Source organism: Acinetobacter pecorum, assembly GCF_014837015.1.
Classification (GTDB): domain Bacteria; phylum Pseudomonadota; class Gammaproteobacteria; order Pseudomonadales; family Moraxellaceae; genus Acinetobacter; species Acinetobacter pecorum.
The window spans coordinates 152,292-209,962 of sequence record NZ_JACSPT010000001.1 but is presented as its reverse complement, the minus strand read 5'-3'; the positions used below and the strand labels follow the sequence as shown (position 1 = coordinate 209,962).

Here is a 57,671-nt window from a genome sequence, read left to right as displayed (position 1 = left end):
GAAGGCGGTCGTGTCCAACGTCTAAGACAGGGCTTTACCCTACTGCCTGCCATGGGAAAATTTGGCGAACTTTATACAAGCGATCCACAGCGCGCTCTGGAACTGGCTGAAAAATGCGGCTGGCTAATGGCGACTGAAGTACTAGCTGTCGGGATTGATTTCAGCTTTGCTCCTGTGCTGGATTTAAATGATATCAGCGATGTGATCGGTGATCGTAGCTTTGCCCAAAATATCCAGGACATTATTCCACTCGCCAGCGCATTTCTAAAAGGTATGAAACGTGCCGGCATGGCTTCAACCGGTAAACATTTCCCGGGTCATGGCTCGGTCAAAGCAGATTCGCATGTTGCTGCAGCAATTGATACGCGTTCCTACGCAGAGATCCAGCAAAAAGACATGCAAACCTTTATCCAGTTACAACCACAGCTGGATGCTTTAATGCCGGCTCATGTTATCTATAGCCAAGTGGATCCCAATCCGGCAGGTTTCTCGGAATTCTGGATTCAGAAAGTTTTGCGTCAGGAGCTCGGCTTTGACGGCGTCCTGTTCTCGGATGATTTAAGCATGCAGGCTGCCTGTGTTGCAGGCGATGCCGATGCCCGAATTCAGGCCGCCCTTAAAGCCGGTTGTGACATGGGTCTAGTCTGCAATGACCGTGCAGCACAATGCATTGCACTGGAAGGGATTGTTGATCTGCCCCTCCCGAACCAGCAACGTCTGGAACGCATGCGCGGCAACATCCCAAACATCCAGATTGGTGCAGAGCTTGATCTGGGAGAAGCATGGCGCAATATCCGTGACGAAATACTGGCATTCAAACAGCAGATGAGCTAAAGCTTTTTTAATCCAGTCAACACAAAAAAAGGAACACGACAAAGTGTTCCTTTTTAATTATAGTAATGAAAAGGTTACACTATTATGTAATTAACTTAAAAATAAAAATAAGGTAAGAACGATATGACAGAAACACTTTCACAACATCGCCATATTTCATTTACTGCGCACTATACCGGCTATATCTGGTATCAAATGGGGATCTCGCATCCAGCCTTTGCGACCACTAAAGGTAAAATTCTGGCCAAACTGCTTCACCCACTTGAGTCCTGGGCAGAGCGTTATGTCGGCGGTAGTATGCGTACGACACTGAAGCAGCGCCATCAGATGATTGATGAGCATTTGTGTCAACTGCTTGAGCAATATCCCCAGCTTCAGGTTCTTGAAATTGCCTGTGGACTATCTCCACGTAGCTGGAATTTCAGACAGAAATTTCCAGAAATTAATTATCGTGAACTGGATCTTCCCGATATGGCCAAGATCAAGACTCAGGCTTTACAGCAAATCGATCAGTATGCTCCTGAAGTCCTGACTGCCGATATTTTTAGTGAAGAGTTGGACTGTATTTTTCAGATGTTTGACCGCAACCAGCCCTTAGTGGTCATTAGCGAAGGACTGATTAATTATTTTGATCAGCAGATGTTACGCATTCTGATGCAGGGTATTACAGAAAATGCGCAGTATTTCCCGGCAGTTCACTATTTCAGCGATATTTATCCTGAGCCGGTGAAAAATAAACTGGCGAACTTTATCTGGAGCAGTAGCCGTCTGCTTAAATTCATGTCTCGAAGTGCGTTTACCTTTCATTTTAAATCCCCCCAAGAACTGCAGCACTTTTTTCAAGATGCAGGATTTGACCAGGTTGAGGTACAACAACCTCAACGTTATTTTGCCGAGCCAGGCCAGCAAAATCCACGACCAGAACAGGATGAACATTTAGGTGATCTGGTCTGGATGATTCATGCAGTGAAAAAAAACAGCGTTTAAGTACGCTGTTTTTTTAAAGATGATGTTTTTAAATTACTGCATCCAATACTTCTGCCTGTAACAGCATTTTTTGTACTTGTATAAATTGCAATAAACGTTCTGCAACCTCAAAGCTGCCATGTTTGAATAAGGCACGCAGCTGTGTGTCAGCCTGCTCAAAGAGCAGGCATTCTATACGAAATTCCCCTTGTTCATCTTCAAGATGCAAAGCCAGATCACGTGGATGAGTTGCTGCACGCGCAACCTGTCCTGCATCTAACTCCAGCAATACTCCAAAGAAATTCATGTTCACTATCTCTGCTTTTAAAATGAGATCAGAATGACGATGACTTAAATAGCGCTGTGGATCTTGTACCTGAATCCGTTCTTCACCGCGACGTTCAATTTGCTGTATCTGTTCGCGAGTGAACGGAATAATGCCGTCTAGTTGATCAACCGCTTCATCACGTAAAAAGGTTGCAAATAAATGCATGGTTTCTTTACGACGTTGCAGCTGAGGTACATGGTCAGCACCTGCAATTTGCACATACTGCATATCCGGGCATTGCAGGGCAAAATCGGCATTCTCATGTGGCAAAGTAAAACTGTCATATTGGCCACATGCTACCAGTACTTTGCACTGTGGAATTGGTACATTGGTCAGACGCAATAAACGGTTGCAATTGATCTCATAGCGGTCCTGTTCGGTTGCCGTAAATTCCGCCATCTGTTTAAAGAACAGGCGCTTTGCAGTGGGTGACATCCGGGTTTCGGCCAAACGTGCATGATTGACCAGATATAAAATGACAGCCTGACCAAATTCATCCATACGCTGTTCTTTCATCAGATGTAAGGATTCTTCCAGCAGCATGCGCCAGCTTTTACGGGTTTTCTGCATGACACCCATCAGGATCATCCGGTCTACGAGTTCAGGACGTTGATCTGCCAGACAGGAGGCCACCACTGACCCCAAGGACATGCCTAGAATTGCCACTTGCGGCAGCTGCATCTGCTCCAGCCATCGTCCCAGCATCGCAGCAAGATCTTCGAGCTCCAGTGTTCCTGCAGACAGGCCTGTGTCGACATTATTAATCTGCTGGTTCGCTCCCATTGAGGGCAGGTCAATCAAAATGATGGGGCCTGCATCAAAAAGCTGTTCTACACAATATTTGTAGGAATTAAAATTCTGAAAAGCTCCACCAATAATCACCATAGGTCTTAAATGCAGGGTATCTGGACGGGCAATCGCCATATATTCAATTTTCCAGCCATTCATCCAGGTGGTACGTGGCGGCTGCTTAAAACTGTGCTTATCATAAAGATCAAAAAAGCCCTTATGGCTAGGTTGTTCCAATACATGGGCATCCATGTAGATAATGGAATTCATATTCCTTTTCCTCCGTCCTTGCCTTATTTTTATTGTGCAAGTCATGATGAACAGTCTTATATTTCAGGCGCATTCCGGTGTGCCTGAACAAGCATCCTGCTCTTTAATAGTTATAAATGACTTCAATGTCACGTGTTTCATTCTATACAGAGCTGCTTTTCACAAGCAACCGCTTGATTGACCACTTATCTGCTTTTAAACAGAAAAAATTTTCAAAATGTTTAGAAGTCTGCGAAAACAGATGATTTTTAACAGATGGGCTTCATTGTGCAGCAGCAGACTGTTAATATCGAAATGAAATTTCTAAGTGATCAAACCGCTATGCAAGAGTCTATTGAACAATATATGCAAACGGTAGGACAGCAGGCACGCCAAGCGTCTCGCATTTTGGCTCGTGCGTCTACCCAAACCAAAAACGATGCATTATCTGCTATTTATACAGCTTTAGAAAATAGCCAAGCTGCTATTTTGGCTGCTAACCAGAAAGATATGACCAAGGCGCATAACAACAATCTGGATACAGCCCTGCTTGATCGCTTAGAACTGAACCCCGCACGCTTCGAAGGTATGTTACAAGGCCTCGAAGATGTTATTGGCCTGAAAGATCCGATTGGTGAAATTACGGATATGGCCTATCGCCCCTCTGGGATTCAGCTGGGCAAGATGCGTGTACCTTTGGGTGTGGTGGGCATGATCTATGAATCACGTCCTAACGTCACGCTGGAAGCCGCATCACTTGCACTGAAATCAGGAAATGCCATTATTCTACGTGGTGGCTCGGAAGCACTGGAATCGAATCAGGCAATTGCAGCCGCAATTCAACACGGGCTGAAAGTGGCAGGCTTGCCCGAAGCTGCCGTACAGGTCGTGAATACAACTGACCGTGCTGCCGTAGGCCAGTTGATTAGCATGACTGAATATGTAGATGTGATCGTGCCCCGTGGCGGCAAGAGCCTGATCGAGCGCATTACTGAAGAAGCACGTGTACCGGTCATTAAACATCTGGATGGCAACTGTCATGTCTATGTGGAAGCACAAGCGGACTTGTTAAAAGCATTGCCGATTGCTTTCAATGCCAAAACCCATCGCTATGGCGTATGTAATGCCATGGAAACCCTGCTGGTCGATGAAAAAGTTGCTGAAGAGTTCTTGCCGCGTATTGCAGAACTGTATCAAGAGAAAAAAGTAGAGCTACGTGGTTGTAAACAAACTCAGCGTATCCTCGGTGATGCAGTAATTGCTGCCACTGAAGAAGACTGGTATACCGAATATCTTGGACCGATTCTGGCCATCAAGATTGTATCGGGTGTCGAGGAAGCCATTGAACATATCAACACATATGGCTCGCACCATACTGACTCTATCATTACTGAGAACTACAGTATTGCCCGTGAATTTTTAGCAGCTGTAGATTCCAGCTCGGTCATGATCAATGCATCTACCCGTTTTGCTGATGGTTTTGAATATGGTCTTGGTGCAGAAATCGGCATTTCGACCGACAAGATCCATGCTCGCGGTCCAGTTGGTCTTGAAGGCCTGACTTCCCAGAAATGGATCGTCTTTGGTGATGGTCAGATTCGCCAGTAAGTCTTTAGATCGCTCATTTAAAACAGCCTCATGTGTGAGGCTGTTTTTTTATGCACAGAAAAATCGACACTGAAATAGAGGGATCAGAACCTCCGGGTCATTTTATTGATGAATCTCTTTATAAAATTGTATGCAAGAACAAAATTTGCAATTTCAGACGCTAAACTAGAAAATCAATCTGTCACAAAATAAACGTTAAGCAGGATTTAACATTTTTATTGATCGTATTTTCAGCATCATTTTATTTATAAATGAAAACTATGAACTGATAAATTTTAGTTATTATTATTAACTTGGTCGATAATGCTTAAGTCTAATCTGCTAAAGTCTATCTAGGACAGAAAAAAAACAAATGTTAAAAGATAGGTATTGATCAATATTGCAGCTTCATGGTTTGCAATTGGATCAAGCAAATGGACGAGAATTTTAATTAAAAATTGGGTAATCAATCGTGTCTAAATCAGTATTAGTTATTAATTGTGGCTCTTCTTCAATCAAGTTCGCATTACTTCTTGAGGAGCAGAATTTCCGTATTCATGGTTTAGCTGAAAACTTAGGCACAGAGAATGCTCGTATTAAAGGCGTGACTGTCGGCAATGAGCCGGTGGATATCCACATTCCATTTGCTGACCATAAAAAGGCACTTGAAGTGGGTCTGGAACGTCTGGCCAACTACCGTCCGGACGCGATCGGTCACCGTGTGGTACATGGCGGCAGCCTGACCAAGGCCGAACTGATCAATGACGAAATTATTGAAAAAATCCGTGAAGCAACGCCGCTTGCGCCGTTACACAATCCGGCACACCTGATTGGCATTGAAGCCACCAAACGCTTATTCCCGGAATTACCACAGGTTGCAGTATTTGATACTGCCTTCCACCAAACCATGCCAGCGCATGCTTATCGTTATGCCCTGCCGAAATTTTTATATACTGCTCATGGTGTACGTCGCTATGGTTTCCACGGAACCAGCCATGCCTATGTTTCAGACCGTGGTTCTGAACTGGCAGGCAGCTTCAAGCAAGGGGGCTGGTTAACCGCGCATCTTGGCAATGGTAGCTCGACCTGTGCCGTTTGGAATGGGCAAAGTGTAGATACCTCTATGGGTTTAACCCCACTTGAAGGCATTGTCATGGGCACACGCAGTGGCGATGTCGACCCAAGCCTGCATAGCTTCCTGGCGAAAAATCTGGGTTGGGACATTTATAAAATTGACAAGATGCTGAATAGCCAAAGTGGTCTTTTGGGTCTGTCTGATCTGTCCAATGACATGCGCACCCTGATTGAAGCATCAGAGCAAGGCAATGAAGATGCCAGCCTGGCGATTGAAGTATTCTGCTATCGCCTGGCTAAATCCCTGGCAGCATTGAGCTGTGGTCTGCCACGCATCGATGGTCTGTTCTTTACGGGTGGCATTGGCGAAAACTCGGCGTATATCCGTGAAAAGACCATGAATTACCTGCCTCATTTTGGTTTCAATCTGGATAAGAATGCCAATAATGAACTGAAACGCGGTACCGAAGGCCGGATCGACTCAGGTACAGGCCCACAAATCTGGGTGGTACCAACCGATGAAGAAGGCCGCATTGCCCAGGAAGTTCAGAGTGTTATAGAACTCGAAATCGAGCAACATACTGCAAAAAAGTCTAAAGTTGAGGCAACGCCTGCATAAGCAGGCCCGGCCACTTTTTAACTGATTTCTATTATTTTGCGACTGACATAACTTATGAAAACAATTTTATTGGTACCCACCGGGGAAGGCGTAGGCCTAACTTCTGCCTGTTTGGGCCTGATTTATGCGCTGGAATGCCAAGGGGTAAAAGCTGGCTTCCTCAAACCTTTTGCTCAGGAATTGAATGAAATCGAAGACCGCACCACGGCTTTGTATCGTCATATTTCTCAGAGTGAAACTGTTGAACCCATCCGTTATAGCAAAGTCTTGCAGCAGATCAATCTGGGGGAACAGGATGAACTGCTTGAGGAAGCGGTACGTCTGCATCGTCAAATTGCCAAACAGCATGACCTGATTATTGTCGAAGGTTTGCTGCCAAATACTCAAGACAGTTTTGCCGACGATCTGAATGCTGCATTGGCACAGGCCCTCGATGCCAAAGTTATTGTGGTCAGCAATGCCAATATTCTCAAGCCAAGCCAAACCGCGGATAAAATTGAACATCAGCTTCGTAACTTTGGTGGTGCCAGCTCTACCCGTCTGGCAGGTATCATGTTGATGCGTACCAAGGGCTTGCCTGAAGAATCTGCACAGATTCCTGTCACGCTGAATCCGGATTTACGCCTCAAGACTGAAACTGCAGAATTTATTAAAGCCATTCAGCAGACTCATCCGCATATTGGTTCTGAAAAATTACCAGTGATTGGCTTGGTACCTTTCAGTAAAACCTTAAGCGTACCGCGTATGTCTGATCTTGCTGCATATATTTCTGGTTACTGGATTAATGAAGGCGAAGCCAAGCAGCGCCGTGTACAAAATAGCAGCCTGATTTCAGCCAATATCGAGCATGAACTGCATAAGTTTGTAGCGGGTGAACTGATCATCAGTGCATCCGACCGAATTGATGTGTTACTGGCGAGCAGTCTGGCCAGCAGTAATGGGATTCCTTTGGCAGGTCTGGTGCTGACTGAGCATCATCAGCCAAATGATCATGTGCTGGAATTCTGCCAGACTGCCATCAAGCAAGGTTTACCGATTTTACATACACCACTCAACACATTTGAAACCGCACAAAAACTGGCAAATCTCAGCAATGAAATTCCGGTAGATGATACTGAACGTGCGGATCAGGTCACGCGTTTTGTTTCAAGCCATATCAATCCGGAATGGCTGAATCAAATGTTGAATGGTTCGTATAAGCCACGTCTGTCACCTTCTGCTTTCCGTCATGAACTGGTACAGAAGTCGATTGCCGCAAAAAAACGTATTGTACTGCCAGAAGGAGATGAACCGCGTACCGTACAGGCTGCCGCCATCTGTCAGGCGCGTGGTATTGCACAGTGTATTCTGCTGGCCAAGCCTGAAGCGGTGCTAGAAGTAGCCAAAGCGCGCGGCATTGAATTGCCTGAAGATCTGGAAATTCTTGATCCGGATCTGGTGCGTGAAAACTACATCGACAAGATGGTCGAGCTGCGTAAAGGCAGGCTCAACGAACTGCAAGCCCGTGAACAACTGCAAGATACGGTAGTACTTGGCACCATGATGCTGGCGCTGGATCAGGTTGACGGTTTGGTGTCGGGCGCAGTACATACCACCGCAAATACGGTGCGCCCTGCCTTCCAGCTGATCAAGACTGCTCCGGATTATTCACTGGTCTCTTCCGTATTCTTTATGCTATTGCCAGATGAAGTCTATGTGTATGGTGACTGTGCGATCAATCCGGATCCTGATGCAGAACAGCTCGCCGAAATTGCAATTCAGTCCGCCGATTCTGCCAAAGCCTTTGGTATTGACCCGCGTATAGCCATGATTTCCTATTCGACTGGAACTTCAGGTACCGGTGCAGATGTGGAAAAAGTCGCGGAAGCTACACGTATTGCCAAAGAGCGTCGTCCTGATCTGCTGATTGATGGGCCATTACAATATGATGCAGCATCGGTGGAAAGCGTGGGGCGCCAGAAAGCGCCTGATTCACAAGTGGCCGGACGTGCCAATGTGTTTATCTTCCCGGATCTGAACACCGGTAACACGACCTATAAAGCGGTACAACGTGCTGCCAATGTGGTCAGTGTTGGACCAATGCTGCAAGGTTTAAATAAACCTGTGAATGACTTGTCACGTGGTGCATTGGTCGATGACATCGTGTTTACCATTGCCTTAACTGCGATTCAGGCCGAGCAGCAAGAAGCTTAATACTTCTTGAATTTTCTTGAATTTAAGTTTTCCAAACCACCTGGTTGAAAAATCAGGTGGTTTTTTTATTAATCATTTTATTTTTTTCTTATGACTGAGCAGATTTTCTATAATCTACACACGGATTATCTCGAAAATAAAAAATGTCGCCAAATATCATTAAACCTATACTTCAGTTAAATGGCGCTCGTATCTACTTAAGGCCTCTAAAAGTTGAAGATGCACCCATTTTCCTGGAGGCTACGCAAGTCGATGAGATTCGTCATATGACAGGCTTAAAGCGAAATTTTAACCTAGCTGAAATTGAAGCCCATATTCGACGCTGCCTTGATCATCCGCTCCGTTATGATTTTGCCATTTGTCTGCAGGCTGATCACTGTATGATTGGGGAATTATCTGTCCTAGAGATTGATCCTGAAAACCTAACAGCAGAATTTCGCATCGCACTCTCTCAAATCAGGTTCACTAGCCAAGGCTATGGTGCTGAAGCGATTGAATTGGTGAAAATTTTTGTCTTCGATCAATTAAAGCTCGAAACCCTTGGACTCGAAGTGTTTGGGCATAATCCCCGTGCACAGCGTGCTTATGAAAAATGCGGCTTCCAAGTGATAGAAGTTAAAAAAGATGCTTTTGAATACGAAGGTAAATATTCAGATGAAATCATGATGCAGGCACGAAATCCCTTATATGAATAAAATAAACGCTGTAAAAAAGCTTTGTTGCACATAATAAATGCCAGTCTTTCGAACTGGCATTTTCAATGATTACCCATAAAGTCTGTGACATAAAAAATTGAGCTGAGGCAGCTCTGTTTTTCAGTCCACTGACTTTAGTTTTTTATAAGGTGGTCCACTGCTGGCGCACTTCTTCTGCTGTTTTATTTAAAACCACACTTCCATCTTTGATTTCACTTACCCAACTTAATGGAATTACATGATGTTCATTATTTTCATCATCACTTCTAGTCAATTTAATTGAATCCTGACCTTCCAGGTGATCCACCTTCCCGACTTGAGTACCACATGAAGCAATGACTGAAGCATGTTCTTTAATATCACTTACATTAAAATTGTTCATTCTACTTGCCTGTTTCTAGAAGTTGAGAAAAACAGTCTAAGCAATAAAAAACGCTGCATGTGTAAGGGTTTTCAGGCTTTGGGTTTTTCTGGGTTAATAATGTAATTCTATAAAATGCGTGAGTTACCTGAGTATTGTGACAAGGGGAAGATGTTTGAAATATTGTTTTTTATTAATATGCTTTGAAGATTTGAAGATTTGAAGATTTGAAGATTTGAAGATTTGAAGATTTGAAGATTTGAAGATTTGAAGATTTGAAGATAGCTTAATTCTTTGAGGTCTTAAAATAGGAGAAAGAAGATAAGCTTAGGCTTGCTCTTCTTTCTGACCGTACATCCAAGTTGCAGCGATATATACACAAAAACCAGCTGCCATTAAAATACCTGTAACCATTGTTAGGATCTCCTTTATTTGATAGCTGCATTATGTAAAAGTTTTATGACAGTTATATGACAAGCAGGATTTTTTATATTTTTAAATATTAAATAAAAATCAATAACTTAAATTTATACAAGCTTTATTGAGGTGAAATATAAGCTGAAATATGACAATAAATATGACACAAACTTGTCTTTTTTAACTAAGCCAGCGACCAGAATAAGACGATAAATTGCTTAAACTATAAACTTTTGGCCAATGTCCCTGTAAAACGCCCACAACTGGATTTATTTATCTTATAATTTAGCCCGCTAGCTAACAGCCCGCTCAAGAGATATTTGTATGACCACTATTATCAAGCAAGATGACTTGATCACATCGGTTAAAGATGCGCTTCAGTTCATTTCTTACTATCATCCACAAGACTTCATCCAAGCGATGAGCCGTGCGTACGACCGTGAAGAGAACAAAGCTGCGAAAGATGCAATCGCGCAAATCTTGATTAACTCACGCATGTGTGCAGAAGGCCACCGCCCTATCTGCCAGGATACTGGTATCGTCAACGTATTTGTTGAAGTGGGCATGGACGTTAAATTCGATTTAACCATGAGCCTGGATGATGCAATTAACGAAGGTGTACGTCAGGGTTATTTAGAAAACTCGAACGTACTTCGTGCATCTGTACTTGCTGACCCTGCTTTTGGCCGTAAAAACACCAAAGACAACACCCCTGCTGTAATCTATCACAAGCTTGTGCCTGGTAATAAAGTAGATATCACTGTTGCAGCCAAAGGTGGCGGTTCAGAAAATAAATCTAAACTGGCAATGTTGAACCCGTCTGATTCAATCGTAGATTGGGTACTGAAAACTGTTCCGACCATGGGTGCAGGCTGGTGTCCACCAGGTATGCTGGGGATCGGGATCGGTGGTACTGCCGAAAAAGCCATGATGCTTGCCAAAGAAGCATTGATGGAAGAGATCAACATGGACGAATTGCTTCGTCGTGGTCCACAAAGCAAAATGGAAGAGCTTCGTATCGAAATCTTCGAAAAAGTAAATGCTTTGGGTATTGGTGCACAAGGTCTTGGCGGTTTAACCACTGTACTTGATATTAAAATCAAAGATTATCCTTGTCATGCTGCAGGTAAACCAGTCGGTATGATCCCGAACTGTGCTGCGACTCGTCATGCACACTTCACACTTGATGGTTCAGGTGTTGCACATATTCAGGCACCAAAACTTGAAGACTACCCATCTGTGACTTGGGATTCTTCAACGTCTAAACGCGTTGATCTGGACAACATCACGCAAGAAGAAATGAACTCCTGGAAACCAGGCGATACGCTGCTTCTTAACGGTACAATTTACACTGGCCGTGACGCTGCGCACAAACGCATGGTGGACATGCTGAACAATGGTGAAGAACTTCCTGTTGATCTTAAAGGCAAGTTCATCTACTACGTAGGTCCAGTCGATCCAGTTGGTGATGAAGTCGTTGGTCCTGCAGGTCCTACCACTGCAACGCGTATGGACAAATTCACACGTCAAGTTCTTGAAGCGACCGGCATGTTTGGCATGATCGGTAAAGCGGATCGTGGTCCTGCTGCCGTTGAAGCAATCAAAGACAATAAAGCGACTTATTTAATGGCTGTAGGTGGCGCTGCGTACCTCGTGTCTAAAGCGATCCGTGAAGCTGAAGTGGTTGCCTTTGCTGACCTGGGTATGGAAGCGATCTACAAGTTTGTGGTGAAAGATATGCCGGTCTCTGTCGCGGTTGATGTGAATGGTACTTCTATTCATGCCACTGCACCGAAAATCTGGCAAGCTAAAATTGGCAAGATTCCAGTAGTTGATGCTGCTGCGGGCTAATTAAAGCTGTATAAAAAAGCACCCATTTAGGGTGCTTTTTTATTATCTTTCCTCAAAGAACTATCCAAATTACCAAGTCCGCGGATCCCAAAGTTTAAAAGGCGTGGTCAATTGTACGTCTAGGCTTGAATCATAAGCAGTCGGTTTAATCTTCTGGGCTTTTTTGCGGATTTTTCCTGTTTGCTGATCCTGTGCAAAAAAGTTAAAACTGTCTGACTTTAACTGGGTAAAAGCAATTTCATTTAAACCCACATTATTCGGCATTAGCATCAGCGGTCCCGGTACACTACGACGGGTGCTGAGATTTTCCTCATCATATTTAATAAAATAGGACTGTCCTGCTTCTACCGTAAAGTCCAGATATTTAGGTGTCTGAAAGTGCAGAGCACCCAAAGGACGGCTAGTACTTAAACGATAAGTGCCTGCAGGTAGCTCGATCCAGTAATGGTGATTATGCAGTAAACTTGGAATGCGATGCTGATTGATAAACAGACTCGCAGCTACAATTTCCTGACGGTTCCATTTTGAATCTGGACGATATAAATAAACAATAGCTGCTTCTTCATGCTGTGGCTTAACCGTTTGGAAATGATGACCCTGTTTCTGGTTCACCCAACCACCAATCGTGAACATGCCTACCTTGTGCTTCTCGACGAAGCCTGGTTTTTTTTCAAGATCAATATTTTTTAAAGTACTGAGCGGCTGTGTAGGTTCAACTACGGCTTTTTTACCGTGACAACCCATCAGCGCCAAACTGCCGATGAATACGATGGCGACTCCACGCATGCTTATCCCTCACTGCGTCTTTATTCTTGTATGCAAGTGCTTTGCGATATATTTTTTATAACTTTCGGCGTCCACGCCTAGATGTTGAGATTAGCATCTGCTTTTATTTTTGGAAATAAAAAACGTGTGAAAACACGGGGTTTTCACACGTTTCTGACGAATAGCAACTCTCAGGCAGATTTGCTATTCACCACTTTTAAATCAACTTTTGCTGCTGTTTCTGGTTCGTCATGTGGTTGACGCTCAGCACGAAACTCTGGTGCAGCTTTACCATTAATTACTGCTTCATTCACCACCACAGTACCTACATCGCTACGGCTCGGCAGGTCATACATGGTTTCAAGCAATGAATTTTCCAGGATCGAACGCAGACCACGCGCACCGGTATTACGTTCCAGGGCTTTTTTCGCCACAGCACGTAAAGCCGAGTCTTCAAAGACCAGGTCTACATTTTCCATTTTGAACAGATGCTTATACTGACGGGTCAAAGCATTTTTCGGCTCAGTCAGAATTTGCATTAGCGCTTCTTCATCCAGTTCATCCAGCGTCGCAATCACTGGTAGACGACCAATAAATTCTGGAATCAGACCGAATTTCACCAGATCAGTCGCTTCGACCTGACGGAACAGCTCAGACAGCTTTTTGCTTTCATCTTTGTTACGGACTTCCGCAGTAAAGCCAATACCACCTTTTTCCTGACGCTGCTGGACAATTTTCTCAAGACCTGAGAATGCACCACCACAAATGAACAGGATATTTGAGGTATCGATCTGAATAAATTCTTGCTGCGGATGCTTACGCCCACCTTGAGGAGGAATGGAAGCAACTGTACCTTCGATCATTTTCAGCAAGGCTTGCTGTACACCTTCACCCGATACGTCACGTGTGATTGATGGATTTTCCGACTTACGGGTAATCTTGTCGATCTCATCGATATAGATAATACCCTTCTGCGCTTTTTCGACATCATAATCAGCTTTTTGCAAAAGCTTTTGTACAATGTTTTCTACATCTTCACCCACATAACCCGCTTCGGTCAGTGTGGTTGCATCTGCCATGGCAAATGGAACATCGAGAAGGCGGGCAAGTGTTTGGGCCAGCAAGGTTTTACCCGAACCAGTCGGTCCGACCAGCAGGATATTACTTTTAGCAATTTCAACAGAGTCATCTGCTTTCTTACCATTGGTCTGCACTTTCAGACGTTTGTAATGGTTATATACTGCAACAGATAAAGTTTTCTTCGCTACGTCCTGACCAATCACATATTGATCCAGCGCCGCACGGATTTCATGCGGTTTCGGCAAAGGACGGTTCGCCCAGTCATTGGTTTCTACCTGCTGACTGGTTTGAACCAAATCTAAGCATACGTCCACACATTCATTACAAATGTATGCGTCCTCGCCTGCAATCAGCTTTCCGACTTCAGACTGCGTTTTACCGCAAAATGAACAATGCTTTTGTCCTTGAGGATGTTCGGACATATTTACTCCAATATCTCAATCTTTAAAACTTATGGACGTTTAGTAAGTACTTCATCCACAAGACCGTACTCTTTCGCTTGCTGAGCAGTCATAAAGTTGTCACGGTCTGTATCACGTGCCACTTTTTCATATTCCTGACCACTATGTTCAGCCATTAAACGGTTTAAACGTTCTTTAATGAACAGAATTTCACGTGCGTGAATTTCAATGTCTGATGCCTGGCCTTTAAAACCGCCTAAAGGCTGGTGAATCATGACACGGGCATTTTCCAGGCAATAACGCTTGCCTTTGGTCCCTGCATTCAGCAGGAATGCCCCCATTGAGGCTGCCTGACCCATACAATAGGTCACGACATCCGGTTTAATAAACTGCATGGTATCGTAGATTGCCATGCCAGCTGTCACCGAGCCACCCGGTGAATTGATATATAAATGAATATCTTTATCTGGGTTTTCAGCTTCCAAAAACAACATTTGCGCAACGATCAGGTTGGCCATATTGTCTTCAACTTCACCTGTTAAAAAAATTACCCGCTCACGTAAAAGGCGTGAATAAATATCAAAAGAACGCTCACCACGAGAGGATTGTTCTACCACCATTGGCACTAAAGCGTTTTCAATCGTTGGAACATACATAGGTTTATTTATTCCTAAATTTTTGTGACTTAATCCATAATTACAATATGAGGGATAATCAATGAAATTGCAAAATAATCGCCAATAAATCTCTCATATTTTTTGCATTAGTTTTGTGAAAAACAGATATATCAATAATATGAAAAAAGGCGCACGAAGCGCCTTTTTATGGAAAGCTAAAATTAGCCTTGTTGACGAGCCTGTTGCTCTTTCAATAAGTCTTCATAGCTTACAGTTACATCAGTCACTTTCGCAGAGTCCAGAATGTAGTCAACCACTTGATCTTCAAGCACTACAGCTTCGATTTGAGCACGTTGCTGCTTGTCGTTTTTGAAGTATTCGATCACTTCGTTTGGATCTTCATAAGAAGAAGCCATGTCTTCGATATAAGATTCAACACGGGCCTGGTCTACTTCGATTTTGGCATCCGCAAGTACTTTGCTTACTAGCACGCCAAGTTTCACAGATTTTTCAGCCTGTTCTTTGAACAGATCATCCGGAAGCATGCTTGAATCAAATGCTTTCGCGCCTTGAGCCCCAAACTGTTGAGTGAACTGCTGGATCATTTGTTGACGTTGACGGTCAATTTCCTGAGCAAGCATAGCAGCTGGAAGTTCAACTTCGTTTGCAGCAACCAGTGCATCAAAAGTTGCGCCTTTAACCTGGTTGCGCAGGCCGTTTTTCACTTCACGTTCCATGTTTTTACGAACGTCAGCTTTCAGCTTCTCAACGCCTTCTTCTTCAGATACACCGAAGATTTTCAGGAATTCAGCATCAATTTCTGGAAGTTTTTGTTTTTCAACAAGCTTCACAGTGATTTTGAATTGAGCCTGTTTACCAGCCAGGTTTTCAGCTTGATAGTCTTCAGGGAAAGTAACATCAATCACTTTCTCTTCGCCTTTCTTCATACCGATGATGCCATCTTCGAAGCCAGGAATCATGCGACCAGAACCTAGAACAAGTTTGAAGTCTTCTGCAGAACCGCCTTCAAATTTTTCGCCGTCGATTGAACCTTCGAAGTCAAAAGTCACTTGCATGTCTTTTTTCGCCATGCCTTTGGTTTCAGCCCAAGAAGCGCGTTGTTTTTGAAGATTTTCAATCATCTTCTCAACATCTTTGTCATTCACTTCTGAAGCTTTACGTTCAACTTCCAGGCCTTCAAATTTCACGTCAACTTCTGGATAAACTTCAACGGTCGCTTCATAAACTAAAGCGTCGTCTTTCATTTCAGTTTTTTCAATGTTCGGCATGCCTACAGCATTGATTTTTTCTTGCTGGATCGCTTCGAAAACTGTATCACGAATGATGTCGTTGACAACTTCTTGGTAGATACCAGCGCCGTATTCACGACGAACGACGTTTACAGGCACTTTACCTGGACGGAAGCCGTTGATCTTCGCAGTTTTAGCAGTGCGTTTTAAACGAGCTTCAAATTGCTCATTAATACGGCTCGTCGGTACAGAAACATTTAAACGACGGGCAACGCCCGAAACCGCTTCAGAAGTTACTTGCATGGCTTCCTCTATATATTTGGTAATAACAGGTTTATAAAAATGTGCCACATTATATGACAACATTTAAGGATATACAAAAAATACGCGCGAGTTCCAGTTTTTAAGTCTTTTTTATTCGAATTGCTACCCTTTCAGATATTCAGTCAACCCCACTTAAATGCAGAAAATGTATATTTTTATTGCAAATGATAAGTACTATCATTAATATCCAGTTTCTTATTTGAGCAACAATACTAATTTATTCTTCGGTTCGGGAATTTGGTCATGCATAGTTTTAGTCTTCGTCCGCTTACATTGGCAATTTTTGGGGTCACAGCAACATCTGCTTTTGCAGAGACACATAGCCTCTCAAACATCCCAACTACCACCTTGTCTACCATTGTAGTTTCTGCATCGGGTTTTGAACAACAATTAAAAGATGCACCCGCCTCAATTAGCGTGATCACTCAAGAAGATATTCAACGTAAGAATGCCACCAATATTGCTGACCTGTTGGTTGATGTCCCTGGAGTGGATGTGCGTAATGGCGTAGGCAAAACTGCAGGACTAAATGTTAGCATCCGTGGTATGAACGCTGATGACACCCTTATTTTGATTGATGGCCGTCGTCAAACCACCTCAACAGATGTTACCCCGAATGGTTTTGGTGAAGCAGCAACAGGCTTTATGCCGCCCCTTTCAGCCATTGAGCGTATCGAAGTGATTCGCGGACCTATGTCGACCCTATATGGTTCAGATGCGATGGGTGGTGTCATTAATATCATTACCAAAAAAGTTTCAGACGAGTGGAATGGGAACGTTACTGTCAGTGGCAACGTTATGGAGCATGGTGCTGAAGCAGACTCCTGGAAAACCAGCTTTTTAGTGAATGGTCCATTGGTCAATGATGTGCTTGGTCTGCAGCTTCGCGGCAGTTATTATGACCGGGGACAGTCTGACCGGGTCGAAGGTTCAACAGGTCGAGATCCACGCCCAACCACCGCACATAATTATGATGTAGGCGGTAAACTTACATACAAAGTAGATGATCAAAATGCCTTGTGGCTTGACTCATTCTACAGCCATCAAAACTATAAGAATGAAGATAGCCGTTTAGGTACTTTAGATACTGCAACAACAGCAAATGGTTATAAAGATAAATTGATTTTTGATCGTACCCAGTTTGCAATCGGGCATGATGGCGACTATAGCTTTGGTCAGTGGAATACTTATATCAGCCACTCAGAAACTGAAACCAAAGGTCGTACGATACCTTCGGCTGCATTACCCGTCGGAAATACACAAATTGGTGCAGATCGTGTGTTAAAAAATACCGATTTAATTGCAGACAGCCATATTATTTCAACTTTGGGTGCGCATAAGCTTACCGTTGGTACGGAATACAAAGAGCAAACCAATAAAGATAATATCGCTCTGTATTCGACTGGTGTGGACGAATTCGATAAAAAATCCTGGTCAGTTTATGCTGAAGATGAATGGCGTCTTTTGGATAGTTTAAGTTTAACCTATGGCGGTCGTTTTGAAGATCACTCCGGTTTTGGCGGTCATTTTAGTCCACGTGCATATCTTGTTTGGAATACCAATGACATGCTGACTGTGAAAGGTGGCGTAAGTACGGGTTATAAAGCACCTTCTGCGAAAGCCCTCTACGATGGCGTTGTTGGCCTCAGTGGACAGGGACAAAACCTGACATTTGGTAATCCTGACTTAAAGCCTGAAACTTCAACCAACTATGAATTAGGTTTTAATTTACAGCCGACAAATGATATCAATTTCACGGCAACCGGTTTTTACAACCAGATTAAAGATGCGATTGTTTCAGAGAATCTTCCTGTATCCGCTGAATGCTTGACTGCAAGCTCATGTTCAACCAGCGTGAATGCGAATAAGGCCAAAGTTTATGGTGCAGAAGCAACTTTGCAATACAGCATTTTGCCTGAATGGGATATGAAAGCTGCCTATACCTATACCAGAAGTGAAATTACGGATGGAGAAAACGAAGGCACTTATTACAATAACCAGCCACGTAATGCCTTTAACCTGACTTCAACATGGCATCTGGTGCCTGCGGTAGACCTATGGTTACAGTACGAATATAAATCTGATCGTCAACGCTTCCTGACTACGCCAACAGCACCTGCTTCAGGTTTAGGCTCAAGCGACTATGAAGAATATAAATTATTTGGTGACAAGTTAGCGGGCTATAGCGTATTCAACCTCGGTGCAAGTTATACCGTCAGTGATCAATTACGTCTGAATATGGCTGTGAACAACTTGCTGGACAAAGATTTTACCGAAGGTGCAAAATCATATGAATATTTAGACAACCGTGGTCGTCCACAAACTGCCACCGGTTATAAATATTTAGATATCGGTTCTAGTACAACAGGTACTTATATTCCAGGCCGTAACTACTGGTTATCTGTTTCATACGACTTCTAATATAAAAGTCATGATTCAAAACCCTGCTTCGGTAGGGTGTTTTATCGCTCAATGAATACTCCATGAAACCTCCCTAATTTGTGCCCTTTTATAAACATCATTATTCTCAATAAAAAGTTAATAATAAGTTTTCTTTATCAATACTTATTAAAATCAAAAACTTAAATATATATTGTTATGTTATTACATTTAAAATATCATTTAATATTTTCTTAAAGATCATGAATTCCTATGACAAAAGGATAAAAATAAAAACAAGAATCATTATTATTCTCATACTTTTTTAATATTCATTTTTTAGGTTTAACATGACCTTCATTAAAACACGTAAAAAAATCGTTTCCTCTGCAATTGTTTCATCTTTATCAATGGTGGCTGGATCTGCGATGGCAGAAGAACAGGTGATCCAGTTAGAGACGATTCATCAAGAAGTCAAAGCTGAACCGGCACCTAGCTTCAAAGTAAACCAATCTGCGAACAGCAAATTTGTAGCGCCTTTACTCGATACCCCTAAGTCAGTTTCGGTCATTTCAAAACAGTTAATTGAAGATACACAAGTCACTACCTTAAGTGATGCCTTACGTACAGTTCCGGGGATTACCTTGGGCGCAGGTGAAGGGGGCAATCCAAACGGTGATCGTCCCTTTATTCGGGGTTATAATTCTGAAAGTTCCATGTATGTAGACGGCGTACGCAACGCCACTTCACAGAACCGTGAAATGTTTGCTGTCGAACAGGTTGAAGTCACTAAAGGTTCTGCATCTGCCATGGGCGGTGCAGGAACGACTGGTGGTAGTATCAACATGATTTCTAAAGTTGCTAAAGCGGGTGACTTTCTAGAAGGTTCTGTCGCGGGTGGTACTGACAACTATCAACGTATAACCTTGGATGGCAATAAAGATTTTGGAAATGGTATAGCAGCACGTGTGGCCGTGATGGGTCACCATAATGAAAAAGCTGGCCAGAAAAATGGTGCCGAATATAAACGTGCCGGTATTGCACCGAGTATTGTATTTGGTCTGGACACCCCTACCCGCGCGACTTTAAGTTATTACTATTTAAAATCGGATGACACGCCGGATTCAGGTGTTCCTTATAAGTATGATGCGGCAAAAAAAGCCACCGTCGGTAAACCTGTCGATGTAAAACAGGGCATTTATTATGGTTTATTAAGTCGTGATTTCCAGAAACAGGAAAATCAGATCGGCACCATCAAACTGGAACACGATTTAACGGATAACCTGACCCTGAGTAATACAGCGGTATATAGCTCTGCCAAAAATGACTACTTATGGACCCAGCCAGATGACTCCAAAGGTAACGTGCTAAATGATAAAGTCTGGCGTCGTATAAACTCACGTATTACTGATACCAACATCTTTACCGATCAGCTTGCTTTGACAGGTAAGTTTAATACAGGTGCATTCAAGCATAGCTTTAATATAGGTGCAGAGTACTCAGATCAAAAATCTGACAAAGGTAACTACTTAACAAGTTATCCAGGCTATCCAGGTACCACCACAGGTGGTTTCAACAGCGACTGTGCTATCAGCGATGCATGGTGTACATCATTAACTAATCCAGACTCACGTGATCAATGGTTGGGCTCTTCCGCAGCCAACAAAAATCTCACGACAACCACGACCGAGACTACATCTGTCTATCTCTTAGATAATATCGAGTTTAGCCCGCAATGGTTATTAGATTTGGGTTTACGTTGGGATAAATTTGATACCAAGCAAACCACAAACGCAACTGGCGACTCTATTGAAAATAATACCGATTTCCTGACCTATCAGGCTGGATTAATCTTTAAACCTGTTGAAAGTGGTTCTATCTATGCAAGTTATGCGACTTCTGCCAATCCGGTCGGTGTAGATGGCGGGGATGGTTCAGAAGCAATTGGCCAAGCCTATATGGACTTAGATCCAGAAGAGAGCCGTACCTTTGAAATCGGTACAAAGTGGGATGTGTTAAATGAAAGACTGAGTTTAACCGCTGCCGTGTTCCGTACTGAAAAACAAAATACACGGATTCAACTGGATGCTGCTACATATACCAATGGCGGCGAAACCCAAGTAGACGGTCTTGAGCTGGGCGTAAATGGCCAAATTACGGATAAATGGGCTGTATCTGCTGGTTATACTTATCTCGACAGTGAAACTGTGAACCCAGGCCCATCCTGTAACCGTCAAGGGGTATGTACACCTGACAACCCTGCCAAAGGTAAGCAAATGCAGAATGTACCTAAAAATTCTGCAACCCTGTGGACTACCTATGCTGTAACACCTGCTTTAACTTTAGGTGCGGGTGCTGTTGCAATGGATAAAGTTTATGGTGATGCAGCCAATACCAAGTGGGTTCCAGGTTATGTCCGTTATGATGCCATGGCGCGTTATAACGTGAATGAAAATGTTGATTTGCAATTAAACGTCAACAACCTGTCTGATGAACGTTACTTCACTAAAGCTTATGCCTCTCACTATGCCACTGAAGCAGAAGGCCGCAGTGCAGTGCTGGCTGTCAACTTTAAATATTAATTCGATATAAGCGCATAGCCTCCTGAGGGGGAGGCTATGCTATTTTGAAAATGCAATTATTCGAGGGTTTCCAGTGCTGCATCATATTCCAAATGTACTGAGCAAAGAACAGGTGCAATATTTCCGTGAGGAGATGAAGAAGATTGAGTGGGTCAATGGAAAAGTCACCGCTGGTACACTCTCTGCCAGCGTGAAACAGAATCAGCAATTACCTGAAGATCATCCACTCACTCATCATCTCAGCAATATTATTCTGGAATCCCTGGGACAGCATGCTTTATTTTTATCAGCTGCAATTCCTCTGGATATTATTCCTCCCCTGTTTAACCGCTATGAAAATAATGAATCTTTCGGCTTTCATGTCGATAATTCGATTCGTCGTATTCGCGGGAGCAATGAACGCCTCAGAACGGATTTATCCTGTACGGTTTTCCTGAGTGAGCCGGAAGAATATGTCGGTGGTGAACTGGTGGTCGAAGACACTTACGGTTATCACGAAGTGAAACTGCCTGCCGGCGATATGATTCTGTATCCGTCGACCAGCCTGCATGAAGTCACTCCGATTACTTCTGGTTGCCGAATAGCCTCTTTTTTCTGGGTACAAAGTATGATTCGGGATGATGCAGAACGGCATATGCTGTTTAATCTGGATCAGAGTATTCAAAATCTGAGAATTGAGCTAGGTGATCAGCACGCCGAAGTCATGAAACTGACCAATCTGTATCATAATTTAATGCGTAAATGGGCCGAGCTTTGAAAGCCAGCATGAATTTAGTGATCTGTGAACATAAGCAGATTTATTTTTTTGTAAAAAAATACTGCATCATCGGGTATTTAAGTGTAAAAAATCATGCATTAAGTTTAAATTAAGAAAATATAAAATAAAATATTTAAAATTGGTGAAAATATTTTCCATGACTTAAACTTTATAAGAAAATCTTTATTGAGATACGACTAAAATCCATAAAAAAAGCAAAAACTTTTCGATTTAACTGGATTAAACTAAATTGTATAAGTGATACATGCAGGTTTTGTGGTTAAAACTAAATTTCACATATTTCGGAAGTTTTTTAGTTTTAATCCTGGTTCCAACCTGCATGAAAATGATTATAGACAAAATCTATTCCGCAACCTTTGCCAGTGCTTCAACCAAACACAGGCTGTATCAGGTTACACAAGGAGCTCTCTCATGATGTTGGCTGATCCAAGTAAAAAATACCGTCGCATGTATCAACGTGTGGACTTACCAGACCGTCAATGGCCGAACAACGAAATCAATAAAGCGCCAATCTGGATGAGTACCGACCTGCGTGACGGTAACCAAGCGATCTTTGAGCCAATGAACATGGAGCAGAAATTCAAGATGTTCCAGATGCTGGTAAAAATCGGTTTCAAGCACATTGAAATCGGCTTTCCATCAGCTTCGCAAATTGACTTCGATTTCACCCGTAAATTGATTGAAGAAGGTCATATTCCGGATGACGTTTATATCGAGGTATTGGTTCAGGCACGTGATCACTTGATTCAACGTACCTTTGAATCTTTACAAGGTGCGAAACGTGCCATTGTGCATATCTATAATTCCAACTCGCCGACATTCCGCAACAAAGTCTTGAATGTTGATGTAGAAGGTGCAAAACAGCTTGCCATTAATGCTGCACAAAAAGTGAAAGAATACGCTGCAAAACAGCCGGAAACTGAATTTATCTTCCAGTACAGCCCGGAATGTTTTACGGCAACCGAATTAGAAGTCGCGAAAGATGTCTGCGATGCAGTCACTGAAATCTGGGAAGCATCGCCAGAGAATAAAGTGATCTTAAACTTGCCTGCAACGGTAGAAGTTTCAGGTCCACACATCTATGCCGATCAAATCGAATGGATGCACCGTAACATTCAGCGTCGTGACGGCGTGATTATTTCAGTTCACTGTCACAATGACCGTGGTTGTGGCATTGCCGCTTCAGAATTGGCAATTATGGCCGGTGCTGACCGGGTTGAAGGCTGCGTATTTGGGAATGGTGAACGTACCGGTAACGTCGACGTGGCTGCGATTGCCTTGAACATGTACACCCAAGGTGTAGCACCGAATTTAGATTTCTCCAACATCAATGAAATCATTGCGACTGTGGAAGAATGTACCGGTTTACCTGTGCACCCGCGTCATCCATATGCCGGCGATTTGGTCTTTACTGCATTCTCGGGTTCGCATCAGGATGCGATCAAAAAAGGTTTTGAGTTCCAGAAAAACGAAGAAATCTGGGATATGCCGTACTTGCCAATCGACCCGAAAGATTTGGGCCGTGACTATGACGCCGTAATCCGTGTGAATTCACAATCAGGTAAAGGTGGTATTGCCTACTTGTTAGAATCGAACTACAACGTGATCTTGCCGCGTCGTTTACAGATTGAATTCTCTCAGATCGTACAAAAACGTACCGATGAACAAGGCACTGAAATCAGCGCGACCGAAATCTGGAAGTTGTTCAAGGAAACCTATGTGGATGCTAAGAACGTTCACTATTCTGCGAAAAACTACAAATTGTCAGATGATAACGGCAATCAGGTGATTGAGCTTGACCTTGAAATTGACGGTCAGTCCCGTCGTATCCGCGGTGAAGGCAATGGTCCAATTTCTGCAATTCTGGATGCACTTCAGTTGCCAATTGATGTCGTAAACTATGAAGAGCGCAGCATCAGTTCAGGTGCCCATGCCAAAGCATTGGCCTTGATCGAACTTCAAGTGAAAGGTACCGGTAAATCTGCCTTTGGTGCAGGGGTACATGACAACATTGTGACCTCTTCCATCGAAGCGATTATTGCATGTACCAACCGTCTGATTGATCAGGGTGTGTTAAGCACCGATCAGGTGATTGCTGCTGCCGTCTAAACACGGTATTAGAATTAGCAATAATCCATAGCATTAAAAAGACTTTAGAAGGATACCTGCAAATGGTATCCTTTTATTATTCATACTCAAGATTTTAAGGCGAATCCCTCCCGTGTCTTTTCCAGCTGACTCAGTGGGCCTTGTTGTCCCACAAAAGTTCCAATTTGAAGAGCCGTTAGAGCTTGAATGCGGTCGCATCCTTCCCCGTTTTGAACTGATGGTTGAAACTTACGGCGAACTCAATGCCGATAAGTCCAATGCTATTTTGATCTGCCATGCGCTTTCCGGGCATCACCATGCTGCAGGCTATCATCATGAAGATGATAAAAAACCCGGCTGGTGGGATTCATGTATTGGCCCCGGCAAAGCCATTGATACGTCAAAATTCTTTGTGGTTTCACTGAATAATATTGGTGGCTGTAATGGCTCTACCGGCCCGACCTCACCCAATCCTGAACATGACAACCGTCCTTATGGCCCTGATTTTCCATTAGTTACGGTCCGCGACTGGGTCAAAACCCAGGCCCTGCTCTCTGACCGTTTAGGGATTGATACCTGGGATGCCATCATTGGCGGTTCACTGGGTGGCATGCAGGCATTGCAATGGTCAGTGGATTATCCAAACCGTTTAAGAAAATGCGTGATCATTGCCAGCGCTCCAAAGCTTTCTGCACAGAATATTGCCTTTAACGAAGTGGCACGTCAGTCGATTTTGTCAGACCCGGATTTCCATAATGGTCGTTATCTGGAAAATGACAGCTATCCAAAACGTGGCCTGATTCTGGCGCGTATGGTCGGTCATATTACTTACCTGTCCGAAGAAGCCATGAAACAGAAGTTTGGCCGCGATTTGAAATCAGGCAAATTTATGTATGGCTTTGACGTTGAATTTCAGGTCGAAAGCTATTTGCGTTATCAGGGTGAACAGTTCAGCCGTAACTTCGATGCCAATACCTATCTGATCATGACCAAGGCACTGGATTATTTTGATCCGTCGCGTGAATATGAACAGTCGCTCAAAAAAGCCATGGCCAATACTCAGTGCAAATTCCTGGTGGTGTCATTCACCACTGACTGGCGTTTTACCCCTGCCCGCTCACAGGAAATCGTGGATGCCTTGATCAGCAATCACAAACCTGTCAGCTATCTGGATATTGATGCGGAACAAGGCCATGACTCCTTCCTGTTCCCTATTCCGCTCTATGTAAAATCTTTGCGTGCATTTCTCGGGGGTGAAGAACACCTGAAAGCAACACCGAAGGAGACCATATAATGCGTATCGATCAACAACTCGCTGAAAAGTGGATCAAGCCGGGTTCTAGCGTACTCGACCTTGGGTGTGGCGACGGTGAACTGCTGGCACAAATGAGCAAAAAGCACGATATTCGTGCATATGGATTAGAAATTGATCAGGAAAAGATTGCAATTGCAGTCAGTCGCGGGTTAAATATCATCCAGCAAGACTTAAACCTCGGCTTAAGCCGCTTTGCTGACCAGTCTTTTGACAATGTGGTCATGGCACAAGCTTTGCAAGCTGTAGATGCGCCTGACGTATTATTACGTGATATGGTGCGTGTGGGGAAACAGGCCATTATTACCTTCCCGAACTTTGCGCATTGGAAGACTCGTTCTTTCTTGGCAATCAAAGGGAGAATGCCGGTTTCTGAAGCCTTGCCGTATATGTGGTATAACACCCCGAATATCCACTTATGTACATTTCGTGATTTTGAAGCACTTTGTGCGGAAAATAATATCAAAATTATTAATCGACTCGCTGTGAATGGGAATCAAGAAGATAGTTTGCTGAGCAAGCATCTCCCTAATCTATTTGGTGAAGTCGCAATTTATCGAGTGAGCGCGCTATGAAAAAATTATTATTAAGTACGACGCTACTGGCGGGACTTTTTGGCATGCAAGCCCATGCAGATTATGTTGCACCTAGTCCATCTGTTGCCAGTCAAGCGGCTCAGTATTCCATCATGGATATCAACAGTCTGACCAAAGCAGCGAAAGCTGGTCAGGCCGGTGCACAGTTTTATCTGGCCACCAAATACCAGTATGGTAAAGACATTCAAAAAGATGAACGACAGGCCTTTGCCTGGTATAAAGCTGCTGCGGATCAAGGTCTGGCAGTTGCACAGCTGAATGTTGGCCGTATGCTGGCCGATGGTATTGGCACCAGAAAAGATGAAACGCTGGCACGTCAGTATTTTGAAAAAGCCGCTAGCCGTGGCGATAACCGTGCCAGCTTTAACCTGGCAATGATGGAAGAGAAAAAGAAAAACTATATGGGTGCTTACCAATGGTATGAACTGTCTACCCGTGATGGCATGCTCGACAATAAGGTGATTACGCTATCGGAAGGCAGAAAAACTGCCTTGGCGGCGAATTTAACCCAAGAGCAGATCCGTCAGGCGCGTGATCGTGCCGACAGATGGATTCAGGCACAATAAGCTGAATGGTATAAATAGCACCTTCGGGTGCTTTTTTATTGCCGCAAATTCTTCATCCATTGCTAAAATAGCACCCATTCTTTATCTAATAATGAGTTTTTGACATGGCTGCAACTGACTGGTTATCCCAAGGCACACTGGTATTGGCGAGTAATAACAAAGGTAAAATTGCCGAGTTTGAAAAACTGTTTGCCGAGTTAAAACTGCCGGTTGAAGTCGTAGCTCAGGGCAAGTTGAATATTGAAGATGCGATCGAAGATGGTCTAAGCTTTGTCGAAAATGCGATTATCAAGGCACGTCATGCTTCTAAAATTTCCGGAAAACCTGCTATTGCAGATGATTCAGGCATTTGTGTGCCGGTTCTCGGAGGCGCTCCCGGCATTTACTCGGCTCGTTATGCCGGTGAGCATGGCAACGATGCCGCCAATAATGAAAAACTGCTGGCCGATCTCAAACCCTTACGTCAAGAGGGTGAAGCGATTGAAGGCATGTTTGTTTGTGTACTGGCCCTGGTCCAACATGCCGAAGATCCATTACCGCAAGTCTTTCAGGGTGTCTGGCATGGAGAAATTCTGGAAGCTGCACGTGGTGAAAATGGTTTTGGCTATGACCCGTTGTTCTGGTTACCGGAACTGGGGATTTCCAGTGCAGAAATGAGCAAAGAAGAAAAGAATAAAATCAGTCATCGTGGTCAGGCGATGCAGTTGTTTAAAGCGAGTTTGGCGAAGTAAGTTTTCCATATTTTTTCCCTCTCCTTCTAGGAGATGAGCAGCACTGCTGCGCAAGGGAGAGGTAATTATAAAAATATCACTCACCCTTAGGAAAATAGAAAAAAACCACCTCTCTTTAAAAAGAGAGGTGGGGAGGGATTCTACCCTCACCCCGACCCTCTCCCATAAGGCAGAGGGAGATTTCTAAATCCCTTTTTGCAAAGGGTGAACTTTTATAGATGAGGCATCAATACATGCACCACTGCTCCATATAAGGCAATCAAGATCGCGCTGGCCAAAGTCCCCGAAGCAATATATTTGGCGGAATGGCCTGTTCCCTGATAATGGGTTTCCAGCGCCACAATATTGGCTGCAGGCGGCAATAAAAAGAACATCAGCATTACCGCATAAGTCAGCGTCTGCTGCGGAATAGGTAAATAATAATAAGCTGCGCCACACAGCAAAACTGCAAACAGCCCTCTATAAAAAATCATTTGCAGACTACGCATTAAATCGAAGCGGCTGATCCGCACATTGCTCAGCCACATTCCCAGCACACACATGCCGCTAAAAGTCACCAGCACTTTATTGGCCTGATACAGTATCTCTATCCAAGGCACTTGCTGCCAGTGACTCAAATCCCAAAATGACAATAAAGCTGCCACCGAAAGTGCTACCACAGGTGGTGAGAGCAGTACATTTTTTAAAATATAGCCACTATCTTGTCTGGCTTCACTGACTGCCATTACCGCACAGACATTGCCAAACAAGGAACCACCGATGTACAGGGCCACCACGGTACTGGTCGCTTGCGGGCCAAAAACTGCCAGTGCAAAAGGAATCCCCAGCCATGCCCCGTTTAAATAGCTCAAACATAAAGCACGCAGTTTATTTTTTAGGATGAAATAAAACAAGGCAAAGAATACGCAGGAACAGAAAAAGCTGAAGGCTATCAGCCACAAACTGCCCTCTTGGTAAAACACCATGTTATAGATAATCAGTACTGGAATCAGTACTCGGGCCAATAAAGCAGCTAAAAAAGGTCGAATCGGTTTTAAATATTGCACCCCCCAATAACCAGTCAGAAAAGACAGGAGGGGAAGAATCAAGGCCATGACAATGCTGCTGAGATTTCCAGATCAGGCTGTATGCTAGCACAGTATATTTTTCATTGAATTACGAAATTTTTTATATGAGTGATTCATTCTCCTGCTGCCGTGTCGGCAAACTGTCATCAAAGCGTCACTCCACTGTCATACAAGCCTGCTGAGATAGGTGCATGAAATATAGAGGATAAACTAATGGCAGGATTATCAATTTGGCATGTGCTGATTTTTGCAATTGTGGTGATTTTATTGTTTGGCACATCCAAACTTAAAAATCTGGGTAAAGACGTGGGCGGCGCGATTAAAGACTTTAAAAAATCAGTCAAGGATGAAGAGGCTGAACAGGCCAAGCTTGCAGAGCCACGTACCATTGATGCCCAGGTCAAAACCTCTGAACATTCGGCTAAAAGTTAAGAGTTCGCTATGCTCAATATTGGAATGACCGAGCTGCTGATTTTCGGAATTATTGCACTTTTGGTTCTTGGACCAGACAAACTTCCGGAAGCAGTACGTTTTGTCGGAACATGGTACGGCAAGATCAAGCGTATGGTGAGCAATGTTCAGAATGACCTTGATCGTGAATTACGCTTGTCCGAATTGCGTGAACAGATGCAGGCTGAAATGCAACGAATTCAGGAACTGGAAGCCAGGATGCAAGCACAAATGGCAGATTTACAGCAGCCGATTGCAGCTGATCAACTAAAAATAAAACCTCAGCCTGCTCAACCCTTGCTCAGCTATCAGCCGGTGCAACAGCCCGTATCCTCCGTGTATTTACCCCAGCCTCTAGCAACTCAAAACGTAATGTCTAAACCTTGCTATACAGATATAAAGGTGGCCGTATGACAACCTTGCCAACCACACCAGCCTCCAATGATGCTGCACCGCTGAACCTGGAACAGATGCCAATCACCCAGCATTTGGTGGTATTAAGAAAGCATCTTTTTAAAGTGGTTGTGATCCTGATTGGCCTGTTTTTCTGTCTACTGCCCTTTGCCAATCAGACTTATCAAAGGCTGTCTGAACCACTACGGGCACAATTGCCCGCCAGCTCGACCATGATTGCCACGGATGTCACCGCAACCTTCATGGCCCCGTTTAAGCTGAACTTCTTTGTCGCGCTGATGATCGCGATGCCGTTTATTTTGTATCAGCTCTGGAGCTTTATTAAGCCTGCACTGTATGTCAGGGAAAAGAGTCTGGCCTTGCCGCTTTTGGTCGGCAGTATCGTGCTTTTTTATACCGGCATCAGCTTCGCCTATTTTGTGGCATTACCTTCGATACTGCATTTTTTTATCAGTGTTTCGCCGGAAACTGTGGCCCCGATGACCGATATCAACAGTTATCTCAGCTTCTGTTTAAAGCTGTTTCTGGTGTTTGGTTTTACCTTTGAAATCCCCATTATTACCCTGGTTCTGATCCTGATTGGCGCAGTTTCAACACAGACGCTGATCGAGAAACGGCGCTTTATTATTGTGGGCTGCTTCTTTGTGGCAATGTTCGTCACACCTCCAGATGCCCTGTCGATGATTATGCTGGCTGTTCCCATGTGGCTACTGTTTGAACTGGGTTTACTGGCAGGAAAACTGATCGAAAAACGTCGTTTAAAGACCGAATAATAACAACCCGCCAAAACAAGAACTCATCTATCTGTTCAGGCAGCCTTGGCTGTCTTTTTATTTTATATAATTAATAAAACACTGATTTATTTAATTTTAATGTCATATTTTCTTAAGATTACTGTCACATCCCAAGCTTAAGGTATTGAAAACTTCTACACCACCAAGCACTTACTTTTTAATTGGGACTTTAAAATGAAAAACGAAGACATGATACCTTGCCAGGATCTGATTGAAGACAGTAATAATTCCAACAATACCCACTTCCAAACGATCCTGAATCAACACATGAACCGCCGTAGCTTTATTGCAAAAACAGGCAGTGGTGCCATGGCATTGGCATTTGCTGCGTCGGTCAGTGGCTGTTCAGATGACAATGACGATGATAATTCTGCACCAGAAACACCACCAGCCAATGAAAAACCAGTAGATCAGCACGCCTGGAGCGATCTGGCGCAACGTCCAAGCAAGTTGGCGTTTGAGGCGGTCAAGAAAAACACCCAGAACTTTTTTACGGTGCCAGAAGGCTATGAGTTAAATGTACTCTATGCCGTCGGCGATCCAATCAATAGCAGTGTGCCAGAAAAATTGGATACAGAGCTTCCATCAGGTGCTTCTTATCAGTTCCGTGCCGGGGACAACCATGACGGCATGTCCTTCTTCGGTATGGATCCACAGAAGAAAAATTATGCTGCAAAACAGTCACACCAAGGTTTGTTGGTGCTGAACCATGAGTATCTGCAACAATCGCAGTTACACACGCCAGGCGGTACGATTACGGTAGATGGTAAACGACCTGAAGACCAGATTTTACGTGAAGTAAATGCACACGGGGTATCAGTGGTCGAAATCCAGAAAGACCCAAACACTCAGGCCGTCAAAATCAACCTGAACTCGCCATTTAACCGCCGTATTACCGCTGCCACTGAAATGGAATTACGTGGTCCGGCACGCGGTTCAGACCTGATGAAAACCCGTTTTTCGCCTGCAGGCACCCTGACGCGCGGTACCTTTGCCAACTGTGGTAATGGTTATACCCCGTGGGGAACTTATCTGACTGCGGAAGAAAACTGGAGCGGCTATTTCTCCCGTGACGAAGGCGATGTACGTACAGATGCCGAGCAAGTTGCTTTGTCGCGTTATGGTCGTGGCGGTCCGGCAACCAGCCAGTATCGCTGGGATAAAACCGATGCTGAACTGACAGGTGAGCGCGATCTGTATGACCGCTGGAATATTACTGCACAGGCGGATGGCAGTGCCCTTACTGACTACCGTAATGCCATGAATACCTGTGGTTTTATTGTTGAAATTGATCCGTTCAGTGCCAGTGCCCGTCCGGTAAAGCGTACTGCACTGGGTCGTTTTGCCCATGAAGATTGCCGTTGCAGTAATCCTGTACCCGGTCAGCCGCTCGCATTCTATATGGGTGATGATGCAACCGGTGAATATATCTACAAATTTGTATCGGATGCAAAATGGGATCCTAAAGACGTCAACGGCGGTTATGCAGCCGGTGATAAATATATGGATCAAGGTACCTTATATGTCGCCCAGTTCAAGGAGGATGGTACCGGTCAATGGCTAGAACTCAGCCATGGTAAAAATGGCCTGGATGCATCAAATCCGGTGTATCCATTTAAAGACCAGGCGGATATTGTCGTGCATGCACGTCTGGCGGCCGACTATGTTCAAGCCACTAAAATGGATCGTCCGGAATGGGTAGCAGTAAACCCGGAAAATGGCGAAGTCTATGTAACGCTTACCAACAACGGTAATCGTGGGCGTGCTTACCCGACTGATGCAGCCAATCCGCGTAGCTATATTGACTTCAAGGGTTCAAGTGCCAGCAATTCAGGCAATATGAATGGTCATATCATCCGTTTTAGTGAAACTGAGAATACAGTCAATGCCACTGCATTTGCCTGGGATATCTTCCTGTTCGGTGCAGAAGCGCGTGCTGCATCCAACATCAACCTGTCAGGTCTTGATGATCTAAATGACTTCTCCAGCCCGGATGGCATGTGGTTCGATCCGCGCGGAATTCTTTGGATTCAGACCGATGATGGTCAGTATACCGATGAAACCAACTGTATGATGCTGGCAGCACTGCCAGGTAAAGTAGGTGATGGAACCAAAGCGCTTGCTGCCAGCACAAAGGCTGAAGGACAAGCAACCTTTGTCGGTGCCAAGCTGAAGAATGATCGGGTTCGCCGTTTCCTCACCGGCCCATCAGGCTGTGAAATTACCGGTGTGACCATTACCCCGGACTACAAGGCGATTTTCGTCAATGTCCAGCATCCCGGGGGTGCATGGCCAGCCAACCAAAGCGAGCGTTATAGCCGTTTAGGCAAAGTACCTCGCTCTGCCACTGTGGTGATTACCCGTAAAGATGGCGGCGCTATTGCGGGTGAAGCTTTGGAGCAAGCGACAGCATAAACAGCGGTTGTGAAAAAAATGCCGGCAGATGTCGGCATTTTTTATATCTGGCACTTATTTTAGTTTGATTATTTTTTCAATAATTTGGCCTGCGGTCGCACCTTGTTGTGACTTTTCGATCCAGTGCCATTGTCCCTGCTGCATTCTCAAAAAATTGGAGCAACGGGTACCATAGGCCGGACTCTGGATAAAAGTCGAAGATAGCAGTTGTTCCATTTCCACCGAGATACCGGTATCTGGCAGCAGCTCCGGAATCACCTTGCGTTCATCTTCCAGAATATCCCAGACTGCATGACACAGTTCCGCTTCTGCAATCTTTTGTTGTTGCAGCATCGGTAATAGTTCCTGGGTAAAGCGTTTCCGCAAATGCCGGGTCTTGTACCAGTCTTCACTCATCAATCCGTTTGAAACGACATAGACCCCATGGGCCAGTACGTGCGGTGCTTCACCGCGATTGCTCATATATACAGCCTGATCCCGATCGCCAATAAACAGGTTAAAACCGGCATAGTCACGCTGTCTCTGTTCCAGATCTTGCGCGAAACGAATCGGAGTTAAGTCAGAATTTAAAAAGTCCTGAATAATATGTCCACGTGAAGTTGGATAGTGTTTTTTGTCCTGTCCGTCGCGAAAATTGGTGATCACCGCCCATCTTCCTGAAGCCGTAATGCCCATCCAGGTACCACCAGACTGTAAATCTTGCCCAGCAATAATCGGACTATTTTCCCATTCATATAAGCCATGCGTGGGACGTTGATAAAACTCGTCACGATTTGAAATCAGACATACTGGGGTCTGATCCAGAACCTGCCAAGCCAATGCCACAATACACATAATTGATGCCCTCGATCTTTACACATTGAATGTACAACATTTTTCTTTGCTTTCAGCTAAAATCTGTGCAAAACAGAATCACAAGGAACAGGAATGCTCACCTATCCAAACATTGATCCCGTTGCGATTTCGCTCGGGCCTTTGCAAGTCCACTGGTATGGACTCATGTACCTCTTGGCTTTTCTATTTGCCTGGGGACTGGCAACTTATCGCGCTAAACAGCGTGGCTGGACGCCAGATATGGTCTCGGATCTGATTTTCTTTGGTGCTTTGGGTGTAATCATTGGTGGCCGTGTGGGCTATGTTTTATTCTACGGTTTTTCCCAGTTCCTGGCCGACCCTTTATGGCTCTTCCAGATCTGGACTGGCGGCATGAGTTTCCATGGTGGCTTCCTCGGTGTGATTCTGGCCATGTTGTGGTGGTGCAAGAAATATAAGATGACCTGGTTCCAGACCCTGGATTTTATCGCACCTTGCGTGCCGACAGGGTTGATGTTTGGCCGGATTGGCAACTTTATTGGCGGTGAACTGTATGGCCGTCAGGTGACCGATCCAAACTTTGCCTGGGGCATGATTTTTCCGACCGATCCGCTGCAACTGGTGCGTCATCCATCTCAACTCTATCAGGCATTGTGTGAAGGTCTGATCCTGTTTATTGTGCTGTGGTGGTTTAGTTCCAAGCCGCGTCCGCGTATGGCAGTTTCGGCATTGTTCCTGATCGGTTACGGTCTGGCACGTTTTGTGGTCGAGTTCTTCCGTGAGCCGGACAATGGCCAGCTGTTTATTGGCTGGATGAGCAAAGGACAATTCCTGAGTCTGCCAATGATCCTGATTGGCTTGTGGATGATGTGGTATGCCTACCAGAAGAAAATTTATGACTGGGGCCCACAAAAAAATAGCTAAGAAAAGAGCTGAATTTAGCGAGGCAAAGGCCTCGCTTTTTTATATCCAAAATATGCTAAAGTGCCGATTATCTCTTCTATTTTTTCATTATTATGCTTGAGTTCTGGTTTAATCCGCAGGTATCTGTTCTCAAAAAACTGTTGATTTTTATTGTGATTGCTATGGCAGCTGCAGGCTTGTACTGGATGGAGCCGCTGCCCTTAGATGCGATTCTGATGTTTGTCGGTACCGGCATTGTTTTTCTGATTTGCCGTTACTGTAAAATCCACTTTGCCAGTAAAAATCCGACTGGCTTGCTGTATAGACTCCTGACCTGGATTCCAATTGCCTTATTGCTTGCTTTAGTTTTTATGAACATGCAGCAGGGTGAAATCCTGATTCCAGGCGCGCAAGGTATTGCCTTTATGGCTCTGGCGATTTGCCTGTTTTCTCCCCTGTCCCTGCTCAATCAGAATAAATCAGATTCGGGTTCACCCCATGCTTGAGTTCTGGTATTCGGAACGCTGTACCCGTCAAATCAAGCTGATGGTCATTATTGCGACCTGTATCTTGATTTATGCAGCATCAACTGTGGCTCAGTTAGGTTCGGTATTTGTTGGCGTGAGTTTAGCGATTGGTATTGCTGTACATTTATTGCACCATTCCCGCCTAAAAATTTCGAAGTCCAATCCCTATGCAAATGGCTTTAATGCCTTGAGCCGGGTCATTCCCATCATTGCCTTAATTACCCTATTCGGCTATTTGCCCGAGCAACATGCGCAATGGACAAAATTTGCTTTGGGTCTGCAATGTTTTGGTTTTACCGCGATTGGACTATTTATAGTCTCAGTCTATGAAAACCGTGCGAAACGTTTCAAAGAGTGAACTTTGCACAGTTTTTAGAAGTATGTTTCCAGACGATAGTAACTATAGGTCAGGTTTTTGGTGCGATAGATTGCATGACTATTCTGCTTGAAGTCTGATACCCAGGCAGTTCCTGAATATGCTGCAATGTGTCCATATTTATGATTTGAGGTACGATCAATAATATAGATATCACCTTTTTTAGGGCGATCAAAAGAAGCATTAATTTTCTTATAACCCAATTGCATCAGGGTATTTCCCCAGTCTGCTGCGGCGACCGGATGATTCACGATTTTGGCACCCGAAGATTGCAGCCCGACACGAATACTGCGCGCGCATTTTTGGGTACTGGTTCGACGGGTAATACCCTGCAAATAGCTTGTGAATTTCTCGATATTGATACGATGACCGTTGCTTGAACTTACGGCTTTATGGATAGAACCTGTTGAAGGTTTTTTGGGATTTTGTTCAGCCTGAGAACGTAATATGATGTTCGCTTGAGCAGGTGCATGTATTGCACTCATGTCCATTGGTTGATCATAAACCATGCTTTACCTTTTACTCCACGCCGGAAATATCGGCTTTCATTTGTTAACGAACGGAGAATACTAGCCGGTTAAATGTTATTTTTCACATTCAATATGTAATAAAATTTTTCTATTGTTCGTTTAATGAAACTAAACTATTATTTTTTTTCGTATTATTTTTAGGAAATTTTTTATAAAAAATAAGATTCAATTTAGTTTTTTTTAATATTAATCCCGTCAAAGTAAATTATTACAATCTCAGATTTCCTTCTATATTTATTCTCTTAACTATTTATAGGCAGCATTATTGCCAATTTTACTTATCGAAAAAAAGGATAACAATTTTCTACAGGATTACATCGCTTTAAGCCTAAGCTGATGTATTAGACTGATTCAGTACAAATAATTGAAGTGAACGGAGAAGAAAAAAATGAATCAGGATTTAGCTACTGTTTCTAATTTTGATCTGGAACATTATTTAGGAACCTGGTATGAAATCGCGCGTTTGCCGATGAAGCACCAACCTGAAGACAGCACTGATATTTCTGCAGTTTATAGCCTGAATGAAGATGGTACTGTTCGGGTCAAGAACCGTTGTCTGGATGGCGGTGGAAAGCTGGATGAAGCAATTGGAGAGGCCAGCATTGTTGATGCAGAGCATGGCAAGCTGGAAGTCAGCTTCTTGCCTGAGGGTTTGCGCTGGGTGCCTTTTACCAAAGGAGATTACTGGGTGCTCAAACTGGATGAACAGTATGAAACTGCTCTGGTCGGGGAGCCGCATATGAAATATCTGTGGCTACTGCATCGTAAACCAACGCTGGATGAAGCCACCAAACAGCAATATCTGGCCTATGCAAAATCACTGGGTTATGACCTGTCTGATCTGATTCATACCGTTCATACGGGCCAACCCACCGCTTAAACAAAATAAATTGAACCATTCAAAGGCATCTCTCAAAGATGCCTTTTTTATTGCGATTGCTCTCTGGTTGAATCAGTTTTATCGCTATGCGGAAGTACTAAAAAAAATGTTATGATGAACGCAATTTTGAGTTGCTCAGTTCAAAGAAAAGCAATTTTCAACAAATTTTAAGAGAGACCTATGCGCCAATATCTTGACCTTCTACAACATATCCTCGACCACGGCGGCGATAAAGGCGACCGTACCGGAACAGGTACACGCTCGGTATTTGGTCATCAGATGCGCTTTGATCTTTCTAAGGGATTTCCCCTACTCACCACCAAAAAAGTTCATTTCCGTTCTATCGTGATTGAACTGTTGTGGTTCCTGAAAGGTGATACCAATGTAAAGTATCTTCAGGACAACAAAGTCACGATCTGGGATGAATGGGCAACTGCGGAACAGACAGCACGTTTTGGCCGTCCTGAAGGCGAACTTGGTCCGGTATATGGTCATCAGTGGCGTAACTTTGGCGCAACCAAAAATCCAGATGGCAGCTATAAACAGGACGGTTTTGACCAGATCCAATGGCTGATCAATGAAATCAAGACCAATCCAAATTCACGTCGTCTGATTGTCTCTGGCTGGAATCCGAATGAAGCGGGGCAAGTGGCATTACCACCCTGTCATACCCTGTTCCAGTTTTTTGTGCATAATGGCAAACTCTCTTGCCAGCTGTACCAGCGTAGTGCCGATGTGTTTTTGGGCGTCCCATTTAACATTGCCAGCTATGCCCTGCTGACACATATGATTGCGCAGGTCTGTGATCTGGACGTCGGTGATTTTGTCTGGACCGGTGGCGATACCCATTTATATGCCAACCACTTTGAACAAGCACAATTACAATTGAGTCGTGAGCCACTTGGCCTATGCCAGTTAAAATTGAACCCTGAAGTCAAAGACCTGTTCGATTTTAAATTTGAAGATATTGAAATTGTCGGTTATGAATCACATCCAGGTATAAAAGCACCTGTCGCTGTTTAATGTTCTTTATTATAAAGTTCCCTCTCCTCCTAGGAGAGGGCTAGGGAAAGGCCTTTTACCATGCGTGACGCCTCTCCCTTTCAAAATATATTCCCGAGCCTAAAGCATAAAGGCAGTCAATATAGATTTTTAACCTTTCCCTCGTACATTACACGAAGAACTTTGGGTTTGATGAGAAGGATTCAATACATGTCATTTCAAGATTTAGAAGTTGTACACGTCGTGGCAATGGATCAGCAGCGCTGTATTGGTAAGGACAATGACCTGCCTTGGCACATCTCAGCAGATCTTAAACATTTTAAGGAAATCACTCAGGGCGGCGTGATTGTGATGGGTCGCAAAACGCTTGAATCTATGGGCCGTGCCCTGCCCAAACGTGTGAACTGGGTGATTACCCGGGATGCCGACTGGTCTTTTGAAGGCACTAAAGTTGCGCATACGATTGAGGATGCCTTGAACCAGGCTGTAGCAGATGTAAAAGCCTCGGAAAATCCGAAGTCCATTTATATTATTGGCGGCGGCGAAATATTTAAACAGACCCTGGATATCGCTGATCGTCTGGAACTCACCCATGTCGAACTGGATGTAAAAGGTCATGCCTATTACCCGGAGATTCCGGCCGAGTTTGAAAAAGTTGCATCAGAACAACATATTGATGACAAATCCGGTATTGCATTTGAGTTCGCAACATACAGAAAATAAAGCCTATTTTCTATAAAAGATTGAGCATGCAAGGACGCAAAAAACCGGAAAAGCATTGGAGCCTGTGGTTACTCGGCAGTCTGTTTAGTTTATTTGTCCTGTGTTCAAGCTTGTGGTTAAGCCTGATGCTCTGGGTACAACAGCCTTTGGGTAAAATTGGCAGCATAATTCTGATAGGTCTTTGGCTCGCATTTGCACTGGTTGTTCTCGGAATTTATTTTACTCGGCATCTGATTTCCCGCCAGGTGGATACCGTACTCTATCTGCTGGCCTTTCTGTTCAGCTTGTTGGCTTACTTCAGCATGGAGCCACGTCAGGATCGTGACTGGAACCCTGAAGTTTCCAGGCTGCTCTCCTATGAACAGCGAAGCAATCTGGTCACCCTGCACAATATCCGTAATTTCGCTTGGCAACCGGATGGCCGCTATACTGCGCGCTGGGAAAGCCGCAGTTTTGATCTGAACCAGATTACCGGAGTGAATATCATCACGTCTTACTGGATGGGACCAAAAATTGCTCATACTCTGGTCAGCTTCGATTTTGCCAATCAAAAACCACTCACCTTTTCAATTGAAATCCGCAAGGAGAAGAATGAGAATTTTTCAGCGATAGGTGGCTTTTTCCGAAAATATGAACTGAGTCTGGTGGCATCGGACGAAAAGGATATTATATATACTCGCAGCAATGTCCGCGGCGAACAGGTCTATTTCTTTCCAGTAAAGATGCCACAAGCTCAAGCCAAAGCATTATTTGTGGAATATCTCCATCAGGTCGATGAACTGGCCAAACAGCCGAAATGGTACAACACCCTGACCAGTAACTGTACTACGCTGGTCTTTGATATGGTGCAGGCAGTTTCTCAACAACAATTGCCCTCAGATTATCGGTTACTTGCCTCCGGCTATTTACCGAACTATCTTTATGATCTGAAAGTACTGGATCAGTCCTGGGATATGCATACCTGGTATCAGCGGGCACACGTTAATCCACGGGTGAAACAGACCGCCGAGCTGTCCAGTCAGGACTATTCACATCTGATCCGGCAGGGCCTGCCAAAACCAGACATGCGATAACTCTATAGTAATACCCACTTCAATAAAGATACAAAATCAACTGGAACCTTGATCATTTTTTTGTTTAGATACAAATGGCTAATCTATGATCAGGGTATCTCTCATGCTAAAAAAATTAACTGCCATCGCCATTTTAGGTTCGGTTTTAACGGTCATGGGTTGTGAAACTGTCCCATCTACCGCCACCACACAAACCGCGAATCATTTACAACTTTTGCAAAATCGCACTTGGATCGCTACCCAGATTGGCAATACTGAAATCAAGACAGTACCAGCAGCAAGCAATATTCCAAGCCTGCAATTTGATGCCAGCACCCAGCGTGTTTCAGGTTCTGATGGCTGTAACCGGATCATGGGCAGCTATACAGCGGGTAAAGACACCTTGAATCTGAGTCAAATGGCCACTACACGCATGGCCTGTATGAATAATGGTCAGCTAGATCAAAAATTTAATGAAGCTTTAAGCAAAGTGACGCATTATCAAGTATATGGAAAAACATTGAAACTGTTGGATCGACATGGCAACTTGTTAATCCAGCTGGAAAGTGCGGTTCAGCCACGCTAATAAGCCTCCTACAAAAAGCCTGCATTTACAGGCTTTTTTATCTTTCATACTGGTGGGCTAGAATTAAACCATCAGCCTATTTCAATTGAATGAGGAATCAACCATGCAACAAGCACTTTTCGGTGGTGGATGCTTTTGGTGTACCGAGGCGGTATTTTTACAAATCCAGGGAGTTCAGCGGGTTCTAAGTGGCTATGCAGGTGGTCATACAACTAATCCCAATTATGATGACGTGTGCGAGGGTGAAACCGGACATGCTGAAGTGATTCTGATCGATTTCGATGAAAACCAGATCAGTTATACACAGTTACTTGATGTATTTTTTGCAACCCATGATCCAACAACCTTGAACCGTCAGGGCAATGACGTTGGCACCCAATATCGTTCTGTGATTTTTTATCTGAATGATGAGCAACAACAACAGGCACAGCAGGCGATTGATGCCCTGAAAGCCGATGGCATCAATATCGTGACTGAACTCAGCCCTGCCCCGACTTTTTACCCTGCAGAAGAATATCATCAGAACTTCTTTGCCAAGAATCCCACTCAAGGCTATTGCAATTTTGCCATTCCGCCAAAATTGAACAAATTACGCAGCAAGTTTACAACTTTGTTAAAAACTCATTAAGTTTCATGAAAAATAGGCATAAAAAAAGCGACTGCCATTAGTCGCTTTTTTTACTCACTAAATCTTAGTTATCAGTTGCAAAAGCAATATCGCTGAGTCCGGCTCCACTCGCGCGCGACATGACTTGCGCCACCGTATCATAACGTGATTCTTTATCTGCTTTCAGCACAATCGTCGGCTGACGTTCAGACTGTCCGGCTTCATTGAAGCGGGTTTCAAGCTGCTCTAACGTCAGTACATCGCCATTCCAGGCAATGTCACCTTCTGCATTGATACTAATGGTGACATTTTCAGGCGGCAGATCGATAATTTCCGCAGTGGTTTGTGGCAAGGTTAATGGAATTGACGGGTTCGCAACGGTCGCTGTCACCAGGAAGATGATCATCAATACCAACATAATGTCGATGAGTGGAATGAGGTTCATCTCATTCATGCCTACATCGTTGTCTTCACCCAGTTGAAAAGCCATTAAGCTTGACCTCCCACGAAACTTTGTTGCGTGATCTGCGCATCAGATTTTTTTGCAGCAGATTCCTGTTGCAGCATGGTATCAATTAACAGACCATGCGCCTGATCTTGCAGTTCATGTGCTAGGCCACGATTCATACGCACACAGATGTTATACGCCAGTACCGCAGGAATCGCGACAGCTAGACCCAAGCCGGTCATAATCAAGGCTTCACCGACTGGGGTTGCTACTTGTGCCAGGCCAGCCTGACCACTTTTACCAACCGCAACCAGCGCATGGAAAATTCCCCATACCGTACCGAATAAGCCAACGAACGGTGAAATTGAGGCAATTGTACCCAGAACCGATACACCTTTTTCGGCATTGGCTTTTTCTGCTGAAATCTGGCGTAACAGCGCCTGTTCTGCCACTGCCTTACGCTGTTCAAAGCCCAAAGGAGCCAGTTTGTTTTTCAGTTGTTCCAATGCCTGAGATAACTGAGCATAGGCAATCTGTTTCAATTGGCGAGTGCCCATCAAACGCAGCACAAAAATGGTCCATGTCGCAATCGACATTGCCAATAACACGAAATACAGCGTTTTACTGACTGCATCAGCGTGTTGCCAATAAACTGAAAAGTTCATATTCGAACTCCTAATGGGTTAGCCGTTATTTAACCTGAAAATCGAAAGGCTGTTCCACACGGGTTGGATAAGCCACACCATTTTCAACATATTTGGTGAGTTGTGCACGACGTACCGCTGCTTCTACTTTGCGCGTTACTGCCGGGCTACAATCTGAGTTTCGTGCAGTCGCGGAGACTACTTTGCCCTGTTCATTTGCTGCCACGTCCACTACCAGCGAACAGGCTGATTTTAATTCACTCGAAGATAATGAAACTTTCGGTGAACGCTGCCAAGAGACACCTCCGCCAATCGATACACTTTTCGGTGATGGCGGTGCAGCAGGTGCAGGCGGCGCCACAGGTGCAGGTGGTGCAACTGGAGCGGGTGCCGGTTTTACTTTAGTTTCAGTGACCACGGCCGGCACTACCGGAGCCGGAGTCGGTTTTGCTTCAACTGGCGGTGCTGTAACTACTTTAGGCGCTTCCACCTTTTTCACCTGTTCAATTTTTTCTACTTTTTTGGGTGGCGGTGGCAGCGGTTTTTCTACAATTTTGACTTCTTTTTTAGGCTTAGGTGGCTCTTTTTGTGGCTCGGCCTTTGGCTTTGGCGGTAAAGGTTTCGGTACTTCCTGAAGTTTGACAAAGCGCACTTTTAAGGGCTGCTTATCAATGGGTGTCAGTTCAGGCGCTTTCATCTGGCTGATCGCATATAACACTCCCACATGCCCAACCAGTACAGCCGCAACGATAGAGATGACTTTCTTTTTCATCTGATTCGGCGGTGTAGGCATTTGGGGCGCAGCAACTTGACTCATTAAATCTATTACCTTGAGGAGAAGACATGAAACAAACTATCAAGCTCATCGGTTAGCACAATTAAAGTATGCCAATAATAAATGAGAAGTGTTTTCATTTGCAACTGCTAATCTTAGCTTTGACTGATTTTTTTTGCATCAAAACAAAAAAAAGGCACACTAAAAGTATGCCTTTTTAAAATCCAATGCAAGTCTTATTGGAACACGACAGTCTTGTTACCATCGACAATAATACGGTCTTCCAGATGCCATCTGACCGCACGGGCCAATACATTACGCTCTACATCCTGACCCAGTTCACGTAACTGTTCAACAGTAAAGTCATGGTTCACGCGCTCCACATCCTGCTCGATGATTGGTCCCTGATCCAGATCAGCTGTCACATAGTGGGCAGTTGCACCAATCAGTTTGACACCCTTGTCATAAGCCTGCTTGTACGGATTGGCACCCACGAAAGCTGGCAGGAATGAATGGTGGATATTGATCACTTTCATTTCCCACTTGCTGACAAACTCTTCATCCAGAATCTGCATATAACGCGCCAGTACCAACAGGTCATTGCCCTGCATCAACTGGTCAATTTCTTCATAAGCCTCACGCTTGTTGTCTTTGGTTACTGGCACCACTTCAAATGGAATACCAAAGTTTTCAACTGCTTCGCGTAAGGTCTCGTGATTCGATACCACTTTGGTAATTTCACAAGGTAAACCACCACGTGCATGACGCCATAACAGTTCCAGCAAGGCATGATCAACCTTGGACACCAGAATACCGACTTTCTTCACATCACTGACCAGAGCCAGACGCCATTGCATGCTATAGCGTTCCGCTACATTCGCTGCAAAAGTCTGGATAATGCTTTCTTTGCGACTTTGAAGATTATCTAATTCAAATTCAACGCGCATGAAATAACGTCCGCCCTGCGCTGCTGTCGCATATTGGTCAAGCGCAGTAATGTTAGCACCTTGATGATACAAGAAGCTTGAAACAGCCTGCACGATGCCCGGCTTGTCTTCACAAGTAATCAATAAACGTGCGGTGTTAGCAGTCGTCATATTCATGTTGGTTTAAGTCACTAATCAGTTAAATTAAAAAATAAGCCGAGTATTCTAGCGCGTTTCTTGGATATTCTGAATAGTTTGTTCAGATTCAGCGTCTTTAGCAGCCGACAGGCTGGCAAAAAGTTCGGAAGAGCCCAGACTATTCAATAAACCTTCATAGGTTTGACGACTTTCGCCACGCAAATAGGCCCCTTCCAGGAATACCATCTGGCGCAGTGCCTGCCAGACCCATTTTTCTTCCAGCGTATTGGAATCGGTCAGATGGCCTGACATATACAGGAAGTTGGTCCAGTTGGTCAGTACAATCCACAGGTTGATGATCAGGGCTTCAATTTCTGAATCGGTCATTTCCATCAGGCCTGCATTGACAAAGCCTTTATAGATTTTCTGGCCCTGCTGCATCACCTGTCCGGCAAAGCGGGGATACAACTTGCGAAAATCTTCGTTATTTTCTACCAGATGATACACATCCCGATGCAGGAAACGATAAGCCCATAGCTGACTACTCAGTACCTGAAAGTAATGCACCTTGTCATTGGCGTCCAGCGCACGGTCATCTGGTAAGGCCAGCATCTCCAGCGTTTGCTGCTGGTACTGTTCCATCAATTCTTTAATAATTTCATTTTTATTGCGGAAATGATAATACAGGTTACCTGGGCTCATGCCGAGTTCAGCCGCAATGTGATTGGTGGTGACGGACCGTTCGCCACGCTCATTAAACAGCTGCAAACTAAGCTGCAAGATACGCTCTTTAGTTTTTAAGGTTTTGGTTTGAGACATCCTAAAATAACCATTCAGTTCGTGCATTAGCAGGCTAACACACAAAGTCACTTGACTAATTAGAGTATTTGCTCTAAAAATTAATTAATCGATTTTTGAATATGGTAGTGCGGCATGAACAGTCACACAAAAACAACATCAATGACACCACATTTCTTTGATAGCCAGTACCTCAATGAAGTCTTGGCACAACAAAAACACGCTTACTTACACTACCCTCTGCCAACTGCAAAGGAACGTATCGATCGTTTAGCTCGGCTTAAGCGTATCTTAGTTAAGTATCAAGATCAATTTGCTGAAGCAATTAATCAGGACTATGGTAACCGTTCGATCGGGGAAACCAAAATTGGTGAACTGCTCACCTGTCTGGAACATGTCAAATATTACAGTAAAAACCTGACCCGCTGGATGAAACCCTCCAAGCGTCATGTCGGCATTATTCACCAGCCAGCCAAAGCCTGGGTACAATATCAGCCTTTGGGCGTAGTCGGAATTATTGCACCGTGGAATTATCCGCTGCTGCTGTCTATCGGTCCGCTGATCTGCGCTCTGGCTGCAGGCAACCATGCCATGATCAAGATTTCCAGTGCATCGGCTGCCTTTGGTGCAGTGCTGGAAAAAGCCCTGGCCGAAGCCTTCCCGAAAGAATTGGTCGCGGTGGTGAATGGTGGCGGTGTCATCTCGGATGCATTCTGCCGTTTGCCGTTCGATAAGTTAATTTTCACCGGCTCGACGGCAGTCGGTAAAACCGTGATGGCGGCGGCTGCCGAAAATCTGGTGCCAGTGATTCTGGAACTCGGCGGTAAATCACCGGTACTGGTGCATCCATCCATTGATCTGCGTGATGTGGCTCAGCGTGTCGCCGTTGGCAAGCTCTGGAATGCGGGCCAGACCTGTGTGGCACCCGACTATATGTTCCTGCCACGTGGCAAGACGGCTGAATTTATTGATCATTTTAAGGCTTGCGTAGAAAGCATGTATCCGGATATCACCCATAACCAGGATTACACTTCGATTATCAATGACAAACAATATAACCGTCTGCAAGGTTATCTGGATGATGCACGCGAGCAGGGTGCGCAAATCATTGAAATTAATCCGCGCAGTGAAAATTCGGCTGATCTGCGCAAGATTGCACCGACCATCGTGACCAATGTCACTCCAATGATGCAGATCATGCAGCATGAAATCTTTGGCCCACTGCTTCCAATCATGGAATATGATCAAATTGATGATGTCATCGACTTTATTAATAGCCGTCCGCGTCCACTTGCTTTATACTACTTCGACTTTGATCAGGCGCGTGCTGATTATGTCGCACAGCGTACCCATTCAGGGCATTTTGGGCAAAATACGGTACTGACCCATGTTGCACAGGACGACTTACCATTTGGGGGTGTCGGTGCATCAGGTATGGGTAAATACCACGGTCCAGAGGGCTTCTTCAGTTTGTCGCATGAACGCTCAGTAATGTCGAATCCAAAGCTGTATAGCTTGAAATACATTCTGCCGCCGTTCAATAAACCGATTCACAAGCTGATTTCGAAGACCCTTCTCCGCTAAATGATCAAGGCATGAGCTATCGATATAGTTCGTGCCGCGTTTTGACGGAAATCGCTTGTCTTTTAAGCGCATTTTTGATATAAAACGCCCCTTGAATGATTTCAATCCGTTTATTTTTGACTGGCCATACAGATTTGCTGTTGGCTAAATCAATGGAGTTACACCATGTCTAAGGTTTGCCAAGTTACCGGCAAGCGTCCAGTCGTTGGTAACAACGTCTCACACGCCAACAACAAAACTAAGCGCCGGTTCGAGCCGAACCTGCACCACCACCGTTTCTGGTTAGAAAGCGAAAAACGTTTTGTACGTCTTCGTTTAACCACTAAAGGTATGCGTATTATCGACAAATTGGGCATTGAAAAGGTTGTTGCTGACCTGCGTGCTCAAGGTCAAAAGATCTAAGGAGTCTGAACCATGCGTGATAAAATTCGCTTAGTTTCTTCAGCTGGTACAGGTTATTTCTATACCACGACTAAGAACAAACGTACTATGCCGGAAAAAATGGAAATCAAAAAATTTGATCCAAAAATCCGTCAACACGTAATCTTCAAAGAAGCTAAAATCAAATAATTTTAGTTTCTTTAAAAAAGCGGCCTTTTCAGGTCGTTTTTTTTGCACTTTTTTTATCCGGCTTGATAAACTTTCTGAATGTTTTGGCATTTTTTGTGCTTATTTCCCAATAAACCTAACTAAAGGAGTATTTAGTGCCACATGATGTAGAGCTCATTATATTACTCGCTGTTGGTTTTGGCTTAGCTTTAGTCTTTGGCTATCTCGCAGCACGACTGCGTCTTCCCCCTTTGATCGGCTATTTGATTGCCGGTGTGCTGATTAGTCCTCATACGCCGGGTGTGGTCGGTGATATTCATCTGGCCAACCAGTTGGCAGAACTAGGCGTCATGTTCCTGATGTTTGGTGTCGGGATGCATTTCTCTCTGAACGATCTGATGCAGGTACGCCGGATTGCCCTGCCTGGTGCAATTTTACAGATTGCTGTCGCTACCCTACTCGGGGTAGGTGTCTCAATGCTGTGGGGCTGGAACTTTGGCTCAGCACTGGTCTTTGGCTTAAGCCTGTCCTGTGCCAGTACCGTGGTTCTACTCAAAGCGCTCGGAGATCGTGGCCTGCTGGATTCGATCAATGGCCGAATTGCAGTTGGCTGGTTACTGGTCGAAGATCTGGTGATGGTATTGGCGCTGGTCTTGTTACCTGCGACTGCAGTGCTACTCGGTGGTCAGGCCCTGGAAGGTGCAAGCGATGAAAATATCTGGCTCACCTTAGGCATTACCCTACTTAAAGTCGCAGGCTTTATTGCCTTCATGCTGATTATTGGTAAGCGCTTGATTCCAATGATCATACAGGTAGTGGCACGTCTTGGTTCACGTGAGCTGTTCACCTTAACCGTGGTGGCTGCTGCTGTTTCTATCGCCTTCGGCGCTTACAAGATTTTTGGCGTTTCTATGGCTCTGGGTGCGTTTTTTGCCGGTATGGTGGTAAAAGAGTCTGATTTCAGTCATCGCGCCGAAGAGGAAACTTTGCCACTGCGTGAAATTTTCTCGATTTTATTCTTTGTCTCTGTCGGCATGCTGTTTGATCCGCGTATCCTGCTGGAACAGCCCTTACATGTACTGGCAGTAGTGGGCATTATCATGATTGGTAAGACCATTGCAGCCATGGCACTGGTACTGTTCTTTCGTTATCCGATCAATACAGCCTTGACCGTCGGCGCTTCGCTGGCACAGATTGGTGAGTTCTCCTTTATTCTGGCTGCACTCGGTGTATCCCTTAACCTGCTATCGTTAGAGGGACAAAACCTGATTCTGGCAGGTGCCTTGATTTCAATCACCCTCAACTCTTTCGTTTTTTCTGCGATTGAACCCGTACAAAAATGGATCCGGGAGCGCTCAACTTTGGCCCGCTTACTGGAACGCAGTGGTGACCCGCTGGCGATGTTACCCGATGAAGTTTCACAAGATTATTTGCGCGATCAGGTGGTGATTATTGGCCATGGTGAGGTTGGGCGGCGTATTACCCGGTCATTGATGGAAGAGAACATCAAGGTGGTGATTGCCGAAGAAAACCGTGACATCGTAGAAAACCTGCGTGAAAAAGGTATTGCGGCTGTTTCCGGTGTTGCCACTGAAGCAGGAGTACTGATTCAGGCGCATATTCAGCATGCGCGCTTACTGGTCATTTCCCCTATGGATATCATTGATATTCATAAAATTGTAGACATTGCCAAGACCTTGAATCCGAAAATTCAGGTATTGGTCTGTGCAGAAAGCAAGGAAGAAGCTGAAGCGATCCGTCGTGATAATATTGGTGCGGTGTATTATGCCAAAGAAGAAATGGCAAAAAATATGAGTAATCATATTTTGAACCAGATTGAGATCGCACATCAGCATACCCCATCTCATTAAAGTTTTTCTTTGAATAAATGCTCATAAAAAAGTTGCCAGATCAGGCAACTTTTTTATGAGCATGCATATATCCATGAGCCAAAGATTTTATCAGTCCAATGTTTTTAGCTTGCTCACGCCCTAAATCTTTAAATACTGATTTTTTCATCTTCATATTTAAATAAAGGTCTTTCTTATACTTGCCAATCTGTATCCCCCATATCCTATAAAACCAAAAAAGCACACGGATTGTGTGCTTTTTACTCTAGGTTTCAACGATTAACTCATATACTTTGGCTCTTCATCCACGATTTCAGCCTGCCATTCATTAACCTGCTGTTCCAGCAATCCATATAGGGCCGCCTGAATCATCTGCTGTGCAACAACGGGAGTCTGCTCTCCAAGTAGAGCTTTCACCTCGTCATTAAACTGAATCATCACCAAAGGCTGTTTATGTGATCCTGCATTGCGTAACGCCAATGCGCCACCTTCAAGTTGAACGAGTTCTAAAATCGCGTCTTGATTACCAAATAAGTCTTTCAACTGTTCTATAGACATATATCCTCCATGTTCAACATGGTGGCAAAGAGCCGAGTGCACTTTGCATCATTAGAGTAATTGATATAGGGTTAAAAATTGTAATTTCAAGTACAGCAAGCACAGCTGATCCGATTAAAATTCAATCATCTCATTACGAAACCCATCAATTAATTGTGTTAGGTCACGATGCCATTCTCTCAATATAGCAGTATCAGGTAACCATGCTTGTGGAGACTGTGTGACTTTAATGATGAGATTTGAAGAGGTTTCGTCTTCAGGTTCTGGTGTACTTGGTTCCGGCGCATATTGGCATAAACGGTAGGCGCGCTTCAGTTCAGCAATGAAACCGCTTTTGGACAAATGTTGCAGCACAGCCACTTCTGGCGAAATCTGGCCTTTGGCCGCCATCAGTTCTTCAATTGATTTCAGGGTTGGATTAGGATCATTCAGGCGATAATAACGCACCAGTTCCTGTAAAAATGCTAACAAGGCACCATGCAAATGAAATACAGTTGCCTCACGTTGAGCCTGAGCCTGTTGTACATGTTCGGTTTGCTCGGCCTGCTGGCAGGAAAGACGGGCAAAATACAGTTTTTGATTGGTACGGTCCGCATGATAGCGAGCAACACGGGTCATCGAGATTTCCTAAGGTTTAAAACAAATTTTGGCTTTTATAAAGTAAAAGGTTCGCCTGCATTTCGCAATCAAAAGATGTTTAGACTGAATCAGGCCAGTACTGAAATTCAGAGCATTGAACTCACCGAGTAGGAACGAATATACTAAATTTCAGCCATAAAAAAGGAGCTATCAAGTGCTCCTTTTTTAGTTTAAGCCTGAGGCTTGTCTTCTGCGGCTTTCACGCGGATCCCATGTCCGTGCAAGCGCAAAGTGTTCAGGCCTTTAATGGCTTTCACTGCTTCACGGCCATGCGGCATTTCTACAAAAGCAAAACCTTTTGATTTACCTGTTGCTGCATCGAGCACCAAAGTACAGGTTTCTACGGTGCCGTAGTCTTGAAATAACTTGAGCAATTCAGCTTCTGTCACTGTACGTTCTAAATTGCGAACTAAAATTTTCATCTGTTAACCTTAAGAAGATAGGCAAAAAATATCAAAAAGCACGCGCCTACTCTACTTTTTGTATGAAACCACTTTGCTATAGTTTAATCGAGATCAATGCCAAAATCTAAATTAATCGACTTGCGTTCAATCAAGGCACTTTTGACGGTTTGCTGCCGGGTTTTGTAATGGGTTTCCGTGGTGCATAACTGCCGGGTGAGATCATTCAGGAAATAGCTTTCGACTTTACGCCCGTGCTCATCGACCGTTTCCCGCGCCCAATGATTCAGGTTCTGTTTGGTCAGAATCAATTCATTTTTTGCCCGGGTCAATGCCACATACAGCACACGGCGCTCTTCTTCGACATCATCAAAATCACCTTGGGCACGTGCATGCGGGTAATTGCCTGGCGTGACATTGGCCACATAGCAAACATTTTGTTCGGTGCCTTTTGCCGAGTGAATGGTGATTAAGGTCACCACATCATGGTCCGACTGGCGTTCAATTTCCGAAATTGACACCGGATCCAGCACATATTCCTCTAAAAATTCACTCAGCTGCGAATGCTTCGAGGCCAGCTGTTTCACCAGTTCAAAATCACTCTGGCGACGTGACCAGTCCTTTTTATAGTTTTCCGCCAGTTGAGATTCAATCGCCTGAATCGCAAGACCGACACAGGCTTGCACTTCGCCTTTGAGCACATTCATCTGCTGCATAATCAGAATGGTTTCTCGCGGTATCTTGCCAAACTGTTCTAATTTCTTTGCAATCTGATCCATTTCAAGTTCAGCCAATAGCTGCTGTGACAGCTTGCTGGCACCCACATCACCTACACCATTCCACAGGGTTAAGAAACGCATCCAGGCAATATCATCCAATGGATTGGCGACCACCCGCAGCATGCTGAGCAAATCTTTGACATGCGCCGTTTCCAGCAGCTTCATGCCACCAATAAAGCGATACGGCACATTGGCCGCGATACAAGCCGCTTCAATATGCCGTGCGGCAAAGCTGGAACGAACCAGCACCATATGCTCGCCCCACTTACTGCCTTGCAGATAATGACGTTCTTTAATATCAATCGCGATCCATTTGGCTTCATCAAACTCATTCGGGAAGATATGCATACGCGGCTTTACACCTTCTCCGCGATACGCTTCCAGACGTTTGTCATATTTGATTTCAGACTGATCGAGCAGCCAGTTGGACAGATCCAGAATTTCCTGGGTCGAGCGGTAGTTTTTTTCTAATTTAAAAATCTGCGCATCTGGCACACGCTCTTTGAAATGGTGAATATTTTCAAAGTCTGCACCACGAAAGCCATAAATCGATTGCGCATCATCACCGACACAGAACAGGCTGATCCGGTCTTTGAGTGGCTCCAGCAAAGCCCATTGCAATGGATTGGTATCCTGCATTTCATCAACTAGCATATGTCGACAGATTGAAGCCACATAATCGACCAGACCTTCGGACTGAGCCAGCGCCGTGGCAACTACCGCTAGGATGTCATCATAATCCAGAAAGCTGCGTGCCAGCTTACGTGCTTCATATTCTTTCATGATTTCGGCAATCTGGTCCTTTAAGGCCAGATATTCCGGCATCTGTTTTTCTAATGCCAGACTGAGTTTTTGCCGGGTATTCCGTGCAAAGGAATATAAATCACATAATTCCTGAGGCTTAGGCAAATGATTGGGGTTTTTCTTGTCATCACGGCCGCGAATCAGGCGGAACATCATCAGCTGATCATCACGATCAATAATCGAAAACTGTTCCAGACCAAAAGCTTTCGGAATACGGCGCAGCAGATACATACAGAAGGTATGAAAGGTCGAGGCCCGCAGTCCCTTGGCTTCTTCACCAAGTGCCAGTTCGACACGCGCCACAATTTCACTGGCAGCCCGGCGGGTAAAGGTCAGAATCTGAATCTGGTTGGCAGGCACGCCCTGTTCAATCAAGTAAGCTGCGCGTGCCACGATGGTCTTGGTTTTGCCACAACCTGCCCCGGCCAGCACCAAACTGTGTTTTGCTTCTGTGGTGGCTGCTTGTTTTTGCTGAGGGTTTAATTCATCAATCAGGGTGGCTAAACTCATTTTCACTCATCATTTTGTGGATGTATGTAGTTTAACAGATCGCTTCCAGAATTATGGCTTTTCAGTTGACCTGAAACTGTCGCCAATTTTATTTCTTGATTTGATATTAGCTGACGACAGGGCGTGCTGGATTGCATGAGAGTGAAATACTTTCACTCTATCAAAAGATTTTTGACTATCTCAGCGACAGCTTTCTCCAAGTTCATTTCTGCATTTTTTAAGGCTTCTTCTAAAGGACAATCTGGTGGATTAATACCAATAATCTGGCTAAATCCTGACTCAAACAGATTCTCAATTCCTTCACCGACTAGACCCGCAAAAGCAATTACCGGTTTATTAAATTGCCTGGCGAGCTGTGCCACCCCAAAAGGGGTTTTGCCCAAAGATGTTTGACTATCAATTTTACCTTCACCGGTCAGGACATAATCTGCCTGAGCAATTTTCTCGCTCAGTTGAACCTGATCAATCATCAGTTCCACCCCGGAACGAATAGAGGCAGCGGTGAATACCATTAAACCAAAACCCAGTCCACCGGCTGCACCCGTACCTGCAACATGACGATGATCAGGGCCAATCTGCCCAGCGGCTACATCGGCAAAATGACCGAGGTTTTGATCCAGCTGCTTGACCATTTCCGGCGTTGCACCTTTCTGCGGTCCAAAGATTATTGATGCACCATGTGGTCCACACAGTTGATTATTGACATCTGATGCAATGATTATTTCAGTATCTGCTAAACGTGGATCCAGTCCAGATAAATCCATTGATTTGACCAGATCTAAGTTTCCACCACAGACCTGAATTGACTCACCTACATAATTTAAAAACCGCACACCCAGTGCCTGAGCCATCCCTGCACCCGCATCATTGGTAATACTGCCACCCAGTCCAATGATGATTTTTTTCACTCCCCGCTCCAATGCCTGTTTAATCATCTCTCCTGTGCCATAGGTTGACGTGAGCATCGGATTACGCTGTGAAGGTGGTAATAAATGAATGCCATTGGCCTTGGCCATTTCAATCACGGCGGTTTGACCTGCATCCATTAACCCCCAATAGGTATGGATACGTTGTTCAGACAGTGGCCCGGTCACTTCGCATGGGATTTGCTGGCCCCTTAGGCTTGAAATTAGCGCATCGACAGTTCCTTCACCACCATCAGCCATCGGTACCTGTATGATCCAGGCATCCGGAATGACTTTCTGGATACCCCGCTGCATGGCCTGACAGGCCTGTTGAGCACTCATACTTTCTTTAAAGGCATCTGGTGCAAGAACAAAGATTTTTGACATAGAGACGATCACTCTTTTTGGTATCTCTACAGTATCAAAAAGAGTGTATATAACGCTCTTAAAACAAAGGATTAAACCTTAGATGAACTTTTCGGAACCTCACGGCGAATATAGGAAGCAAGCATCAGGTAGTTAATACCCTGAAATAAAATATCAACGGCTAGAAACAAGCCCAACACCCAGAACGGAGCATCTGGTGTTCGCAAGATCATGATTCCGGCCAGAAGGGTAAGTATGCCGGAAAACAGGATCCAGCCCCATCCCGCCGTTGGCCGGAATACAAAGGCATTTATCAAGCGGATGACTCCTGCAATAATCAGGATAATGGCCAAAACATTGGTTAGAACGATCGCGGTTTGCACGGGCGTGGTAAAAGCAAAATATCCGGCAATTAAATACAGCAGGCCAAATAAGGCCCAGAACCAGCGCATACCGCCCTCAAAAATCTTGAAGGATGCGATAATATGTAAGACCCCACCGACCATCATCAGTACGCCGAAAATAAATACTGCAGATAAGGTTGCCACAGGTAAGGTCGCCATTAAGATCAAACCAAAAATAACCAGCAAGATACCAAAGGCCAGATACCATTTCCGGTTTCGATGTAAGGAATCGAATACAAGGTCATTACCTACTGTTTTCATTTTTATTCTTCTTGATGCTGTTCGTTTAATTTATCTTAAGTGATTTAATTGACCATACTGTATAAAAAATGCAGCTTTCATGTCATGACTTCAAGCTGGCAACAGCTATGGGGTCAGTGACAAGGAGGTTGTTATTCTTTCCACCCAAGTTCAATGGCTGTGATTGCATTAATTAATGTCTGCTCTAAAGCATCTGGCATTTTGCTGGTCGTTTGAGAAGTGGGAATATGACCTGCCATCAGCTCTGCTTTGGCTTGCGGAAACAAAGGTTGCTGATCTGGAAATGCATAACCCACCGGGTAAAGCGGCTGTCCTGTCGCTAAATCATATTTGTCCGAGGCCCCAAAAGCATGCAGCAACTCATGTACCAAGACAATTTTATTCTGTTCAGCCTGTTTTTTGGAGGCAAATAAATTGACTGATCCAATCCGGCCTTTTTGCAAGGCAGTTGAATGCTTTAATTGCTTGGTTTGTGCAGAATCATAATAATTTAAATATAAAGTCACACTAGGTGAACCGTCAGCACTTTCATGCTGTTTCCAGGCATAAAAACGGAATTTCAAACTCCATAAAACGGTATCGATGAGTGAGGCCTGCTCAGGGACTTTCGGCGGTAAAGCGTTAAGTTCACGGCCTAAATTAAAATAAAAATAAGTTGGCTGACCACGATATTGCTGTGCTGCTTTTTCCAGATATTCCCTGGCCCCATTCAGATCTTGACCCGACAGTTGCTGGATATATTGCTGTGTGGTCGGTAATCCATCGGCATTAATCGGATGTAGCAACACCATAACCGGTTTGGACCAGTTCTGATTTTGGTCCCGATAGGCATTGACTGCAACAATCAACAAGATGATTAATAAAATCAGAATCCGAATCTTTTTCCACATGGCAATTACACGCTCTGTTTTTTTATTTTTCTTAAATACATCTGGCTCATTTCAATCTTGGTTTCAAAAAGATTTAGAGTTTTAATTAAACCTGATAATTTGGCACGACCATAATTACGAGAGTCAAAATCAGGTTTTACTGCACTGATATACTGTCCGACCATACTTAAATTCGCCCAACCATTTTCATCCGCATTATCTTTTACAGCTTTATAAATCAGATTCAGCGTAGCTCGGTCCATCCCTTCAGGAAGATTTGAATTTTCCTTAGTTGGAGTCACCATCTTATGGTCTAAAGATTTGTCAGAGCTTATTCCTTTCTTCGGGGAAGTATTAGCGAGTTCATCCTCTTCCTGCTGCTTGATGTCAATGTCTGCAATTAAGTTTTCCACATAAATAAACTTATCACATGCTTTTTTAAAGGCTTCTGGAGTCGTTTTCTTTCCAAAACCATATACACTTAAGCCATTTTCACGGATTCTTGATGCTAAAGGGGTGAAATCACTATCACTGGAGACGATACAGAAACCATCCAAAGCACCTGCATATAACAAGTCCATGGCATCAATAATCAGGATCATATCCGTGGCATCTTTACCCTTGGTATAGGCGAATTGTTGTACCGGAGTAATAGCAAGTGGAAGTAGCACATCTCGCCATTTCTTTAAAGTTTCGCTGCTCCAGTCCCCATACACACGTTTGACACTGGCAATGCCATATTTCGCGACTTCTTCCAATACCGATGAAATGGCATTGATGGAAGAATTATCGGCATCAATTAATACAGCAAACTTTTTGGTCTGAATATCCACATTTACCCCAAAATATTATTTTTAATTTTTTCTATAAATGATTCTGACATAAAAAATGCCGACTTTCGTCAGCATTTTTCAATCTTGAAGTTTAGGCTTCCACCCATTTTCCGTCCTGATAAACCAGAGACCATTTGGTCTGCTTGCCTTCAGCATTTTCTGAACCAATATATTGTGACTGGTTCTTACGGCTAAATTTCACCAGCGTTGGATTCCCTTCAGGATCAACATCCGGTGCCTGCAAGATAAACTGGTATTTCGGATCGAGCTGGTCGGCCACGGTACGCAATTCTGCCACTTTCGGTGCCCGGGTTTCACGGACTTTCGGAAACTTGCTTGCTGCCAGGAATAAACCGGCTGCACCATCACGCAGCACAAAGAAATCGTCATGCTTGGTAGAACGCAGATGTTCCATCTTGATCGGATCAACGCGTGGTGGCGCAGGCTGACCATTTTTCAGAACTTTACGGGTATTCTCACAGCTGGTGCAGGCAAAGTATGGACCAAAACGACCCGTCTTCAGCTGCATTTCACCATCACATTTATCACATGGAATGCTCGGACCATCATAGCCCTTGATCTTGAACTCGCCTTCTTCCAGCTCATAACCATCACAATCCGGGTTGTTTCCGCAGATATGCAGTTTACGACCGCCATCAATCACATAGCTGTCCATTGCAGTGCCACAGACTGGACAACGTTTTTTTGACATCAGGTCTGCAGTTTCTGCCGCATCATCATCTGACAAAGCTGCCAGAGATTCAACCGGAGTCAGGTTTAGCGTGCCTTTACAACGTTCTTTGGGTGGCAGGTTATAACCCGAACAACCCAGGAATACACCCGTTGTTCCGGTACGGATCTGCATCGGACGGTCACATTCCTTACAATGTACCGCATCGACTTCCACAGGCTGATTGCGGCGCATGCCGTTTTCACCCTGTGCCGTAGTCAAACGCTGCTTGAAGTCGCCGTAGAAGCTGTCTAACAGCTCTTTCCAGTTACGTTCACCATCTGCGACTTTATCGAGCTGACCTTCAAGGTCTGCGGTAAAGTCATAGTTCATCAGGTTGTTAAAGCTTTCATCCAGACGATCCGTCACGATCTCGCCCATCTTCTCGGCATAGAGACGACGATTGTCCAGTTTCACATAACCGCGATCCTGAATGGTCGAGATAATCGCAGCATAGGTCGATGGACGGCCAATGCCTTTCTTCTCGAGTTCTTTCACCAGTGAGGCTTCGGTAAAACGTGCCGGTGGCTTGGTAAAATGCTGAGAAGGATCGAGCTTTTCAAGCTTTAATACTTCACCCACTTTCACAGCAGGCAACAGCACATCATCATCCGACTTGTTCTGACCACGTACTTTAGTGAAACCGTCAAACACCAAGGTACGACCTTTGGCTTTGAGTTCTACCCCATTAGCATCCACTAAAATCGTTGATGATAAATATTCTGCAGGTGTCATCTGGCAGGCCACAAACTGACGCCAGATCAGGTCATACAGACGCTGCGCATCACGTTCTACACCGGCAAGACTATCGCCTTTGAGTGCGACATTCGATGGACGAATGGCTTCATGCGCTTCTTGCGCACCGGCTTTATTGCCATAACGGTTCGGCTTGGCAGGTAAATATTTTTCACCAAACTCGGCTTCGATATGACCACGTACCATATTGACTGCATCGTCACTCAAGAAGGTGGAGTCGGTACGCATATAGGTAATAAAACCGGCTTCATACAAACGCTGCGCCAGCATCATGGTTTTCTTCACCGAGAAGCCCAAGCGAGTGCTGGCGGCCTGTTGCAAGGTTGAAGTGATATACGGTGCGCTTGGATTGACCTTGGTCGGTTTATCTTCACGACTGATGACTTTGTATTCGGCATCTTTGATCAGGTTTAAAAGCGCATCAGTTTCATCTTTGTTGCGCAGTTTGAGCGTCTTGCCATTTTGCTTGACTGCTTCAAGACGAATCTCATCTTTTTTCGTCTTGGTATCAGCAAATACCTGCCAGTATTCTTCAGGAATAAAGGCACGAATTTCACGTTCACGCTCTACCAC

The 57,671-nt window shown here is 44.4% G+C and carries 55 protein-coding genes (2 of these 55 cut by a window edge); 32 read left to right on the top strand and 23 right to left on the bottom strand.

Annotated features, from left to right (window positions below):
* Window positions 1–834: the 3' portion of a beta-N-acetylhexosaminidase gene (gene nagZ, locus H9629_RS00935; RefSeq protein ID WP_191730378.1), read on the top strand. 189 nt of this gene lie to the left of the window's left edge; only the last 834 of its 1,023 coding nucleotides appear in the window; its start codon lies beyond the left edge, outside the window; the stop codon is at window positions 832–834.
* Between the two features lie 123 nt (window positions 835–957).
* Window positions 958–1,821: a class I SAM-dependent methyltransferase gene (locus H9629_RS00930; RefSeq protein ID WP_064094809.1), complete on the top strand. Its 864-nt coding sequence runs from the start codon at window positions 958–960 to the stop codon at window positions 1,819–1,821.
* Window positions 1,822–1,849: 28 nt separating this feature from the next.
* Here H9629_RS00930 and H9629_RS00925 read toward each other — a convergent pair whose 3' ends face one another.
* The gene (locus H9629_RS00925) at window positions 1,850–3,187 is read right to left on the bottom strand and encodes an alpha/beta fold hydrolase (RefSeq protein ID WP_064102258.1); all 1,338 of its coding nucleotides are present in this window, start codon (window positions 3,185–3,187) and stop codon (window positions 1,850–1,852) included.
* Between the two features lie 321 nt (window positions 3,188–3,508).
* Between H9629_RS00925 and H9629_RS00920 the strand changes: the two genes are divergently transcribed.
* The 4 genes from H9629_RS00920 to H9629_RS00905 all read left to right on the top strand — a co-directional run bounded on the left by H9629_RS00920 (window position 3,509) and on the right by H9629_RS00905 (window position 9,334).
* The gene (locus H9629_RS00920; RefSeq protein WP_191730431.1) at window positions 3,509–4,774 is read left to right on the top strand and encodes a glutamate-5-semialdehyde dehydrogenase; all 1,266 of its coding nucleotides are present in this window, start codon (window positions 3,509–3,511) and stop codon (window positions 4,772–4,774) included.
* A gap of 451 nt (window positions 4,775–5,225) precedes the next feature.
* Window positions 5,226–6,446: an acetate/propionate family kinase gene (locus H9629_RS00915; protein WP_064094811.1), complete on the top strand. Its 1,221-nt coding sequence runs from the start codon at window positions 5,226–5,228 to the stop codon at window positions 6,444–6,446.
* Window positions 6,447–6,500: 54 nt separating this feature from the next.
* A complete protein-coding gene (pta, locus tag H9629_RS00910; RefSeq protein WP_064094812.1) occupies window positions 6,501–8,639 on the top strand; it encodes a phosphate acetyltransferase in 2,139 nt (712 codons plus the stop codon).
* Window positions 8,640–8,782: 143 nt separating this feature from the next.
* Window positions 8,783–9,334: a GNAT family N-acetyltransferase gene (locus H9629_RS00905; RefSeq protein ID WP_191730377.1), complete on the top strand. Its 552-nt coding sequence runs from the start codon at window positions 8,783–8,785 to the stop codon at window positions 9,332–9,334.
* 142 nt (window positions 9,335–9,476) lie between these two features.
* On the opposite strand, the gene H9629_RS00900 is transcribed toward H9629_RS00905, so the two are convergent.
* Window positions 9,477–9,716, bottom strand: coding sequence for a DUF2171 domain-containing protein (locus H9629_RS00900; RefSeq protein ID WP_191730376.1), 240 nt, complete (start codon window positions 9,714–9,716; stop codon window positions 9,477–9,479).
* Window positions 9,717–10,436: 720 nt separating this feature from the next.
* Between H9629_RS00900 and H9629_RS00895 the strand changes: the two genes are divergently transcribed.
* Window positions 10,437–11,963, top strand: coding sequence for a fumarate hydratase (locus tag H9629_RS00895; RefSeq protein WP_064094815.1), 1,527 nt, complete (start codon window positions 10,437–10,439; stop codon window positions 11,961–11,963).
* 69 nt (window positions 11,964–12,032) lie between these two features.
* Here H9629_RS00895 and H9629_RS00890 read toward each other — a convergent pair whose 3' ends face one another.
* The 4 genes from H9629_RS00890 to tig all read right to left on the bottom strand — a co-directional run bounded on the left by H9629_RS00890 (window position 12,033) and on the right by tig (window position 16,379).
* Window positions 12,033–12,749 carry a DUF2846 domain-containing protein gene (locus H9629_RS00890; protein ID WP_191730375.1) on the bottom strand — a complete coding sequence of 239 codons (717 nt, stop codon included), beginning with the start codon at window positions 12,747–12,749 and terminating at the stop codon, window positions 12,033–12,035.
* 170 nt (window positions 12,750–12,919) lie between these two features.
* Window positions 12,920–14,230 carry an ATP-dependent protease ATP-binding subunit ClpX gene (gene clpX / locus H9629_RS00885; protein ID WP_138743107.1) on the bottom strand — a complete coding sequence of 437 codons (1,311 nt, stop codon included), beginning with the start codon at window positions 14,228–14,230 and terminating at the stop codon, window positions 12,920–12,922.
* A 29-nt stretch (window positions 14,231–14,259) separates the two neighbouring features.
* Complete coding sequence (gene clpP, locus H9629_RS00880) at window positions 14,260–14,865, bottom strand: ATP-dependent Clp endopeptidase proteolytic subunit ClpP (protein ID WP_064094818.1); 606 nt, start codon at window positions 14,863–14,865, stop codon at window positions 14,260–14,262.
* A 182-nt stretch (window positions 14,866–15,047) separates the two neighbouring features.
* Window positions 15,048–16,379, bottom strand: a complete 1,332-nt coding sequence (tig, locus tag H9629_RS00875) for a trigger factor (RefSeq protein ID WP_191730374.1) — start codon at window positions 16,377–16,379, stop codon at window positions 15,048–15,050.
* Window positions 16,380–16,643: 264 nt separating this feature from the next.
* On the opposite strand from tig, the gene H9629_RS00870 reads away from it, so the two are divergent.
* From H9629_RS00870 to rdgB, 8 genes are all read left to right on the top strand, one after another.
* Window positions 16,644–18,821, top strand: a complete 2,178-nt coding sequence (locus tag H9629_RS00870) for a TonB-dependent receptor domain-containing protein (RefSeq protein ID WP_191730373.1) — start codon at window positions 16,644–16,646, stop codon at window positions 18,819–18,821.
* A gap of 308 nt (window positions 18,822–19,129) precedes the next feature.
* A complete protein-coding gene (locus H9629_RS00865; protein WP_191730372.1) occupies window positions 19,130–21,361 on the top strand; it encodes a TonB-dependent receptor in 2,232 nt (743 codons plus the stop codon).
* 73 nt (window positions 21,362–21,434) lie between these two features.
* Window positions 21,435–22,118 carry a Fe2+-dependent dioxygenase gene (locus H9629_RS00860; RefSeq protein ID WP_044111892.1) on the top strand — a complete coding sequence of 228 codons (684 nt, stop codon included), beginning with the start codon at window positions 21,435–21,437 and terminating at the stop codon, window positions 22,116–22,118.
* 432 nt (window positions 22,119–22,550) lie between these two features.
* On the top strand, window positions 22,551–24,248 hold the full coding sequence (gene leuA, locus H9629_RS00855; protein ID WP_191730371.1) for a 2-isopropylmalate synthase: 1,698 nt from the start codon (window positions 22,551–22,553) through the stop codon (window positions 24,246–24,248).
* 112 nt (window positions 24,249–24,360) lie between these two features.
* Window positions 24,361–25,521: a homoserine O-succinyltransferase MetX gene (metX, locus tag H9629_RS00850; protein WP_138743112.1), complete on the top strand. Its 1,161-nt coding sequence runs from the start codon at window positions 24,361–24,363 to the stop codon at window positions 25,519–25,521.
* Window positions 25,521–26,114, top strand: a complete 594-nt coding sequence (gene metW, locus H9629_RS00845) for a methionine biosynthesis protein MetW (RefSeq protein WP_004278415.1) — start codon at window positions 25,521–25,523, stop codon at window positions 26,112–26,114. The genes metX and metW overlap by 1 nt, the downstream gene beginning before the upstream one ends.
* The gene (locus H9629_RS00840; protein ID WP_191730370.1) at window positions 26,111–26,701 is read left to right on the top strand and encodes a tetratricopeptide repeat protein; all 591 of its coding nucleotides are present in this window, start codon (window positions 26,111–26,113) and stop codon (window positions 26,699–26,701) included. Before metW ends, H9629_RS00840 begins: the two co-directional genes overlap by 4 nt.
* Before the next feature lie 104 nt (window positions 26,702–26,805).
* Window positions 26,806–27,432, top strand: coding sequence for an RdgB/HAM1 family non-canonical purine NTP pyrophosphatase (gene rdgB, locus H9629_RS00835; protein WP_191730369.1), 627 nt, complete (start codon window positions 26,806–26,808; stop codon window positions 27,430–27,432).
* A 212-nt stretch (window positions 27,433–27,644) separates the two neighbouring features.
* On the opposite strand, the gene H9629_RS00830 is transcribed toward rdgB, so the two are convergent.
* Window positions 27,645–28,526 carry an AEC family transporter gene (locus H9629_RS00830; protein ID WP_191730368.1) on the bottom strand — a complete coding sequence of 294 codons (882 nt, stop codon included), beginning with the start codon at window positions 28,524–28,526 and terminating at the stop codon, window positions 27,645–27,647.
* A 186-nt stretch (window positions 28,527–28,712) separates the two neighbouring features.
* Between H9629_RS00830 and tatA the strand changes: the two genes are divergently transcribed.
* From tatA to H9629_RS00810, 4 genes are all read left to right on the top strand, one after another.
* Window positions 28,713–28,931 carry a Sec-independent protein translocase subunit TatA gene (tatA, locus tag H9629_RS00825; protein WP_064094827.1) on the top strand — a complete coding sequence of 73 codons (219 nt, stop codon included), beginning with the start codon at window positions 28,713–28,715 and terminating at the stop codon, window positions 28,929–28,931.
* Between the two features lie 9 nt (window positions 28,932–28,940).
* The gene (gene tatB / locus H9629_RS00820) at window positions 28,941–29,363 is read left to right on the top strand and encodes a Sec-independent protein translocase protein TatB (RefSeq protein ID WP_191730367.1); all 423 of its coding nucleotides are present in this window, start codon (window positions 28,941–28,943) and stop codon (window positions 29,361–29,363) included.
* Window positions 29,360–30,136 carry a twin-arginine translocase subunit TatC gene (tatC, locus tag H9629_RS00815; RefSeq protein ID WP_191730366.1) on the top strand — a complete coding sequence of 259 codons (777 nt, stop codon included), beginning with the start codon at window positions 29,360–29,362 and terminating at the stop codon, window positions 30,134–30,136. Before tatB ends, tatC begins: the two co-directional genes overlap by 4 nt.
* Window positions 30,137–30,331: 195 nt before the next feature.
* The gene (locus H9629_RS00810) at window positions 30,332–32,572 is read left to right on the top strand and encodes a PhoX family protein (RefSeq protein ID WP_191730365.1); all 2,241 of its coding nucleotides are present in this window, start codon (window positions 30,332–30,334) and stop codon (window positions 32,570–32,572) included.
* Window positions 32,573–32,626: 54 nt separating this feature from the next.
* Here the strand turns inward: H9629_RS00810 and H9629_RS00805 are convergent, their stop codons facing one another.
* Window positions 32,627–33,406, bottom strand: coding sequence for an NRDE family protein (locus H9629_RS00805; protein WP_191730364.1), 780 nt, complete (start codon window positions 33,404–33,406; stop codon window positions 32,627–32,629).
* 93 nt (window positions 33,407–33,499) lie between these two features.
* Between H9629_RS00805 and lgt the strand changes: the two genes are divergently transcribed.
* From lgt to H9629_RS00790, 3 genes are all read left to right on the top strand, one after another.
* Entirely contained in the window at window positions 33,500–34,309 is an 810-nt protein-coding gene (lgt, locus tag H9629_RS00800) for a prolipoprotein diacylglyceryl transferase (protein WP_064094832.1), read from the top strand.
* A gap of 92 nt (window positions 34,310–34,401) precedes the next feature.
* Window positions 34,402–34,794, top strand: a complete 393-nt coding sequence (locus H9629_RS00795; protein WP_191730363.1) for a hypothetical protein — start codon at window positions 34,402–34,404, stop codon at window positions 34,792–34,794.
* Window positions 34,787–35,173, top strand: a complete 387-nt coding sequence (locus H9629_RS00790) for a hypothetical protein (protein WP_191730362.1) — start codon at window positions 34,787–34,789, stop codon at window positions 35,171–35,173. The genes H9629_RS00795 and H9629_RS00790 overlap by 8 nt, the downstream gene beginning before the upstream one ends.
* A gap of 14 nt (window positions 35,174–35,187) precedes the next feature.
* On the opposite strand, the gene H9629_RS00785 is transcribed toward H9629_RS00790, so the two are convergent.
* Window positions 35,188–35,700 carry a CHAP domain-containing protein gene (locus H9629_RS00785; RefSeq protein ID WP_064094835.1) on the bottom strand — a complete coding sequence of 171 codons (513 nt, stop codon included), beginning with the start codon at window positions 35,698–35,700 and terminating at the stop codon, window positions 35,188–35,190.
* 409 nt (window positions 35,701–36,109) lie between these two features.
* On the opposite strand from H9629_RS00785, the gene H9629_RS00780 reads away from it, so the two are divergent.
* The 6 genes from H9629_RS00780 (at window position 36,110) to msrA (ending at window position 40,592) form a co-directional block, all read left to right on the top strand.
* Window positions 36,110–36,601, top strand: coding sequence for a lipocalin family protein (locus H9629_RS00780; protein ID WP_191730361.1), 492 nt, complete (start codon window positions 36,110–36,112; stop codon window positions 36,599–36,601).
* A 180-nt stretch (window positions 36,602–36,781) separates the two neighbouring features.
* Window positions 36,782–37,624 (top strand): thymidylate synthase, encoded by an 843-nt coding sequence (gene thyA / locus H9629_RS00775; protein ID WP_144724539.1) that lies wholly within the window; start codon window positions 36,782–36,784, stop codon window positions 37,622–37,624.
* Window positions 37,625–37,813: 189 nt separating this feature from the next.
* Window positions 37,814–38,326, top strand: a complete 513-nt coding sequence (locus H9629_RS00770; protein ID WP_064102242.1) for a dihydrofolate reductase — start codon at window positions 37,814–37,816, stop codon at window positions 38,324–38,326.
* 26 nt (window positions 38,327–38,352) lie between these two features.
* Complete coding sequence (locus H9629_RS00765; RefSeq protein WP_064102241.1) at window positions 38,353–39,399, top strand: Lnb N-terminal periplasmic domain-containing protein; 1,047 nt, start codon at window positions 38,353–38,355, stop codon at window positions 39,397–39,399.
* Between the two features lie 103 nt (window positions 39,400–39,502).
* On the top strand, window positions 39,503–39,964 hold the full coding sequence (locus tag H9629_RS00760) for an META domain-containing protein (protein WP_064102240.1): 462 nt from the start codon (window positions 39,503–39,505) through the stop codon (window positions 39,962–39,964).
* A gap of 103 nt (window positions 39,965–40,067) precedes the next feature.
* The gene (msrA, locus tag H9629_RS00755; protein ID WP_191730360.1) at window positions 40,068–40,592 is read left to right on the top strand and encodes a peptide-methionine (S)-S-oxide reductase MsrA; all 525 of its coding nucleotides are present in this window, start codon (window positions 40,068–40,070) and stop codon (window positions 40,590–40,592) included.
* A 64-nt stretch (window positions 40,593–40,656) separates the two neighbouring features.
* On the opposite strand, the gene H9629_RS00750 is transcribed toward msrA, so the two are convergent.
* The 5 genes from H9629_RS00750 to H9629_RS00730 all read right to left on the bottom strand — a co-directional run bounded on the left by H9629_RS00750 (window position 40,657) and on the right by H9629_RS00730 (window position 44,321).
* The gene (locus tag H9629_RS00750) at window positions 40,657–41,061 is read right to left on the bottom strand and encodes an ExbD/TolR family protein (RefSeq protein ID WP_144724536.1); all 405 of its coding nucleotides are present in this window, start codon (window positions 41,059–41,061) and stop codon (window positions 40,657–40,659) included.
* On the bottom strand, window positions 41,061–41,684 hold the full coding sequence (locus tag H9629_RS00745; RefSeq protein ID WP_144724535.1) for a MotA/TolQ/ExbB proton channel family protein: 624 nt from the start codon (window positions 41,682–41,684) through the stop codon (window positions 41,061–41,063). Before H9629_RS00745 ends, H9629_RS00750 begins: the two co-directional genes overlap by 1 nt.
* Window positions 41,685–41,709: 25 nt before the next feature.
* Entirely contained in the window at window positions 41,710–42,480 is a 771-nt protein-coding gene (locus H9629_RS00740) for a TonB-dependent receptor (protein WP_191730359.1), read from the bottom strand.
* 194 nt (window positions 42,481–42,674) lie between these two features.
* Entirely contained in the window at window positions 42,675–43,541 is an 867-nt protein-coding gene (gene purU, locus H9629_RS00735) for a formyltetrahydrofolate deformylase (RefSeq protein WP_064094845.1), read from the bottom strand.
* Window positions 43,542–43,589: 48 nt separating this feature from the next.
* Window positions 43,590–44,321 carry a TetR/AcrR family transcriptional regulator gene (locus tag H9629_RS00730; protein WP_064094846.1) on the bottom strand — a complete coding sequence of 244 codons (732 nt, stop codon included), beginning with the start codon at window positions 44,319–44,321 and terminating at the stop codon, window positions 43,590–43,592.
* A gap of 114 nt (window positions 44,322–44,435) precedes the next feature.
* Here H9629_RS00730 and H9629_RS00725 point away from each other — a divergent pair, with 114 nt between their 5' ends.
* From H9629_RS00725 to H9629_RS00710, 4 genes are all read left to right on the top strand, one after another.
* On the top strand, window positions 44,436–45,884 hold the full coding sequence (locus tag H9629_RS00725) for a coniferyl aldehyde dehydrogenase (RefSeq protein ID WP_191730358.1): 1,449 nt from the start codon (window positions 44,436–44,438) through the stop codon (window positions 45,882–45,884).
* 165 nt (window positions 45,885–46,049) lie between these two features.
* The gene (rpmB, locus tag H9629_RS00720; protein ID WP_000048256.1) at window positions 46,050–46,286 is read left to right on the top strand and encodes a 50S ribosomal protein L28; all 237 of its coding nucleotides are present in this window, start codon (window positions 46,050–46,052) and stop codon (window positions 46,284–46,286) included.
* A gap of 12 nt (window positions 46,287–46,298) precedes the next feature.
* Entirely contained in the window at window positions 46,299–46,454 is a 156-nt protein-coding gene (rpmG, locus tag H9629_RS00715; protein WP_001205031.1) for a 50S ribosomal protein L33, read from the top strand.
* A 134-nt stretch (window positions 46,455–46,588) separates the two neighbouring features.
* Complete coding sequence (locus tag H9629_RS00710) at window positions 46,589–48,304, top strand: cation:proton antiporter (protein WP_191730357.1); 1,716 nt, start codon at window positions 46,589–46,591, stop codon at window positions 48,302–48,304.
* 258 nt (window positions 48,305–48,562) lie between these two features.
* Here the strand turns inward: H9629_RS00710 and H9629_RS00705 are convergent, their stop codons facing one another.
* The 9 genes from H9629_RS00705 to topA form a co-directional block, all read right to left on the bottom strand.
* Window positions 48,563–48,841 carry a hypothetical protein gene (locus H9629_RS00705; RefSeq protein WP_191730356.1) on the bottom strand — a complete coding sequence of 93 codons (279 nt, stop codon included), beginning with the start codon at window positions 48,839–48,841 and terminating at the stop codon, window positions 48,563–48,565.
* 114 nt (window positions 48,842–48,955) lie between these two features.
* A complete protein-coding gene (locus H9629_RS00700) occupies window positions 48,956–49,459 on the bottom strand; it encodes a DUF6586 family protein (protein WP_138743125.1) in 504 nt (167 codons plus the stop codon).
* A 191-nt stretch (window positions 49,460–49,650) separates the two neighbouring features.
* Window positions 49,651–49,902, bottom strand: coding sequence for an RNA recognition motif domain-containing protein (locus tag H9629_RS00695; RefSeq protein WP_191730355.1), 252 nt, complete (start codon window positions 49,900–49,902; stop codon window positions 49,651–49,653).
* An 83-nt stretch (window positions 49,903–49,985) separates the two neighbouring features.
* Entirely contained in the window at window positions 49,986–51,974 is a 1,989-nt protein-coding gene (locus H9629_RS00690) for an ATP-dependent helicase (protein WP_191730354.1), read from the bottom strand.
* A gap of 152 nt (window positions 51,975–52,126) precedes the next feature.
* Window positions 52,127–53,266 carry a glycerate kinase gene (locus tag H9629_RS00685; protein WP_191730353.1) on the bottom strand — a complete coding sequence of 380 codons (1,140 nt, stop codon included), beginning with the start codon at window positions 53,264–53,266 and terminating at the stop codon, window positions 52,127–52,129.
* 71 nt (window positions 53,267–53,337) lie between these two features.
* Complete coding sequence (locus H9629_RS00680; protein ID WP_064094854.1) at window positions 53,338–53,910, bottom strand: HdeD family acid-resistance protein; 573 nt, start codon at window positions 53,908–53,910, stop codon at window positions 53,338–53,340.
* Window positions 53,911–54,041: 131 nt separating this feature from the next.
* Window positions 54,042–54,800 carry a hypothetical protein gene (locus H9629_RS00675; RefSeq protein ID WP_191730352.1) on the bottom strand — a complete coding sequence of 253 codons (759 nt, stop codon included), beginning with the start codon at window positions 54,798–54,800 and terminating at the stop codon, window positions 54,042–54,044.
* Window positions 54,801–54,805: 5 nt separating this feature from the next.
* A complete protein-coding gene (locus H9629_RS00670; protein ID WP_191730351.1) occupies window positions 54,806–55,612 on the bottom strand; it encodes an NYN domain-containing protein in 807 nt (268 codons plus the stop codon).
* A gap of 91 nt (window positions 55,613–55,703) precedes the next feature.
* Window positions 55,704–57,671, bottom strand: the 3' portion of a protein-coding gene (topA, locus tag H9629_RS00665; RefSeq protein WP_191730350.1) for a type I DNA topoisomerase. It continues 675 nt past the right edge of the window; the window shows 1,968 of its 2,643 coding nt (coding positions 676–2,643); the start codon falls outside the window, past its right edge; its stop codon occupies window positions 55,704–55,706.

Coding starts and splice junctions, on each gene's coding strand:
- tatB (WP_191730367.1), top strand. CDS start 28,941: ATGCTCAATATTGGAATGACCGAGCTGCTGATTTTCGGAATTATTGCA.
- H9629_RS00895 (WP_064094815.1), top strand. CDS start 10,437: ATGACCACTATTATCAAGCAAGATGACTTGATCACATCGGTTAAAGAT.
- metW (WP_004278415.1), top strand. CDS start 25,521: ATGCGTATCGATCAACAACTCGCTGAAAAGTGGATCAAGCCGGGTTCT.
- H9629_RS00750 (WP_144724536.1), bottom strand. CDS start 41,061: ATGGCTTTTCAACTGGGTGAAGACAACGATGTAGGCATGAATGAGATG.
- H9629_RS00695 (WP_191730355.1), bottom strand. CDS start 49,902: ATGAAAATTTTAGTTCGCAATTTAGAACGTACAGTGACAGAAGCTGAA.
- H9629_RS00675 (WP_191730352.1), bottom strand. CDS start 54,800: ATGTGGAAAAAGATTCGGATTCTGATTTTATTAATCATCTTGTTGATT.
- H9629_RS00725 (WP_191730358.1), top strand. CDS start 44,436: ATGAACAGTCACACAAAAACAACATCAATGACACCACATTTCTTTGAT.
- H9629_RS00760 (WP_064102240.1), top strand. CDS start 39,503: ATGCTAAAAAAATTAACTGCCATCGCCATTTTAGGTTCGGTTTTAACG.
- tatC (WP_191730366.1), top strand. CDS start 29,360: ATGACAACCTTGCCAACCACACCAGCCTCCAATGATGCTGCACCGCTG.
- H9629_RS00765 (WP_064102241.1), top strand. CDS start 38,353: ATGCAAGGACGCAAAAAACCGGAAAAGCATTGGAGCCTGTGGTTACTC.
- H9629_RS00700 (WP_138743125.1), bottom strand. CDS start 49,459: ATGACCCGTGTTGCTCGCTATCATGCGGACCGTACCAATCAAAAACTG.
- H9629_RS00740 (WP_191730359.1), bottom strand. CDS start 42,480: ATGAGTCAAGTTGCTGCGCCCCAAATGCCTACACCGCCGAATCAGATG.
- H9629_RS00840 (WP_191730370.1), top strand. CDS start 26,111: ATGAAAAAATTATTATTAAGTACGACGCTACTGGCGGGACTTTTTGGC.
- H9629_RS00870 (WP_191730373.1), top strand. CDS start 16,644: ATGCATAGTTTTAGTCTTCGTCCGCTTACATTGGCAATTTTTGGGGTC.
- H9629_RS00795 (WP_191730363.1), top strand. CDS start 34,402: ATGCTTGAGTTCTGGTTTAATCCGCAGGTATCTGTTCTCAAAAAACTG.
- H9629_RS00810 (WP_191730365.1), top strand. CDS start 30,332: ATGAAAAACGAAGACATGATACCTTGCCAGGATCTGATTGAAGACAGT.
- clpP (WP_064094818.1), bottom strand. CDS start 14,865: ATGTATGTTCCAACGATTGAAAACGCTTTAGTGCCAATGGTGGTAGAA.
- H9629_RS00780 (WP_191730361.1), top strand. CDS start 36,110: ATGAATCAGGATTTAGCTACTGTTTCTAATTTTGATCTGGAACATTAT.
- H9629_RS00830 (WP_191730368.1), bottom strand. CDS start 28,526: ATGGCCTTGATTCTTCCCCTCCTGTCTTTTCTGACTGGTTATTGGGGG.
- H9629_RS00705 (WP_191730356.1), bottom strand. CDS start 48,841: ATGTCTATAGAACAGTTGAAAGACTTATTTGGTAATCAAGACGCGATT.
- H9629_RS00805 (WP_191730364.1), bottom strand. CDS start 33,406: ATGTGTATTGTGGCATTGGCTTGGCAGGTTCTGGATCAGACCCCAGTA.
- rpmB (WP_000048256.1), top strand. CDS start 46,050: ATGTCTAAGGTTTGCCAAGTTACCGGCAAGCGTCCAGTCGTTGGTAAC.
- H9629_RS00745 (WP_144724535.1), bottom strand. CDS start 41,684: ATGAACTTTTCAGTTTATTGGCAACACGCTGATGCAGTCAGTAAAACG.
- H9629_RS00785 (WP_064094835.1), bottom strand. CDS start 35,700: ATGGTTTATGATCAACCAATGGACATGAGTGCAATACATGCACCTGCT.
- thyA (WP_144724539.1), top strand. CDS start 36,782: ATGCGCCAATATCTTGACCTTCTACAACATATCCTCGACCACGGCGGC.
- msrA (WP_191730360.1), top strand. CDS start 40,068: ATGCAACAAGCACTTTTCGGTGGTGGATGCTTTTGGTGTACCGAGGCG.
- rdgB (WP_191730369.1), top strand. CDS start 26,806: ATGGCTGCAACTGACTGGTTATCCCAAGGCACACTGGTATTGGCGAGT.
- lgt (WP_064094832.1), top strand. CDS start 33,500: ATGCTCACCTATCCAAACATTGATCCCGTTGCGATTTCGCTCGGGCCT.
- H9629_RS00680 (WP_064094854.1), bottom strand. CDS start 53,910: ATGAAAACAGTAGGTAATGACCTTGTATTCGATTCCTTACATCGAAAC.
- H9629_RS00925 (WP_064102258.1), bottom strand. CDS start 3,187: ATGAATTCCATTATCTACATGGATGCCCATGTATTGGAACAACCTAGC.
- H9629_RS00920 (WP_191730431.1), top strand. CDS start 3,509: ATGCAAGAGTCTATTGAACAATATATGCAAACGGTAGGACAGCAGGCA.
- H9629_RS00930 (WP_064094809.1), top strand. CDS start 958: ATGACAGAAACACTTTCACAACATCGCCATATTTCATTTACTGCGCAC.
- tig (WP_191730374.1), bottom strand. CDS start 16,379: ATGCAAGTAACTTCTGAAGCGGTTTCGGGCGTTGCCCGTCGTTTAAAT.
- rpmG (WP_001205031.1), top strand. CDS start 46,299: ATGCGTGATAAAATTCGCTTAGTTTCTTCAGCTGGTACAGGTTATTTC.
- H9629_RS00770 (WP_064102242.1), top strand. CDS start 37,814: ATGTCATTTCAAGATTTAGAAGTTGTACACGTCGTGGCAATGGATCAG.
- H9629_RS00690 (WP_191730354.1), bottom strand. CDS start 51,974: ATGAGTTTAGCCACCCTGATTGATGAATTAAACCCTCAGCAAAAACAA.
- H9629_RS00900 (WP_191730376.1), bottom strand. CDS start 9,716: ATGAACAATTTTAATGTAAGTGATATTAAAGAACATGCTTCAGTCATT.
- pta (WP_064094812.1), top strand. CDS start 6,501: ATGAAAACAATTTTATTGGTACCCACCGGGGAAGGCGTAGGCCTAACT.
- H9629_RS00890 (WP_191730375.1), bottom strand. CDS start 12,749: ATGCGTGGAGTCGCCATCGTATTCATCGGCAGTTTGGCGCTGATGGGT.
- H9629_RS00865 (WP_191730372.1), top strand. CDS start 19,130: ATGACCTTCATTAAAACACGTAAAAAAATCGTTTCCTCTGCAATTGTT.
- H9629_RS00685 (WP_191730353.1), bottom strand. CDS start 53,266: ATGTCAAAAATCTTTGTTCTTGCACCAGATGCCTTTAAAGAAAGTATG.
- tatA (WP_064094827.1), top strand. CDS start 28,713: ATGGCAGGATTATCAATTTGGCATGTGCTGATTTTTGCAATTGTGGTG.
- H9629_RS00905 (WP_191730377.1), top strand. CDS start 8,783: ATGTCGCCAAATATCATTAAACCTATACTTCAGTTAAATGGCGCTCGT.
- H9629_RS00730 (WP_064094846.1), bottom strand. CDS start 44,321: ATGTCTCAAACCAAAACCTTAAAAACTAAAGAGCGTATCTTGCAGCTT.
- clpX (WP_138743107.1), bottom strand. CDS start 14,230: ATGTCCGAACATCCTCAAGGACAAAAGCATTGTTCATTTTGCGGTAAA.
- H9629_RS00790 (WP_191730362.1), top strand. CDS start 34,787: ATGCTTGAGTTCTGGTATTCGGAACGCTGTACCCGTCAAATCAAGCTG.
- purU (WP_064094845.1), bottom strand. CDS start 43,541: ATGAATATGACGACTGCTAACACCGCACGTTTATTGATTACTTGTGAA.
- leuA (WP_191730371.1), top strand. CDS start 22,551: ATGATGTTGGCTGATCCAAGTAAAAAATACCGTCGCATGTATCAACGT.